General features: G+C 69.0%; 50 protein-coding genes and 1 tRNA gene (2 of these 51 cut by a window edge). 24 read left to right on the top strand and 27 right to left on the bottom strand.

Features of this window, described 5'->3' with window-relative positions:
• The 3 genes from AB3X07_RS01755 to AB3X07_RS01765 all read right to left on the bottom strand — a co-directional run.
• Nucleotides 1-1,099 carry the 5' portion of an RtcB family protein gene (locus tag AB3X07_RS01755; protein WP_369942205.1) on the bottom strand. The gene continues 122 nt to the left of window position 1, outside the view, so 1,099 of the gene's 1,221 nt are visible here — the first part of the coding sequence; it begins with the start codon at nt 1,097-1,099; the stop codon falls past the left edge of the window.
• 55 nt (nt 1,100-1,154) lie between these two features.
• Nucleotides 1,155-2,276 (bottom strand): slipin family protein, encoded by a 1,122-nt coding sequence (locus AB3X07_RS01760; RefSeq protein ID WP_369942206.1) that lies wholly within the window; start codon nt 2,274-2,276, stop codon nt 1,155-1,157.
• Nucleotides 2,277-2,653: 377 nt separating this feature from the next.
• Nucleotides 2,654-2,728 (bottom strand) — tRNA-Thr (locus AB3X07_RS01765).
• Between the two features lie 901 nt (nt 2,729-3,629).
• Between AB3X07_RS01765 and AB3X07_RS01770 the strand changes: the two genes are divergently transcribed.
• A complete protein-coding gene (locus tag AB3X07_RS01770; protein WP_369942207.1) occupies nt 3,630-4,118 on the top strand; it encodes a nuclear transport factor 2 family protein in 489 nt (162 codons plus the stop codon).
• Between the two features lie 213 nt (nt 4,119-4,331).
• Nucleotides 4,332-5,111, top strand: coding sequence for a 3-oxoadipate enol-lactonase (gene pcaD / locus AB3X07_RS01775; RefSeq protein ID WP_369942208.1), 780 nt, complete (start codon nt 4,332-4,334; stop codon nt 5,109-5,111).
• An 81-nt stretch (nt 5,112-5,192) separates the two neighbouring features.
• Here pcaD and AB3X07_RS01780 read toward each other — a convergent pair whose 3' ends face one another.
• On the bottom strand, nt 5,193-6,230 hold the full coding sequence (locus AB3X07_RS01780) for an NADP-dependent oxidoreductase (RefSeq protein ID WP_369942209.1): 1,038 nt from the start codon (nt 6,228-6,230) through the stop codon (nt 5,193-5,195).
• On the bottom strand, nt 6,227-7,186 hold the full coding sequence (locus AB3X07_RS01785) for an aldo/keto reductase (protein WP_369942210.1): 960 nt from the start codon (nt 7,184-7,186) through the stop codon (nt 6,227-6,229). Before AB3X07_RS01785 ends, AB3X07_RS01780 begins: the two co-directional genes overlap by 4 nt.
• Nucleotides 7,187-7,366: 180 nt before the next feature.
• Here AB3X07_RS01785 and AB3X07_RS01790 point away from each other — a divergent pair, with 180 nt between their 5' ends.
• Together AB3X07_RS01790 and AB3X07_RS01795 are read left to right on the top strand one after the other, a co-directional pair.
• Nucleotides 7,367-8,224 (top strand): class I SAM-dependent methyltransferase, encoded by an 858-nt coding sequence (locus AB3X07_RS01790; RefSeq protein WP_369942211.1) that lies wholly within the window; start codon nt 7,367-7,369, stop codon nt 8,222-8,224.
• Nucleotides 8,225-8,316: 92 nt separating this feature from the next.
• Nucleotides 8,317-8,853, top strand: a complete 537-nt coding sequence (locus tag AB3X07_RS01795) for a pseudouridine synthase (RefSeq protein ID WP_369944622.1) — start codon at nt 8,317-8,319, stop codon at nt 8,851-8,853.
• A gap of 206 nt (nt 8,854-9,059) precedes the next feature.
• Here AB3X07_RS01795 and AB3X07_RS01800 read toward each other — a convergent pair whose 3' ends face one another.
• Both AB3X07_RS01800 and hrpB read right to left on the bottom strand, forming a co-directional pair.
• Nucleotides 9,060-9,464: a hypothetical protein gene (locus AB3X07_RS01800; RefSeq protein WP_369942212.1), complete on the bottom strand. Its 405-nt coding sequence runs from the start codon at nt 9,462-9,464 to the stop codon at nt 9,060-9,062.
• Between the two features lie 407 nt (nt 9,465-9,871).
• On the bottom strand, nt 9,872-12,484 hold the full coding sequence (gene hrpB, locus AB3X07_RS01805; RefSeq protein WP_369942213.1) for an ATP-dependent helicase HrpB: 2,613 nt from the start codon (nt 12,482-12,484) through the stop codon (nt 9,872-9,874).
• A gap of 191 nt (nt 12,485-12,675) precedes the next feature.
• Between hrpB and AB3X07_RS01810 the strand changes: the two genes are divergently transcribed.
• The 4 genes from AB3X07_RS01810 to AB3X07_RS01825 all read left to right on the top strand — a co-directional run bounded on the left by AB3X07_RS01810 (nt 12,676) and on the right by AB3X07_RS01825 (nt 17,611).
• Nucleotides 12,676-13,206 (top strand): DUF3592 domain-containing protein, encoded by a 531-nt coding sequence (locus AB3X07_RS01810; protein WP_369942215.1) that lies wholly within the window; start codon nt 12,676-12,678, stop codon nt 13,204-13,206.
• Between the two features lie 22 nt (nt 13,207-13,228).
• Nucleotides 13,229-14,530, top strand: a complete 1,302-nt coding sequence (locus AB3X07_RS01815) for a hypothetical protein (protein ID WP_369942217.1) — start codon at nt 13,229-13,231, stop codon at nt 14,528-14,530.
• Nucleotides 14,527-16,737, top strand: coding sequence for a hypothetical protein (locus AB3X07_RS01820; protein ID WP_369942219.1), 2,211 nt, complete (start codon nt 14,527-14,529; stop codon nt 16,735-16,737). The genes AB3X07_RS01815 and AB3X07_RS01820 overlap by 4 nt, the downstream gene beginning before the upstream one ends.
• A 76-nt stretch (nt 16,738-16,813) precedes the next feature.
• Nucleotides 16,814-17,611 (top strand): TatD family hydrolase, encoded by a 798-nt coding sequence (locus tag AB3X07_RS01825; RefSeq protein ID WP_369942220.1) that lies wholly within the window; start codon nt 16,814-16,816, stop codon nt 17,609-17,611.
• Nucleotides 17,612-17,630: 19 nt separating this feature from the next.
• On the opposite strand, the gene AB3X07_RS01830 is transcribed toward AB3X07_RS01825, so the two are convergent.
• From AB3X07_RS01830 to AB3X07_RS01855, 6 genes are all read right to left on the bottom strand, one after another.
• On the bottom strand, nt 17,631-18,134 hold the full coding sequence (locus tag AB3X07_RS01830) for a hypothetical protein (RefSeq protein ID WP_369942222.1): 504 nt from the start codon (nt 18,132-18,134) through the stop codon (nt 17,631-17,633).
• 294 nt (nt 18,135-18,428) lie between these two features.
• Entirely contained in the window at nt 18,429-19,373 is a 945-nt protein-coding gene (panE, locus tag AB3X07_RS01835; protein WP_369942224.1) for a 2-dehydropantoate 2-reductase, read from the bottom strand.
• 340 nt (nt 19,374-19,713) lie between these two features.
• The gene (locus tag AB3X07_RS01840; RefSeq protein WP_369942226.1) at nt 19,714-20,751 is read right to left on the bottom strand and encodes an OmpA family protein; all 1,038 of its coding nucleotides are present in this window, start codon (nt 20,749-20,751) and stop codon (nt 19,714-19,716) included.
• 312 nt (nt 20,752-21,063) lie between these two features.
• Nucleotides 21,064-21,513, bottom strand: a complete 450-nt coding sequence (locus AB3X07_RS01845; protein ID WP_369942228.1) for a hypothetical protein — start codon at nt 21,511-21,513, stop codon at nt 21,064-21,066.
• Complete coding sequence (locus AB3X07_RS01850; RefSeq protein ID WP_369942230.1) at nt 21,510-22,325, bottom strand: ABC transporter permease; 816 nt, start codon at nt 22,323-22,325, stop codon at nt 21,510-21,512. The genes AB3X07_RS01845 and AB3X07_RS01850 overlap by 4 nt, the downstream gene beginning before the upstream one ends.
• Before the next feature lie 19 nt (nt 22,326-22,344).
• Complete coding sequence (locus AB3X07_RS01855; RefSeq protein ID WP_369942232.1) at nt 22,345-23,316, bottom strand: ABC transporter ATP-binding protein; 972 nt, start codon at nt 23,314-23,316, stop codon at nt 22,345-22,347.
• A 167-nt stretch (nt 23,317-23,483) separates the two neighbouring features.
• Between AB3X07_RS01855 and AB3X07_RS01860 the strand changes: the two genes are divergently transcribed.
• The 7 genes from AB3X07_RS01860 (at nt 23,484) to AB3X07_RS01890 (ending at nt 30,173) form a co-directional block, all read left to right on the top strand.
• Complete coding sequence (locus AB3X07_RS01860; protein ID WP_369942234.1) at nt 23,484-24,194, top strand: FAD-binding oxidoreductase; 711 nt, start codon at nt 23,484-23,486, stop codon at nt 24,192-24,194.
• A gap of 550 nt (nt 24,195-24,744) precedes the next feature.
• The gene (locus tag AB3X07_RS01865) at nt 24,745-25,323 is read left to right on the top strand and encodes a hypothetical protein (protein WP_369942236.1); all 579 of its coding nucleotides are present in this window, start codon (nt 24,745-24,747) and stop codon (nt 25,321-25,323) included.
• The gene (locus AB3X07_RS01870; RefSeq protein ID WP_369942238.1) at nt 25,320-25,520 is read left to right on the top strand and encodes a helix-turn-helix transcriptional regulator; all 201 of its coding nucleotides are present in this window, start codon (nt 25,320-25,322) and stop codon (nt 25,518-25,520) included. The genes AB3X07_RS01865 and AB3X07_RS01870 overlap by 4 nt, the downstream gene beginning before the upstream one ends.
• Nucleotides 25,521-25,614: 94 nt before the next feature.
• Complete coding sequence (locus AB3X07_RS01875; protein ID WP_369942240.1) at nt 25,615-27,132, top strand: alpha/beta hydrolase; 1,518 nt, start codon at nt 25,615-25,617, stop codon at nt 27,130-27,132.
• Nucleotides 27,133-27,163: 31 nt separating this feature from the next.
• Entirely contained in the window at nt 27,164-27,910 is a 747-nt protein-coding gene (locus tag AB3X07_RS01880; RefSeq protein ID WP_369942242.1) for an ATP-binding cassette domain-containing protein, read from the top strand.
• Complete coding sequence (locus tag AB3X07_RS01885) at nt 27,907-29,088, top strand: ABC transporter permease (RefSeq protein WP_369942244.1); 1,182 nt, start codon at nt 27,907-27,909, stop codon at nt 29,086-29,088. The genes AB3X07_RS01880 and AB3X07_RS01885 overlap by 4 nt, the downstream gene beginning before the upstream one ends.
• A gap of 152 nt (nt 29,089-29,240) precedes the next feature.
• Complete coding sequence (locus AB3X07_RS01890; RefSeq protein ID WP_369944623.1) at nt 29,241-30,173, top strand: lysostaphin resistance A-like protein; 933 nt, start codon at nt 29,241-29,243, stop codon at nt 30,171-30,173.
• Between the two features lie 113 nt (nt 30,174-30,286).
• Here the strand turns inward: AB3X07_RS01890 and AB3X07_RS01895 are convergent, their stop codons facing one another.
• Nucleotides 30,287-31,294 (bottom strand): energy transducer TonB, encoded by a 1,008-nt coding sequence (locus AB3X07_RS01895; protein ID WP_369942246.1) that lies wholly within the window; start codon nt 31,292-31,294, stop codon nt 30,287-30,289.
• Between the two features lie 158 nt (nt 31,295-31,452).
• Nucleotides 31,453-32,061 (bottom strand): TIGR00645 family protein, encoded by a 609-nt coding sequence (locus AB3X07_RS01900; protein ID WP_369942248.1) that lies wholly within the window; start codon nt 32,059-32,061, stop codon nt 31,453-31,455.
• A 112-nt stretch (nt 32,062-32,173) separates the two neighbouring features.
• Between AB3X07_RS01900 and AB3X07_RS01905 the strand changes: the two genes are divergently transcribed.
• The 4 genes from AB3X07_RS01905 (at nt 32,174) to AB3X07_RS01920 (ending at nt 38,142) form a co-directional block, all read left to right on the top strand.
• A complete protein-coding gene (locus AB3X07_RS01905) occupies nt 32,174-32,863 on the top strand; it encodes a glutathione binding-like protein (RefSeq protein WP_369942250.1) in 690 nt (229 codons plus the stop codon).
• 76 nt (nt 32,864-32,939) lie between these two features.
• A complete protein-coding gene (locus tag AB3X07_RS01910; protein ID WP_369942252.1) occupies nt 32,940-35,171 on the top strand; it encodes a S9 family peptidase in 2,232 nt (743 codons plus the stop codon).
• 37 nt (nt 35,172-35,208) lie between these two features.
• Nucleotides 35,209-35,784, top strand: a complete 576-nt coding sequence (locus tag AB3X07_RS01915; protein ID WP_369942254.1) for a cytochrome c oxidase assembly factor Coa1 family protein — start codon at nt 35,209-35,211, stop codon at nt 35,782-35,784.
• A 570-nt stretch (nt 35,785-36,354) separates the two neighbouring features.
• The gene (locus AB3X07_RS01920; RefSeq protein WP_369942256.1) at nt 36,355-38,142 is read left to right on the top strand and encodes a DUF885 domain-containing protein; all 1,788 of its coding nucleotides are present in this window, start codon (nt 36,355-36,357) and stop codon (nt 38,140-38,142) included.
• A gap of 102 nt (nt 38,143-38,244) precedes the next feature.
• Here AB3X07_RS01920 and AB3X07_RS01925 read toward each other — a convergent pair whose 3' ends face one another.
• The 8 genes from AB3X07_RS01925 to AB3X07_RS01960 all read right to left on the bottom strand — a co-directional run bounded on the left by AB3X07_RS01925 (nt 38,245) and on the right by AB3X07_RS01960 (nt 45,355).
• Nucleotides 38,245-38,787: a DUF4189 domain-containing protein gene (locus tag AB3X07_RS01925; protein ID WP_369942258.1), complete on the bottom strand. Its 543-nt coding sequence runs from the start codon at nt 38,785-38,787 to the stop codon at nt 38,245-38,247.
• A gap of 152 nt (nt 38,788-38,939) precedes the next feature.
• Nucleotides 38,940-39,470: a DUF4189 domain-containing protein gene (locus AB3X07_RS01930; RefSeq protein ID WP_369942259.1), complete on the bottom strand. Its 531-nt coding sequence runs from the start codon at nt 39,468-39,470 to the stop codon at nt 38,940-38,942.
• A 487-nt stretch (nt 39,471-39,957) separates the two neighbouring features.
• A protein-coding gene (locus AB3X07_RS01935) for an IS3 family transposase (RefSeq protein WP_369942261.1) occupies nt 39,958-41,063 on the bottom strand; the annotation gives its coding sequence in 2 pieces (ribosomal slippage) (nt 39,958-40,805 and nt 40,805-41,063; 1,107 coding nt in all).
• Between the two features lie 161 nt (nt 41,064-41,224).
• On the bottom strand, nt 41,225-41,761 hold the full coding sequence (locus tag AB3X07_RS01940) for a DUF4189 domain-containing protein (protein WP_369942263.1): 537 nt from the start codon (nt 41,759-41,761) through the stop codon (nt 41,225-41,227).
• Between the two features lie 328 nt (nt 41,762-42,089).
• Complete coding sequence (locus AB3X07_RS01945; protein WP_369942265.1) at nt 42,090-42,620, bottom strand: DUF4189 domain-containing protein; 531 nt, start codon at nt 42,618-42,620, stop codon at nt 42,090-42,092.
• A 17-nt stretch (nt 42,621-42,637) separates the two neighbouring features.
• A complete protein-coding gene (locus AB3X07_RS01950) occupies nt 42,638-43,780 on the bottom strand; it encodes a type IV secretion system protein (RefSeq protein ID WP_369942267.1) in 1,143 nt (380 codons plus the stop codon).
• Nucleotides 43,781-43,838: 58 nt separating this feature from the next.
• Nucleotides 43,839-44,603, bottom strand: coding sequence for a hypothetical protein (locus AB3X07_RS01955; protein ID WP_369942269.1), 765 nt, complete (start codon nt 44,601-44,603; stop codon nt 43,839-43,841).
• 320 nt (nt 44,604-44,923) lie between these two features.
• A complete protein-coding gene (locus AB3X07_RS01960; RefSeq protein ID WP_369942271.1) occupies nt 44,924-45,355 on the bottom strand; it encodes a hypothetical protein in 432 nt (143 codons plus the stop codon).
• Nucleotides 45,356-45,536: 181 nt separating this feature from the next.
• On the opposite strand from AB3X07_RS01960, the gene AB3X07_RS01965 reads away from it, so the two are divergent.
• Both AB3X07_RS01965 and hemB read left to right on the top strand, forming a co-directional pair.
• Nucleotides 45,537-45,785, top strand: coding sequence for a hypothetical protein (locus tag AB3X07_RS01965; protein ID WP_369942273.1), 249 nt, complete (start codon nt 45,537-45,539; stop codon nt 45,783-45,785).
• 310 nt (nt 45,786-46,095) lie between these two features.
• Nucleotides 46,096-47,088, top strand: coding sequence for a porphobilinogen synthase (gene hemB, locus AB3X07_RS01970; protein WP_369942275.1), 993 nt, complete (start codon nt 46,096-46,098; stop codon nt 47,086-47,088).
• 64 nt (nt 47,089-47,152) lie between these two features.
• On the opposite strand, the gene AB3X07_RS01975 is transcribed toward hemB, so the two are convergent.
• Together AB3X07_RS01975 and AB3X07_RS01980 are read right to left on the bottom strand one after the other, a co-directional pair.
• Nucleotides 47,153-47,818, bottom strand: coding sequence for a DUF7716 domain-containing protein (locus AB3X07_RS01975; RefSeq protein WP_369942277.1), 666 nt, complete (start codon nt 47,816-47,818; stop codon nt 47,153-47,155).
• Between the two features lie 82 nt (nt 47,819-47,900).
• Nucleotides 47,901-48,923, bottom strand: a complete 1,023-nt coding sequence (locus AB3X07_RS01980; protein ID WP_369942279.1) for an NAD-dependent epimerase/dehydratase family protein — start codon at nt 48,921-48,923, stop codon at nt 47,901-47,903.
• A 94-nt stretch (nt 48,924-49,017) separates the two neighbouring features.
• Here AB3X07_RS01980 and AB3X07_RS01985 point away from each other — a divergent pair, with 94 nt between their 5' ends.
• Nucleotides 49,018-49,896 carry a LysR family transcriptional regulator gene (locus tag AB3X07_RS01985; RefSeq protein WP_369942281.1) on the top strand — a complete coding sequence of 293 codons (879 nt, stop codon included), beginning with the start codon at nt 49,018-49,020 and terminating at the stop codon, nt 49,894-49,896.
• Nucleotides 49,897-50,150: 254 nt separating this feature from the next.
• Here AB3X07_RS01985 and AB3X07_RS01990 read toward each other — a convergent pair whose 3' ends face one another.
• Nucleotides 50,151-50,903: a DNA/RNA non-specific endonuclease gene (locus AB3X07_RS01990; RefSeq protein ID WP_369942282.1), complete on the bottom strand. Its 753-nt coding sequence runs from the start codon at nt 50,901-50,903 to the stop codon at nt 50,151-50,153.
• Nucleotides 50,904-51,137: 234 nt separating this feature from the next.
• On the opposite strand from AB3X07_RS01990, the gene AB3X07_RS01995 reads away from it, so the two are divergent.
• Nucleotides 51,138-53,645, top strand: coding sequence for a PepSY domain-containing protein (locus AB3X07_RS01995; protein WP_369942284.1), 2,508 nt, complete (start codon nt 51,138-51,140; stop codon nt 53,643-53,645).
• Between the two features lie 478 nt (nt 53,646-54,123).
• Here the strand turns inward: AB3X07_RS01995 and AB3X07_RS02000 are convergent, their stop codons facing one another.
• Nucleotides 54,124-55,023 (bottom strand): TolB family protein, encoded by a 900-nt coding sequence (locus AB3X07_RS02000; RefSeq protein ID WP_369942286.1) that lies wholly within the window; start codon nt 55,021-55,023, stop codon nt 54,124-54,126.
• Nucleotides 55,024-55,075: 52 nt separating this feature from the next.
• On the opposite strand from AB3X07_RS02000, the gene aroE reads away from it, so the two are divergent.
• Nucleotides 55,076-55,841, top strand: the 5' portion of a protein-coding gene (gene aroE, locus AB3X07_RS02005; protein WP_369942287.1) for a shikimate dehydrogenase. Its footprint extends 83 nt past the window's final position; the window shows 766 of its 849 coding nt (coding positions 1-766); its start codon is at nt 55,076-55,078; the stop codon falls past the right edge of the window.

Below are 55,841 nucleotides of genomic sequence, written 5' to 3' on the forward strand. Positions count from 1 at the left end.
CCTTGCGGCATTCCACGTGCGCGGTGGCTTCGCGGTGCTGCGCCAGCGTGATCTGCTGGCGCGCCGCGGTCCGGCTCATCACCCGGCCGGCGCCATGGCTGCAGCTGTGGAAGCTGTCACCGTTGCCCAGCCCGCGCACGATGAAGCTCTTCGCGCCCATGCTGCCGGGAATGATGCCGAGCTCTCCGGCGCGCGCGCTGACCGCGCCCTTGCGGGTCACCAGCAGTTCCTCGCCGGCGTGCGTCTCCTTCTGCACGTAGTTGTGGTGGCAGTTCACCGCCAGCTTCTCCAACTGGAACTTCGGCAAGCGGTGACGCATTTCCGCCAGCACCCGCGCCATCATCGCCTCGCGGTTCTCGCGTGCGTAATCCTGCGCCCACGACACCGCCTCGACGTAGTCGTCGAACAGCGGCTCGCCTTCCATGAAGAAGGCCAGATCCTTGTCCGGCAGGTGGAAGCCGAGCACACGGTGCGCCAGTTGCTCGCGCGCCTGTTCGATGAAGTAGCTGCCGATCAGGTTGCCGGTGCCGCGGGAACCGCTGTGCAGCATCACCCACACCGCGTCGCTCTCGTCCAGGCACACTTCGATGAAGTGGTTGCCGCCGCCGAGCGTGCCGATCTGGCAGTCCAGCTTGTCGGTGCGGATCCGGCGGTGCCTGGCCTTGATCGTCTCCAGGCGATCCACCAGCCCCGACTGCGCGATGCGCGTGGCGATGCTGTCGGGCAGCTTACGGTGCTCGCCGCCGCGGCCGTTGCCGACCGGCACGCTGCGCTCGATGCTGGAGCGCAGCTGCGCCAGGTTGTCGGGCAGGTCGGCCGCGCGCAGCGTGGTGCGCACCGCGGCCATGCCGCAGCCGATGTCCACGCCGACCGCCGCCGGGATGATCGCGCCGCGGGTCGGGATCACCGAGCCCACGGTCGCGCCCTTGCCCAGGTGCACGTCCGGCATCACCGCCACCCACGGCCCGACGAACGGGATCGCGGCGATGTTGCGCAACTGCTCGTGGGCCTGCGCTTCCAGCGGCACGCCGCGCACCCAGCCCTTGATCGGCGTGGCGCTGCCTTCGGCGTGCAGCAATTCGTAGTTCTGCATACTCATGTCGTCATTCCTTCGAGGCCATGCGCGGCGGTTCCGTCCGCCGCACATGGCGGTCCTACTTCATTGTCACCAGTTGCTTCAGCACGCCATCCAGGCCGCCGAACACGGTGAGCTTGTCGATCTTCTCGGTGACCTTCTCCAGCGCCTCCAGCTCCTTCAGCCGCATCAGCACCGGGTTGTCCTCGATCAGCTTGGCGGTGTTGAGCAGCGAACGCGTGGCGCTGGCCTCCTCGCGCCGGCGGATCACGTTGGCCTGCGCCGACTTCTCCGCCTGCACCACGGCGTTGAGGATGTCCTTCATCTCGCCGGGCAGGATCACGTCCTTGACCCCGACGCCCAGCACCTCGATGCCGAAGCCGGCGACCTGCTCGCGCACGTAGCCGAAGATGTCCGCATCCAGCGAGGCCTTGTCGCCAAGCAGTTCGTCCAGCGTCTTGGCCGAGACCGCGCGGCGCAGGCCGTACTGCAGCTCGCGATACAACTGGTCGCCGTACTTGGCCACCCGCGTCCGCGCGGCGACCGGGTCGGCGACGCGCATGCTCGCGGCCAGGTTGACGCGCAGGCTGACCTTGTCGCGGGTCAACAGCTCCTGCCCCGAGACCTCCACCGACTGGATGCGCAGCTCGACCACCTCGGCCACCACGTTCCTGCGGAAGTTCCAGAACGCGTAGTGGCCCGGCGTCAAGGTCTGCTGCAGGCGCCCGTCGACGAACACCAGTCCCGCCGACTCGGCCGGGACATCCAGCGCCACCGCGACGCGCGTCAGCAGGCCCAGCTGGCGCAAGCGCTGCGCGACGTCGGCCGGCAGCGCCAGGCTTTCGTCCAGCGCCAACCGCACCACCTCCACCGCGACCAGGCCGCGCCAGTACAGCCGGCGCGTGCCCGGCGGCAACACGTCCTCCAGCTTGCCCTGCTTGAACACCAGGCCGACCTCGTCGCTGCCCAGGTCGGCCAGCACGAACACCTCGTGCACGCCTGCGCCCAGGCGCGCGATCAACACGTCGAGGTCGTGGCCGGCGTATTCCGGCGCGGCGATATCGAAGGTCTTCACTTCGATGCGCCGCGCCGGGTCGAACAGCCGGTGCACGCCGGGCGCGAGCACGCGCTCGAAACGCCGGTTGCGGTACATCAGCCCGCGCTCGCTGTCGCCGATGACGATTCGCTTGGTCCAGAACATGGCACGTTCTCCTTGTGGGGGCTCTGGTGGTCCGGTCCTGTGGATGGGGTCGCCGCGCCGGACCGATGAGCGCGGGAATGCGGCGTTGCGGATGCCATCGGCAGCGCAGCGCCACGAAGAAGTGCAAGTCCGCGCACACGCCGTTGCGGCGGCCAGCGGGTGCTGTCGGTGCGGAGGCCTGTGCCTGGATCGGCCTCGCGGTGCACTGCGAGGCGATCGTCGGCGCAGGCGCGCACGTCCAGGGCGGCGCGGCGGCGGCAGCGGCGCTGCGGTGCACGCCTCGCGCAACGCCGGTGGCGATGCGCGCGACGTGTCCCGCGCGGCGCGACTTGCTGGGCTTGCGCCCGGTATTGCACATGACGTGGAAAGGTCATGGTGTCTTGGAGCGGGAGTCGAACCCGCGACTATCGGATTACTTTTTCCGATGCTCTACCAAACTGAGCTATCCAAAAGCGACGTGCCGGAGTCGAACCGGCGACACGTGGACAAGCCACTGCTCTACCTCTGAGCTAACGTCTGGTGGAAACCGCCCATCCCGGTCGCAGGCATACGCAAGCGGCAGCGCCGCGCGCACCGGACGGGAATGGCATCCCGTACCGCTAGCGGCCATTCAGTGCGGTTTCCCATTGCCGTCTCGTTGAAGACGGCAATTCCTGCGTCGATCCCGTTCCCGCCGCCCGCGTCCGGCACCTGGACGCAGCGCTTGCGCGCCTGGCGAATGAAACCTCCCTGTTTCCGGGCCTTTCCATGCCCGGGTGCCTGGGTTCGGGACCGACAAAACAACGTTTTGCGAACGCGAAAAGCAAAACGCCCCCGGCATGGTGTCCGAGGGCGTTCGCGTTCCTCGGAGATCGATGCGACCGATCTCCGTAGGGGATATCAGTCGATCAGGGGGCGTGATCCAGCCGCAGCGCCTTGCCGCGCAGCGCGCACATCGCCGCTGCGCGCGATGCGCGCTGCAGGCTGGGCAGATTGGCGGTGAAGGGGCGGAAGGTCATGGTCGTCGTTGCGGTGTGGCCGAGCGTGTCGGCTGATGGGCGCGCACATTACCCGCGTTGTTTTCGCTGCGCAAGCACTTTTTCGATTTATTTTTTGGTTCGTGTCGCGACGTCGCGATTGCTGCGCGTGTTGGTCGGCGAGCGAATGTTTCCAATTCGGGTGTTTTGGTTACTGTGGCCGCCTGCGCAAAGCCAAACATTGCCGCGAAAATTCGGCGAATTCTCGTGTGCGGTCGCCGCGCCGGCGCGCCACGCGCTGCTAGGCTCGGTCCGCGTCTTCCTGCATCGAAGACTTACGTTTCGGTAAGCGGAAGACGTTGCGACGCATTCACTTCCCCCGATTGGAGAGAACGACATGAAACTCCGCCTGCATGCGTATCTGCTCGCCCTGCTGATCGCTTTCCCTGCCGCTTCCGCGTTCGCGCAGACTGCGGTCACCGCCAATCCCAATCATCAGCAATTGCTGCAGGGATCGGATTGGCGCACCACGGCCAACAAACGTCTGGTCTACGATTTCTGGCGCATCGTGTTCGAGGCCGGGCACACCGAATACGCGCCGATGTACATGGCCAAGGACTACATCCAGCACAACCCGACCGTGGCCAACGGCCGCGATGCGTTCCTGGAGTTCCTGACCGCCTTCGTCAAGCCGCAGCCGATCCAGCCGCGGGTGCGACTGCCGCTGGTGGCGATCCTCGCCGAGGGCGACTACGTGACGCTGGTGTCGGTGCGCACGCTGCCCGATCCCAAGGACGCGACCAAGACCTACACGACGACCTGGTTCGACATGTACCGCATCCAGAACGGCAAGATCCAGGAGCACTGGGACGCGGGGACCAAGTAGCCCTGCGCGCGCGGGCCTGGCGCAGGCATCGCCGTTACCGCCGCCAAGCGGGAGACGACGGGGCTGCGTCATGGCCCGCGCGCTGCGCTCGGCATACGCAGCGGCGAGCGGAGCCGACGATGCGCAATTGGCACATGCCGGCAGCGCGTCGGAAGGCTAGACTTCGGGAGCGGCACCGTTCCACGCCCTCCCTCCCCAGCCGACACCGCCACCATGCCCTTCCTCGCCCTGCCCACGCACCGCCTGCATTACCGGATCGACGGCAGCGAAGGCCGTCCCTGGCTGACCTTCTGCAACTCGCTGGGGACCGACCTGCACATGTGGGACGCGCAGATCGAGGCGCTGGCGCCGTACTACCGCGTGCTGCGCTACGACCGCCGCGGCCACGGCGCCTCGAGCGCGGCACCGGGGCCGTACCGGGTGGAGGACCTGGGCGGCGACGTGCTGGCCTTGCTGGACGCGCTGGCGATCGAACGCACGCACTTCTGCGGACTGTCGATCGGCGGGCTGACCGGACAGTGGCTGGGCCTGCATGCCGGCGAGCGCCTGCACACGCTGGCGGTGTGCGCGACCGCGGCCAAGATCGGCAGCGAGGACAGTTGGCAGGCGCGCATCGCACAGGTGCAGGCGGAGGGACTGGCGGGCCTGCTGGACGGCACCCGCGAGCGCTGGTTCACCCCGGCCTTCGCTGCCCAGCAGCCAGCGACGGTCGAGGCGATCATGGCGACGTTTCTGAGCACCGATGTGCAGGCCTACATGGCTTGCTGCGCGGCCGTGGCCGCGGCGGATTTTCGCGGAACGCTGGGCGCGATCGACACGCCGCTGCTGGCGCTGGCCGGGCACGACGATCCGGTGTGCCCGCCGCAGGACCTGCAGGCGATCGCCGCGCAGGCGCCACGCGGCAGTTATGCCCAGGTGCACGGCCGGCACCTGTGCAATCTGGAGTCGCCGTACGCCTTCAACGACGCGTTGCTGCGCTTCCTGCTGCAGTAGCGGGGCGGTCGATGGGGGGATGCGGACACATCGCATCCGCCCGTGTTGCCTCTCGACGCGCGCTGCTTCCGGCGCGCGTCCTCAGTCGTCCAGCTTCACCACCAGCTTGCCGAAGTTGCCGCCGCCGAGCATGTCGATGAAGGCCTGCGGTGCGTTCTCCAGCCCATGCACCACGTGCTCGCGGTAGCGCACGCGGCCGTCGGCCAGCCAGGCGCCCATCTCGCGCAGGAACTCCGGGTAGAGCTTGACGAAATCGCCGACGATGAAGCCGCGCACGGTGAGCCGCTGGCGCAGCACCTGGCCCATGAAGGCGGGCAGGCGATCGGGCCCCGGCGGCAGTTCGCCCTTGTTGTTGTAGGTGGCGATGGTGCCGCACACCGGGATCCGCGCGAAGTCGTTGAGCAACGGCAGCACCGCGTCGAACACATGCCCGCCGACGTTCTCGAAGTAGACGTCGATCCCGTCGGGCGCGGCGCCGCGCAACTGCTCGGCGAAATCCGCGGCGCGATGATCCAGCGCGACGTCCACGCCCAGTTCCTCGCGCAGGTAGCGGCACTTGTCGGCACCGCCGGCGATGCCCACCACGCGCGCGCCGCGCAGCTTGGCGATCTGCGCCACCGTGGCGCCGACCGGGCCGCTGGCGGCGGCCACCGCCACGGTCTCGCCGCTCTGCGGCTTGCCGATCTCATGCAGCCCGGCGTAAGCGGTGAAGCCGGGCATGCCATAGACGCCGAGTGCGGTGCTCGGCGGCAGCGGCGACTGCGGATCGAGCTTGCGGCGCAGGCCGGCGCCCTCGGCGACCAGGTGCGTCTGCCAGCCGCCGCTCTGCACCAGCACCAGGTCGCCGGGCTTGAGATCGGCATGGTGCGATTCCAGCACTTCGGCCACGGTGCTGCCGACCATGACCTCGCCCAGTTGCACCGGCGGCGCGTACGAGGGCGCATCGCTCATGCGGCCGCGCATGTACGGATCCAGCGACAGCCAGCGATTGCGCAGCAGCACCTGGCCGGGGCCGGCGACGGGCAACGGCGCCTGTTCGAGACGGAAGTTCTGCGCGGTCGGCGCGCCCTGCGGACGCGAGGTGAGGACCACGCGGGTGGTATGGGGGGTGGAGGTCATGCGGTTTCCTTGCTGGCGGTATCCAGTTGCGCGATTTCGTCGGCGGACAGCTCCAGACGCACGGCGGCGAGCAGATCCTGCAGTTGCTCCACGCTGGTCGCGCTGGCGATGGGGGCAGCGACGCCGGGGCGCGCGATCAGCCACGCCAGGGCCACCTGGGTCGGCGTCGCCGCGTGCTTGCCGGCGAGGTCGTCGAGCGCGGCGAGGATGCGCAGGCCACGCGCGTTGAGGTAATGCGCGACCACGCTGGCGCCGCGTGCCGGGCTCTTGGCGGCATCGGCGGCGCTGCGGTACTTGCCGCTGAGGAAGCCGCGCGCCAGCGCGTAGTAGCACAGCGTGCCCAGGCCGTGTTCGCGCACCAGCGGCTCCAGGCCGTCCTCGTAGCCGCGGCGGTCGTACAGGTTGTACTCCGGCTGCAAGGTCTCGTAGCGAGGCAGGCCGTACTGCGCCGACACCTTCAATGCTTCGGCGAGGCGTGGCGCGCTGTAGTTGGAGGCGCCGATCGCGCGCACCTTGCCTTGCTCGATCAGCCGGCCGAACGCGGCCAGCGTGGCTTCCAGCGGGATCGATTCGTCGTCCTCGTGCGCCTGGTACAGATCGATCACGTCGGTCTGCAGGCGCTGCAGCGATTCCTCCACCGCCGCGGCGATATTGTCCGGCGACAGGCCCGGACGTTCGGCCCACTTGCCGACCTTGGTCGCGATCAGCACCCGCTCGCGCTTGCCGCTGCGCTTGAGCCACTGGCCGATGAGCGTCTCCGACTCGCCGCCGCGGTTGCCGGGCACCCACGACGCGTAGACGTCGGCGGTGTCGATCAGGTTGCCGCCCGCCTCGACGAAGGCATCGAGCAGGGCGAAGGAGGTGGTGGCGTCGGCGCTCCAGCCGAATACATTGCCGCCGAAGGCGAGCGGCGTCGCGTGCAGGCCGGAACGGCCGAGTTCGCGCATCTGCGGCATGACAATGCTCCGGTTCGTGAAGAGGCGACAGGATAGTCGCCCAAGGTTTCGGTATCGGGGCGATGGTGGCGAAAACAGCGTTCTGCCAGCGTGATTCGCGCTAACGCGACCGCAACATTCGGCGTGGCGTGGCGCGGCTGCGTGCTAGGCTCGCGTCACTTCTCCAGCGGACGCACGCCGATGACACTTCGAACGACGCTTGCCTGTGCTTGTACCCTGGCCATCGCCGCGGCGCTGGCGAGTCCGCCCGCGCAGGCGATCAAGCCGGCCGACAGCGCCAGCCTGCCGGCGCCGGACGCGGCGCTGCAGGCCGCGATCGACGGCAGTTGGCGCGACCGGGTCTACGTCGCGCGCGACGCCTACCGGCATCCGGGGCAGACCCTGGCGTTCTTCGGCATCACGCCGACGCAGACGGTGATCGAGATCACCCCGGGCGGTGGCTGGTATGCGGAGATCCTCGCGCCTTACTTGCGCGATCGCGGCCAGTACATCGCCGCAGTGGTGGATCCGGCGGCGGTTCCGGAAGGGCGCGGCCGCGACTACCAGCAGAAGGCGCGCGCGACGCTGGAACAGAAATTCGCCGCCGCGCCGGCGCAATACGGCAAGGCCAAGCTGGTGGCGTATTCGCCGACCGCGCCGGTGTTCGGGCCGGACGCGTCGGCCGATCTGGTGCTGACCTTCCGCAACGTGCACAACTGGCGCATGTCCGGCCAGGCCGAGGGCATGTTCAAGGGGTTCTTCCAGGTGCTCAAGCCTGGCGGCGTGCTCGGCGTGGTCGAGCACCGTGCCAAGGCCGATGTGCCGGCCGACGACAAGAGCGGCTACGTCGGCCAGGCGCAGGTGATCGCGATGGCCGAAGCGGCCGGGTTCAAGTTGGCGGGTAAGAGCGAGGTCAACGCCAATCCGCGCGACAGCAAGGACTATCCGGGCGGGGTGTGGACGCTGCCGCCGAGCAACGACCACGATGCCGCCGACGACGCCAAGTACAAGGCGATCGGCGAGAGCGACCGGATGACGCTGAAGTTCGTCAAACCCTAGCGCGCGAGGCGCGCGCGGCGGCGTGGGACAATGGCGGGCGTCGCGCATCGCGGCGCGTCGCTCCTGCCAGTCCCGATAGCCGTGCGGTGTCCATGCTGATCGCGTTCAACAAGCCGTTCAATGTGCTGTGCCAGTTCACCGACCGCAGCGAGCCGCCGCGGCGCACGCTGGCCGAGTTCGGCCTGCCGGCCGGCGTGTACGCGGCCGGCCGGCTGGACTACGACAGCGAGGGCCTGTTGCTGCTGACCGACGACGGCGCCCTGGCGCATCGCTTGACCGACCCGCGGCACAAGCAAGCCAAGACCTACTGGGTGCAGGTGGAAGGCGTGCCGCAGCCGGAACAGTTGCAGCGCCTGTGCGAGGGCGTGGTGTTGAACGATGGGCCGACCGCGCCGGCGCACGCCAGCGTGCTGGAGGCCGCGCCGGCGCTGTGGCCGCGCGATCCGCCGGTGCGCTTCCGCAAGACGGTGCCCGACGCGTGGCTGCAGATCGTGCTGCGCGAGGGGCGCAATCGGCAGGTGCGGCGCATGACCGCCGCGGTCGGCCTGCCGACCCTGCGCCTGGTGCGCGCGGCGATGGGGGCGCATCGGCTGGAGGGGCTGGCGCCGGGGGAATGGCGGGCGCTGTAGGAGCGGCTTCAGCCGCGACGGATTCCTTGGACGGATTCCTTGGTGGGGCTTGTCGCGGCTGAAGCCGCTCCTACAAAAGCAGATGGCGCGAACGAAGCACATAGACCGCGCCGTCGCGATGCGGACATGAAAACGGCCGGACGTGTAGTCCGGCCGTCAGGCAGGCTGGCGTTGGCGTCGCGTTGGGGGCGACGCTGTGGCAGGCCTTACTCCTCGGTGCCTTCCTGCGCGGCCGTGGCGCGGCGCGACACCCGGTTCGATGCGGCGCGGCGGGCGCCGGCGTTGCCGCGCTTGCCGGCCTCGATGCGCTGCGCATCGCCTTCGATCGGGCCGTTGCGATCGCGCTGGCGCTTGCGGTAGATCGCGTAGCCGAGCAGGCCGACACCGACCGCGGCCGCGGCGATGGCGATGACCGGATTGCGGCGCACCACGGTGCGCGCGACCTTGGTTCCGGACTTCACCGCGCCCAGCGCCGCGCCGGTCTTGAGCGCGCCCATCGCGGCACCGGACTGCAACCACTTGTTGGCCTGCGGCCCGATGTGGCGAAGGCTGTCGCCGGCATGGCTGGCGAGGTCCAGTGCGCGGTCGGTGATGATGGTCAGCTTGCTCATGGGCGTCCCTACTTGGCAGGATTAAGGGCTGCAGTGTTACCCGCCCGCCGTATAGACGACGTTAGCGCGCGCCCGCGGAATCGTCTGGCGGCTGAATGCGGGGCGGCTGCCGAAGGCTACGCGCACCGCACAGGTCGCCACGGCGCGCAGGACGCGGCGGTGTCGCCGGTGGCGCAGGACGAGGTCGAGGTGCTGCGCGCGTCGCGCACCTGCGCAAGCGCGCCGTGGCGGTGGCGGACCCGCCTGCGATGCAGTCGGAGACGAGCCAGCGGATCGCCTGGAAGCACCGATGCGCCGGCGTGCCGCCGTGCGACCGCGACGCCCGCGGCACGCCGGAGGACGCGGCGCCAGCGGCAGCATCGGCGTGATCGGGCCGCCGTGCCGCGGATCGCGCACGGCGCTGCCGCTCAGGTGCCGCGCGGCTTGGCGCGGTGGCTGGCGGTGGCGGTCCACGGGTCGTCCGGCCAGGGGTGGCGCGGATAGCGGCCCTTCATTTCCTTCTTCACTTCCGGGTAGGTGCTGGACCAGAAGTTGCGCAGGTCCTGGGTGACCTGCAAAGGGCGCCCCCCGGGCGAGAGCAGGTGCAGCAGCAGCGGCACGCGGCCGTCGGCGATGCGCGGGGTGTCGGCCAGGCCGAACAGTTCCTGCAGCTTCACCGCCAGCACCGGCGGCAGCGGCTGGCCGTCGTGGTCGAGCGCGTACTCGATGCGCCGCTCCATTCCCGAAGGCACCGTGATCCGGGTCGGCGCGTGCCGGTCCAGCGCCTGCCGCTGCTCCCATGGCAGCCGGGCCTTCAACGCCTCGCCGAGTTCGTCCTCGCCCAGCGCATCGAGCCGGGTCTTGCCGGCGAAGGCCGGGCGCAGCCAGTCGTCGAGGCTGTCCAGCAAGGCCGCGTCGCCCAGATCGGACAGGCCCAGGTCGGGCATCCACGCGCGCAGTCCGGCCACGCGCGCACGCCATTGGCGCAGCGCCTCGGTCCACGGCAGCGCGGCCAGGCCGAGCTCGCGCACCGCCTCGGTCAGCGCCGCCGCCGCATGCGCCGGATCGACGCGGCCGGCGGGTCTGCTGTCGAGCACGATGCGGTCGAAACGCGATTCGCGCAGCGCGCTCAGCGCGCGCCGTTCGGCGTCCCAGCGCACCACGTCCTGCTGCACGAAGCGCTGCGGGAAGTCGGCGCGCAGCCGCGCCTCGTCCACCGGCGCCGCGCGCAGCAGCAGGGCGTCCTTGGCTTCGTGGCGCAGCTCGGTGGCGACCAGCCACGGTTCGCCGCGCAGGTCGCTGTGGTCGAACAGGCGCGCGCTGCGCCCGTTGGCCAGCAGATAGCGCAACGGATCGGCCGGATGGCGCGCGGCGATGCGGTCGGGGAAGGCGTGCGCGAGCAAGTCGCCGAGTGCGTGCGCTTCCACGCTGTCCGGCGGCGCGGCCTCGCTGCGCAGGCGCCGCCGCCATTGCTTGGCCGCCGCATCGATCGCCGCCAGGCCGCCGCGGTTGGCGTCGTGCGGGACGCGGCCACGGCGGAAGGCGGCCAGTGCGCGCCAGCGCGCGGCCAGGGCGTCGCCGCCCTGGCGCAGCGGATCGCGCGCCTCGACCAGCGCGGCCAGGTCGCAGGCCAGCGCCAGCGCGCGCGCATCCGGCGCCGCCAGCAGCATCGCCGCCAGGCGTGGATGCGTGCCCAGTGCGAGCATGCGTCGGCCGGTCGCGGTGATGGCGTGGTTGTCGCTCAGGGCGCCCAGCCGCTGCAGCAGTTCGCGCGCGGCGGCCAGCGCGCCGGCCGGCGGCGGATCGACGAAGCGCAGCGCGTCGTTGCCCCAGGCCGCCAGTTCCAGCGCCAGCCCGGCCAGCTCCACCTGCAGGATCTCGGCGCGGCGCTGCGGCTCCAGGCGCTGCGACTGCGGCCACAGGCGGTAGGCCCAGCCGGAGGCGACGCGGCCGGCGCGGCCGGCGCGCTGGTCGGCCGAGGCCTGGGCGATGGCGGTCACGTCCAGCCGCGAGAAGCCGCTGTTGGGGTCGTAATGCGGCTCGCGCGCCAGGCCGGCGTCGATCACCACGCGCACCCCCGGCAGGGTGACCGAGGACTCGGCCACGTTGGTCGCCAGCACCACGCGCCGCCGCTCCTGCGGATCGGGCTGCAGCACCGTGGTCTGCTGTTCGACTGGCAGTTCGCCATGCAACGGCAGCACGTCGATGCCGCCACTCCCTTCTCCCCCCGGGAGAAGGTGGCGCGCAGCGCCGGATGAGGGTACGGCGGAGGCGGTGCCCAACGTGGCAACGTCTGCATCCGCGCCATGCGCGAAATCCGCCACCACCGCGGACTGCGCCAGCGCCGCCTGCACCCGCGCGATCTCGCGCTGGCCGGGCAGGAACACCAGCACGTCGCCCGGATGCTGCTGCAGCGCGTGCTCGACCGCGCGCCGCGTCTGCGCTTCCAGCGCTTCCTCGCGCCGCGCCGGGAAGTGCGCGATCTCCACCGGGAAGCTGCGGCCGGCGCTGGACAGCCGCGGCGCGTCGAGGAACTGCGCCAGCCGCTCGCCGTCCAGCGTCGCCGACATCACCACGATGCGCAGGTCCTCGCGCACCTGCGCCTGTACGTCCAGCGCTAGCGCCAGGCCCAGGTCGGCGGCCAGGTGGCGTTCGTGGAATTCGTCGAACAGGAGCGCGCCGACGCCATCGAGCATCGGGTCGTCCTGCAGCATGCGGGTCAGGATGCCCTCGGTGACCACCTCGATGCGGGTGCGCGCGGAGACCTTGTTCTCGAAGCGGATGCGGTAGCCCACGGTCTCGCCCGGCGCCTCGCCGCGCTGCCGCGCCATGAACGTGGCGGCGCTGCGCGCGGCGACCCGGCGCGGCTCCAGCATCACGATGCGGCGGCCCTGCAGCCATGGCGCATCCAGCAGCGCCGGCGGCACCTGGGTGGTCTTGCCGGCGCCGGGCGGCGCTTCCAGCACCAGGCGCGGATGGTCGGCGAGGCTGGCGCGGATCTGCGGCAGCAGCGGGTCGATCGGAAAAGCGGCGTGCGTCATGCGCGGCAAGGATACGTGGAATGCGCCGCGGCGGCCCGGCGAACGCGCGCCGCCGCGCTTGACGCGCCGTCAACCGGCGCCACCAGTGGTTGACGCATTGGCGCTTCAGCACGCCGGCGGCGATCGCCAGACTGCGGCGCATCCGGCGGCCTGCGCGCCGCCGGCGACCACCACCCACTCAAGGCGCCACCATGATCAGCATTCCCATTTCCGAAACCTCCCATGCCATCGTGCGCACGCTGTCCAAGTGGCTGTGCGTGGCCGCCTTCATCGTCGTGGCCGGGTCCTTCGGCCTGTCCGGCATCGCCGGCTACCGCCAGGCCAGCGCGATCCTGAAGGACTACAGCGTGGTCGAGGCGCCGGTGCACCTGGACTCCATCGAGGAGCACAGCGGCCGCAAGGGACGGGTGTCGCATACCTACCACTTCCGCTACACGTTCGAGGCCGGCGGCAAACAGTACGCCGGCACCTTCGAGACCTCCGAGGACAACGCGCAGCCGTACGCGGACTACGGCGCCAGCGTGCCCGTGGCCTACGCCAATGCCGACCCCTCCCGGTTCGAGCGCCTGCAGAAGCTGGAAGGCAACAGCCGCCTGGGCCCGATACTGCGGCGCCTGCTCGTGGCGCTGGCCTTGCTCGGCGTGTTGAGTTTCGTCGTGCACCTGCTGATCACCCGCCGCCTGTTCGTCGCCCAGCCGCTGCCCGCGGCGCCGGCGGCCTGAGCCGCGACCGGGACGCCCGCGCATGCAGCCGATTGACAGTTTCGACCTGGCCGGTAGGGTGGCCTGCCGCCCGCTGATCCGACCCCACCGCATGCCCGTTTCGGCGTTTCCCGACCTGCTGACCCGCCACATGCGCCGCATCCGCGCCAGCGCCGCGGGCGTGGCCAGCGAGATCGGCATCAGCCGCGAGGCGGTCAACAACTGGCGGCACGGCTATTCGCTGCCCAACCGCAAGCACCGCGACAAGGTGCTTGCGTGCGCGAACTACCTGCGGTTGACCGAGGCCGAAGCCAATGCGCTGCTGGCGGCGGCCGGGTTCGAGCCGGAGTATCCGGGCGAAGCGCAGGCCGCGGACGCGGCGGAGGCGGTTCCGGCCGCCGCCGCCACGTCGCCGGCGGTGGCCGAAGCCATCGACGGCCTGTTCGCGCGCCTGCAGCGGCAACGCCCCTACCCGGTGCTGCTGTTGCTCACCCAGGCGCACTGGGGGCAGCCGCCGGAACGCGCGGCGATCCTGGCCCAGGCGCAGGCGCGCTATGGCCGCGAGCGGGTGCTGCATCTGCAACCGCCATTCAGTGCCGGGGAGGACGCCGACGCCTACTTCGCGGCGCTGGGCCGGCAATGCGGGATGGAGGCGGTGGCGTCGGACTACGACTTCGAGAACGCGCTGGCCGGCCTGTTGCGGACCCCCGCGCCGTTGTTCTGTCTGGTCAGCCGCTTCGAACAGGGCACGCCGGCACAGCGCAACCTGCTGGCCGGGATCCTGCGCAGCCTCAGCGAAATGCACAGCGGCCAGTTGCACCTGCTGCTGTGCGGCGGCGCCGCGCTGGCCGACCTCAAGTACCAGGGCGGCGACCTGTCGCTGCTCAATATCGCGGCCACGGAGAGCTGGCCGGAACTGCAGGTCGCCGACCTGCAGCGCCTGGCCGGCGAGTACGCGCCGAGCGCGCCACTGGCCGCGCGCGCGCTGCGCCTGTCCGGCGGCCATCCGCCGCTGGCGCGGGCGGCGATCGCGCTGCTGGCGCAGCACGATTTCGCGGATGCGGCGGTGATCGAGCACCTGGCCGGCCATGCGCCGCTGTGGCAGGCGCTGCTGCCGCTGCTGCAAGACCCGGCGCAGCGCGCGATCGTGCAGGACTGGCTGGCGCAGCCGCGGCTGGCGCCGGCGCGCCCGTACCTGCTCGATCCGCTGTTGCGCCAGTTGTACTGGAGCAACCTACTGGTGGCGCGCCGGCATTCCGACGGCAACTGGCTGGAATGGCGCTGCGAGGCGATTCGCCGCGCGGCTGCGCTGATCGTCGAGCAGCTCGACGGCGGTGCCGCGTGAGCCGGGTCGCCGCACGCACGCATTGGCGCTGGCTGCGGCCGCTGTCGATCGCGTTGGCGACCTGGTTCGTGGCCAGCCTGCTGTTCGCGCCCTGGCTCAACCCCTGGGCGATCTGGCGCGCGCAGCGCGATGGCCAGACCCTGATGCTGGCGCAGCGCAGCCGCATCGATATGCAGTTGATCCGGGACGAGGCGCTGTCGCACTGGTTGATCCATCGGCAATGGCCCACGGCGCCGGCCTTGCCGGGCGTGCACGATCCGGCGCAGGCGGTGGTGGCGGTCGATGTGCCGGCCGAGTTCGAGTTGCGCTTTCGCTACACCGATCTGTTCCCCCAGCACTCCGGACTGCGCGGGCGCGCGCTGGTGTACCGGCTGGATCCGGCCACGCAGGCGTGGCATTGCCGCCCCGGCGTCCCGGCGCCGTCCTCGGCGCTGGCGCCGCCCGAGTGTCGCAGCGCGGTGCCGTGGACCCTCGTGGAGTGGCTGGCGCTGCTGCTCGCCCTGGCGATCGCGGCGCTGCTGGCGCTGGCGACGCTCTGGGTGCGGCTGCGTCCGGCGGTGCTGGAGATCGCGCGCATGCCGCGGCGCGTGTTCCGCCATCCGGTGTCCGCGTTGCCACAGTTGCATCGGCAACTGGGCTGGCTGCGCATGCGCGACGCCGTGCTGCGAGCGGCCGGCATTCCGGGCACGCGCTGGCGCCAGGCGCTGGCCTATGCCGGCGTCGGCGCCGACGCCCGCGCGGCGCTGCTCGCCGCACGGGTGGAGGCGGTCGCCAGCGACGCGCCCGCGTGGACGTTGCCCGGGCGGATGCGGCGGTGGACGCTGCCGCAGACCCTGCCGATCCCGCTGGAGCATCTGTGGCTGTACCGGCCCGACCCGACCCTGTCCGCGGCGGCGGTCGTGCAGCAGCTGCGCGCGCTGCCCAGCGGCCAGGACGTGGTGCTGGTGCTCAGCCCGGACGCGGCGTCGGATGCCGCCCTGCTGGCCTTCGCCAACGATCCGGACAATCTGTGCGCCTGCCTGGACCAGCCTGGCCAGAGCGAGTGGCTGCTGCGTCCCAGCGCCGCGCAGGTGCTGGTCGCGCTGCTGGCCCGGCAGCTGCAGCCCAGCCGCCTGTCGCCCTACCAGACCCACGGCGGCATCACCCGCCCGGCCGCGTTCTTCGGCCGCCAGGCGCTGCTGGCGCGCGTGCTCAACCGCACGCCCGGCAACTACCTGCTGGTCGGTGGCCGGCAACTGGGCAAGACCAGCCTGATGAAGGCGCTGGAGCGGCGCTTCGCCGACCATCCGCACGTGCACTGCCGCTACGTGTCCCTGCGCGACCATCGGCTCTCGGCACGGCTGGCGAGCGAAGCGCGGATGCCGGCCGACAGCAGCCTGCCGGCGCTGATCGAGGCGCTGACGCAACGCGCCGGCGGACGCCGCCTGCTGCTGCTGGTGGACGAGACCGACCTGTTCCTGCGCGAGGAAGCGGCCAGCGGCTACCTGCAACTGAGCGCCTTGCGCGCGCTGAGCGAAGAAGGCCGCTGCCATTTCATGCTCGCCGGGTTCTGGGACCTGTACGAAGCCGCCCTGCTCGACTACGCCTCGCCGATCCGCAACTTCGGCGAGGTCATCCAGTTGGCCGGGCTGGAGCGCGACGCCTGCGTGGCGCTGGCGACCGAACCGCTGGCGCGGCTGGGCCTGCACTATCACGATGCGGGCCTGCCCGAGAGGCTGGCCACGGCCTGCGGGCACCGCGCCAACCTGGTCGCCATCGCCTGCCAGCAGATGCTCGAGCATCTGCCGCGCGCGCAGCGCCTGATCGACGACGCGGCGGTGCAGGCGGCGATGCGCTCGGACGCGATGTTCGACGCGCTGGCCGGCTGGGCGCGGCTGAGCCCGGATCCGGTGGCGTGCCGCATCGACCGGATCCTGGTCTACCGCGTGGCCCAGGCGCAGCATGCCGGATCCGCGGCGCAGGCGGACGCGACGGTGGAGCGGATCCTGGCCGACTGCGACACGGCCGGCGTGGCCATGGATGCCGAGGCGCTGCGCCGCGCGCTGGCCCGCCTGCAGCTGGCGCATGTGCTATGCCGCGCCGAGGACGGCGCGCACTACCGCTTCGCGGTGCCGCTGTTCGCCGCGCAGTTCCGGCCTGGCGAAGTGGATGCACTGCTGGCGCGCGAACTGCGCTCGCTACGCGCGGAGATGCCGCAGCCCTCGTGAGCGCCGCGCGCGCCGCGCGGTCGGGCGTGCGCGGCGAGCGGCTACAATCGCGGTTTTCCCATAGCCGCCCGCCCCCATGCAGTTGATCGACATCGGCGCCAACCTCACTCACGATTCCTTCGATCGGGACCGCGACGCGGTGCTGCAGCGCGCGCGCGCCGCCGGCGTGACGCAGATGGTGGTCACCGGCGCCAGCCGCGAACATTCGCCGCTGGCGCTGCACCTGGCGCAGCAGCATCCCGGCTTCCTGTACGCCACCGCCGGCGTGCATCCGCACCATGCCGCCGAATACACCGCCGAATGCGACGCGGAGATGCGCGCGCTGCACGCGCACCCGCAGGTGGTGGCGGTGGGCGAGTGCGGGCTGGATTATTTCCGCGATTTTGCGCCGCGCCCGGCGCAGCACCGCGCGTTCGAGCGCCAGTTGCAATTGGCCGTGGAGACCGGCAAGCCGCTGTTCCTGCACCAGCGCGACGCGCACGCGGATTTCCTGGCGCTGATGCGCCAGTTCGACGGCAAGCTCGGCCCGGTGGTGGTGCATTGCTTCACCGGCAGCCGCGAGGAACTGTTCGACTGCCTGGACCGCGACTGGCACATCGGCATCACCGGCTGGCTGTGCGACGAGCGCCGCGGCGCGCACCTGCGCGAGCTGGTGAAACACATCCCCGCCAATCGGCTGATGATCGAGACCGATGCGCCGTACCTGCTGCCGCGCACGCTCGCGCCGCTGCCCAAGGACCGCCGCAACGAGCCGGCGTTCCTGGCGCACATCGTCGAGGAACTGGCGCGCGACCGCGGCGAGGAAGTCGCGGCGACCGCGGCGGCGAGCACCGCCACCGCGCGCGCCTTCTTCGGCTTGCCCGCCGCCGCTTGAGGCGCGGCGGCGGCTCGGCTCATCCGACCTCGCTGTCCTCGCGCTTGGCCTCGGCCATCGCCTCCGGTTCCAGCTCCTCGGCGCTGCGGTTGAGCTTGACGAACACGCCCCAGGCGATCAGCAGCAAGGCCGCGCACAGCCCGACCGCGGTGGCGTAGGGCAGCTTGGCCGGGTCGTCGTGCATCAGTTCGAAGATCGACACCAGCGTCTCGATCGCCAGCGCGATGACGATGACCACGAAGAAGCGCGACAGGTAGCGGCGCACGCGGGTGGGGCCGCTGACCTTGACGTCGCGCTGGACCTCTTCCTCGAAGATGGTCTGGCCCAGTTCCAGCGTCACCAGCGCCACGGTCAGCAGGCCGATCGCCTCCAGCACCACGTTGAAGCGGTCGCGGATGACGAGGTCGCCGCCGGGGGTGAGGCCGTGCCACAGCTCCAGCACCGCCATCGCCACCAGGCCGGCGGCGCACAGCAGGAACAGCAGGATGATCAGGAAGTGGCCGCCACGGAAGATCTTTTCCATGTGCTGCAGGCGCCGTCGGCGGTGATGAGGTGGCCGAGCATAGGCGCGACGGGCGTCAGCGGCGCGCGAAGACGCCGCGGCGCGAGTACGCCGCGCGCGGACCGGTGCCGGACGGGAGCGCGCTGGTGGAGCGGTCGGCGCGTTGGCGTGTTCGGCGACGGGGAGATTTCGCAGTGCGCGTCGCGCTCCAGCGTCCTGCACGCGACGCGTCGCCGGGTCGCTGGCACGTGGCAGGCGGGATCGAGGTTTCCGGAACGCTGCCGCGTGCCGGCGGCGCGCCGTCCGCCGCGGCGCTCAGCGCTCCGCGCGTTCGGCCTGGTAGGCCTGCAGGTGGCAGTACGCCGCCATTAGCCAGGGGGCGGCATGGCCGGCGGCGCGGGCGCGCGCCAGCATGTCGCCGACGATGTGCTGCGCTTCCACCTGCTGCCCGGCTTCCAGGTCGCGCAGCATCGAGGCCTTGGTCGGGGAGCCGGGTTGGGTCAGCAACTGCAGCGCGTTGGCCTGGGCGGGCTCGGGGATCGGCTCGCCTGCGGCGGCGGCGACCGCCAGGCACTCGGCGTACAGCCCGCGCATCAGCGCCTGGCCGTCGTCGGTGGCGACGATGCGGCCGACCGGCGCGCGCATCAGGCAGGTGGCGGCGGCCAGCGCGGTCAGGAAGGTGTACTTGATCCACTGTTCCTGCGCGATCCGCGGTGTGGCGAGATGGTCCAGATCGGCCGACGCGCAGGCGGCGGCGAACGCGCGCACGCGTGCGCTGTCCGCGCCGCCGCCGGCGCGCTCGCCGAAGGTCAGCGACGCCGGCTTGCCCAGATGCCGGACCGTGCCGTCCGCGTCCAGCGTGGCGCTGATGAAGCACAGGCCGCCGAGCACGTTGCCGGCGCCGAAGCGCGCGTCCAGCAGCGGATAGTGGCGCAGGCCGTTGAGGATCGGCAGCACGGTGGTGGCCGGCCCCATCGCCGGCGCCACCGCATCCAGCGCGCTGTCCAGGTCGTAGGCCTTGCAACTGAGCAGCACCAGGTCGAACGGGTGCGCGGCGGCCGCGGCCGGCAACGCCGCGGCGGTCAGCGTCGTCACGGCGATGTCGGCGTCGCCGCGCGGGCTGCGCAGGCGCAGTCCATCGCGCTGCAGGCGCTCGGCACGCGCCGGGCGAACCAGGAAGGTGACGTCCACGCCGGCCTGGGCCAGGCGTCCGCCGAAGTAGCCGCCGGTCGCGCCGGCGCCGAGGATCAGGATGCGCATGCGTCGATGGTAGCAGCGGCGACGGGCTGGGTCCGCAGTGCGGCGGACCCGGCACGCACGACGCTGCGGCCGAGGGGCGCGTGAGAGGCGCGGCGCTGCGAAGGCGAAGATGGCGTTGGCCAGAGTGCTGCGCAGGCTGCGCACAGGCACTGTCGATGCGCGGCAGGAACCTGGACGGCGGCGATTGCCGCATGGCCTGCCGCGGCCGCCGGCTGCCGCGCAGTTCGTGGTCGCGACCCGGACCCGATGGCGCGGATGGCGGCAGCCGCGTGCTCCGCCTGCGCCGGCGGAGCACGCGCCGTGCGGCGTCACCGTGCAGGCGACACCACGCGCTGCGGCCTCAGGACTGCTTGACCAGCTCGACCCGGCGGTTCTGCGCCTTGCCGGCGTCGGTGGCGTTGTCGGCCACCGGGTCGGCGTCGCCGAAACCGGCCGACGACAGCCGTGCCGCGGCGATGCCCTGCGCGACGAGGGCGACCACCACGGCCTTGGCGCGGCCTTCGGACAGCGTCTTGTTGTGCGCCGGGTCGCCGCTGGCGTCGGTGTAGCCGTTGACCGCCAGCTTCAGCGCCGGGTCCTGCTTGAGCAACTCCACCACCTGCGCGATCTGCGGTTGCGAATCGGCCAGGATCTCGGTCTTGTCGGTGGCGAAGTTGACGTGCAGGGCGACCTTGCCGGTCTTGTCGATCTGCGCCTTCAGCTCGCTGGCCGGCAACAGGCCGGCGGTGATCTCCAGCGGCTTGGTCTCGGCGATCAGCAGGCCGGCGCCGTATTCGTAGGCGCAGAAGTGGATCCAGATGTCGCGGTCGGCGCGATGCACCACGAACACCTGCACGGCGTTGTTCCAGATGTCGCCCAGGCCGCTGTTGTACTTGCTGGCCAGATCGTGCGGCCACTCCGAAACCTTCTGCGTGGCCTGTTGCGGCAGCTTGCCGTCGAAGATCTTCTTGCCGCCCATCGTCGCGACCACGGCCTCGAGGTTGCGCTGCAGTTCCAGTGCCGAGAACGTCTTGCCCTGTTCGTTGGTGACATGCGCCGACCACACCCGGCCTTCCACCGGTTGCAGGCGGTCGCCGGTCCAGAACGGCACCTCGTCGAAGTCGACGAGGTCCGGCTTGGTGCCGGTGATGTAGCCCTTGGGCAGGGCGATGTACGGGAAGTCCCCCAGCGGTGCGCTGGACACCGGCAGGCTGGCCACGTCGAAGGCGGCCGCGCCGCTCGCCGCCTGTTGCGGTGGGGCGGAGGGCGCGGCCGCGGTGTCCGCCGCCGGCGGCGCGGCCGTCTGCGCGTCGCCCTGCGCCGGCTGCTCGTGTTTCTTGCAGGCCGCCAGGGAGAGGGCGGCCGCCAGGACCAAGGTCGTCGTCAATGCCTTTTTCATGGAAGAACTCCTTGTAATGGGACGAAGACCACAGTGTATCCATCAATTGGACAGGCCGTACGCGTCGGCGCAGGGCGTTCAGGTCGCGGTCGCGATGGCGCGGTGCCTGCACCGTGTACCGCGTGGCCTGCCGTTCGACGGAGGGGCAGGCGCGGCACGCGCGGTCGGCGCGCGACGCTGGCGAAGGTACGTGCCAGCGATGTGCGGGCCCCCGCCTGGTGAACTGCCAGTGGCGATGCGTAGGACGCCGAGTAGCGTCCGCCCGAGCAGGCGCACGTCTCGTGCGTGCGGCGGCACGCGAAGCGGCCAGGGCTACGGCTGTGCTTTTTCCTGCGGCCGCGACCCGAGCAACGTATCGACCTCGGTGCGCACCTCGGCGCATTGCTCCAGGTGGTGCGCCTGACGCCGCGCCGGGTCCTGGGTGTCGGCGCCCGCATCGAGGGTGGCCATCAACTGCATGAAGTCGCCGAAGCCGGCCTGCATCGCGGCTTCGTGCTGCGCCGGATCGAACGCCACGTCGGCCGCGCGCGCGCGTTCGCGCGCGGCGCCTTGCAAGGCCTGCACGACATGCACGATCTCGTCCTGCGGCAGTTCGCAATAGATCGCCTGCGCCAGTTGCATGCCGTCGGCCTGGCCCTGCCGATACAGCGCGGTGTCCGCGGCCGTCGCTACCGGTTCCTGCCCGGCCTCGGCCGGCGGCGCCGCCACCGCACTGGCGCCGTGCAGCAGCAACAGCAGGCCGGCGCTGCGGCGCAGACTCAACTGCGCAGCCCCACGCCGCGCTTGAGCAGCCACAGCGCCAGCGCGGCGAGCACCGCGACGAAGCCGAGCATCAGCGCGTAGGCCACCCACAGCGGCACGTCGCTGCTGCCGAGCAGGCCGTAGCGGAAGGCGTTGACCATGTAGAAGATCGGGTTGGCGTGGGTCGCGGCCTCGGCCCAGCCGGGCAGCAGCTTGACCGAGTAGAACACGCCGCCCAGGTAGGTCAGCGGGGTCAGGATGAAGGTCGGCACGATCGCCACGTCGTCGAACTTCTTCGCGTACACGGCGTTGATGAAGCCGGCCAACGAGAAGATCGTGGCGCCCAGCAGCACGGTGGTCAGGGTGACCAGCGGATGCGGGATGCGCACCGGGGTGAAGAACATGGCGATGATCAGCACGATCACGCCGACCATCAGTCCGCGCAGCACCGCGCCCGCGACATAGCCCCACAGGATCACCCAGTTCGGCATCGGGCTGACCAGCAGTTCCTCGACGTGGCGGCCGAACTTGGCGCCGAAGAAGCTGGAGCTGATGTTGCCGTAGCTGTTCTGGATCACGCTCATCATCACCAGGCCGGGGACGATGAACTGCATGTAGCTGTAGCCGCCCATGTCGCCCACGCGCGAGCCGATCAGCCCGCCGAAGATCAGGAAGTACAGGGTCATGGTGATGGCCGGCGGGACCAGGGTCTGGCCCCAGATGCGCAGGATGCGCTTGACCTCGCGGCGCACGATGGTGCCCAGCGCGACCCAGTTGCGCTGGGCCGGAGTGGGGTCGGAAACGGGAAGGGTGGAATCGGTCTGGGTGGTCATGGTCGTCGCCGTGGGGGCATCAGGGAGTGGCGGACGGCGTGGCCGTGCCGGCGTTGGCCGCGGCGGCATCGCGGTGCTCGCCGGTGAGGCGCACGAACAGTTCCTCCAGGCGGTTGCTCTTGGTGCGCATCGAGCGCACGCGGATGCCGGCGTCGCCGAGTGCGGCGAACACGCGGTTGAGGTCCATCGCCCGCGGCATGTCCAGGTCCAGGGTGTGCGCGTCCTGCGCCAGCAGCGTGGTGCCCTCGATCGCCGGCAACTGCGCCGGCAGTTCGCCGTCGATGTCGAGCAGGAAGCCTTCCACGTCCAGCTTGGCCAGCAACGCGCGCATCGGACCCTGCTCGACGATGCGGCCGCGGTCGATGATCGCCAGGTTGCGGCACAGGCTCTCCGCTTCCTCCAGGTAGTGCGTGGTGAGGATGATGGTGGTGCCGGCGGTGTTGATCTCGCGCAGCACGCGCCACATGTCGCGGCGGATCTCGATGTCCACGCCGGCGGTGGGTTCGTCCAGGATCAGCAGGCGCGGCCGGGTCATCATCGCGCGGGCGATCATCAGCCGCCGCTTCATGCCGCCGGACAGGGTGCGGCTCATCACCTGGGCCTTCTCCCACAGGTGCGCGCGCTTGAGTTCGACCTCGGCCAGGCGCTCGGCCTCGGCGCGCGGCAGCCCGTAAAAGCCGGCGTAGTTGACCAGGATGTCGAACGGCTTCTCGAACAGGTTGAAGTTGATTTCCTGCGGCACCAGGCCGATCAGGCGCATCGCCGCGCTGCGCTGGCTGCCCAGGTCGGTGCCGAACACCTCGACCTGGCCGGCGCTGAGATTGACCAGCGAACTGATGATGCCGATCAGGGTGGACTTGCCCGCGCCGTTGGGGCCGAGCAGGGCGAAGAAGTCGCCGGGCAGCACGTCCAGCGACACGCCGTGCAGGGCCTGCACGCCGTTGTCGTAGGTCTTGCGCAGGTCGCGCACGCGCAGGGCGGGGGCCGGCATTTGCGGGGAGGTAGCGGATGCGGGAGTCAAGGCGGGCCTTCGCGCCGCGTCGACGGCGCTGGAGAAGTGCAGCCGCTATTATAGAAGACCTCGTGGGGTCGCCCCCGGCCACAGACTGTTGCATCTCCGTGCCTGCCCAATTCCCGCTGAAGTTGGTCGACCGCCACATGCTCGCCCCCGCCGTGGGCCATTACCGTTTCGTCCGCGACGACGGACAGCCCCTGCCGTTCGTGCCGGGCCAGTTCGTGCAGGTGCATTTCCACTATGCCGACGGCAGCGCGACCAAGCGCAGTTACTCGCTGGCGACCCGCCACGACCCGGCGCAGCCGGCCGATGCGACGGTCGAGATCGCGGTCAGTTTCGTCGCCGGGGGCGCGGCCACGGCCTTGTTCGAGAGCCTGGAGATCGGCGGCCAGGTCTGCGCCAGCGGTCCCTACGGGCGCTTCTGCCTGACCCCGGGCGACAGCAATCGCCGCTACCTGCTGATCGCCACCGGCACCGGCGTCACCCCGTACCGCTCGATGCTGCCGCTGCTGGAAGCGGCGATGGCCGAGCGCGGCGTGGAGGTGGTCCTGCTGCTGGGCGCGCGCACGCCGGCCGAACTGCTCTACGGCGACGAGTTCCGCGCCTTCGCCGACGCGCATCCGCGCTTCCGCTTCGTGCCGTGCTTCTCGCGCGAACTGCCGGATGCGCCACATGCCGACGTGCGGCATGGTTACGTGCAGCAGTTCCTGGGCGAGTTCGCGCCGCAGGCCGAGGGCGATATCGCCTACCTGTGCGGCAACCCGAACATGGTCGACGCCTGCTTCGAGGCGCTGAAGGAGGCCGGCCTGCCGGTGCAGCACATCCGCCGCGAGAAGTACGTCAGCAGCAAGTAGCGATCGCGGCTGTCGGCGTTCTGATGGGAGCCGCTTCGGCCGCGATCTGCGCCATCGGGAAGGCCATTCGTGGTGGATGCCAAAACGGGAACAAGCGGCGCTCCTGCATCTTCTTAGGCGGGTGAGGCTGCGGGTGAAGCTTCGTGCATCAAAACTCCACGAGTCGCTTTCGCGCCGGACCCTCACCCCGACCCCTCTCTCGATGGGAGAGGGGCTAGGCTGTTCCTTCTCCCCTCGGGACCACGGCCCCCTTTTCGGGGGAAGGTGCCCCGCAGGGGCGGATGAGGGTACGGGCGCAGCCTCGTGCACCCAAACTCCGCGAGTCGCTTTCGCGCCGCACCCTCACCCCAACCCCTCTCCCGGCGGGAGAGGGGCTGGTCGCTGGCTGATCCGCTTGTGTTTTCGCTTCGTCTGTAAAGGATGCTTGACAGGCGCTCTCGCTGCGCGCATCCTCCTGTAAAGCGTGCTTGACAGGTGGATGTATGGGGAGCGTCGTCGCGATATCGGATCGGTGCGGTTGCCGCCTGGCGGGCGTGGCCGGAGCCCGTCCGTGAGCGGGTGCAAGCGCGCGGCGATCGTCGCCCTGTGCGTGAGCCTGGCGATGCTGCTGGCGACGCCGTGGTTGCCGCTGCAGCACGACAACTACCTGCGCGGGATCTGGGTCGGCGTCGCGGTCGGCGGGCTGTTCCTGGCGCCGCTGCTGTGGTGGTCGCCGGGCGGCCTGCGCGACAGCGCGCCGCCGGCGCTGGCGCGCCGCTACTACCGCGAGTTCGGGTTGCCGATGCTGTTCTACGTTGGCGTGATGCTGTGCTGGAAGCGCCTGCTCGGCAGCGTGGACGCGCACTGGCTGCGGGTGGTGGTCGCACTGTTGCCGGCGCTGCTGGTGGCGCTGGTGATCCGCGCGGTGGCGCGCTTCGTGCGCGACTCGGACGAGATGCAGCGACGCATCGAACTGGAATCGATCGCCATCGCCGCGGCGCTGGTCAGCGGCGGCTACATGGCCGCCGGCTTCCTGCAGGCGGCGGAGATGATCGCGCTGCCGGCATCGGCGGCGATGCTGTGGGTGTTTCCGCTGCTGTGTATGACCTACGGCATCGCCAAGAGCGTCAATGCGCGCCGCTACCTATGAACAGCCGCATTCGCGAGCTGCGCGAGGCGCATGGCTGGTCGCAGGGCGAACTGGGCGAGCGGCTGGGCGTGTCGCGGCAGACCATCAACGCGCTGGAGACCGGCAAGTACGACCCGAGCCTGCCGCTGGCGTTCCGCATCGCGCGCCTGTTCGCGCACAGCATCGAGCACGTGTTCCTGTTCGACGATGCGCAGTAGCGGCATGCACGCGCGTGCCGCCTCGCCATCGGTTTTCCACGACGCCATGCGCGAGCATGGCATCCAGCCTCACATGACCCCAAGGATGCGAATCATGCGACACCCCTCCAGGCCGCTCGCCGTCGTTGCGGCAAGCGTGCTGCTCGCCGCCTGCCAGGCCGCGCAGGCCCCGGCCGCGCAGAACGCGGAGCGCAGCTACGGCACGTTGCGTTTCCACCCGTGCACGTTGACCAGCCCGGTCGCGGCCGGCAACGTCGAAGCGCAGTGCACGCGCCTGTCGGTGCCGGAGAATCCGGCCGCGCCCGGCGGACGCAAGATCGCGCTCAACATCGCCTGGCTGCCGGTCAGCGGGCAGGGCGCCAGCGAGCCGGATCCGGTGATGTTCATCGCCGGCGGTCCGGGCCAGGCGGCCACCGAGGTCGCCAGCATCGTCGACCTGGCCTTGCGCGATACCCGCAAGCGCCGCGACGTGTTCCTGGTCGACCAGCGCGGCACCGGCCAGTCCAATCCCTTGACCTGCGTGGGCGCGGACGGCAAGCCCCTGCCGCTGGTCGACGCGTCGCGCTCGCCCACCGCGGCGGAACTGGCCGACTACGCCAAGCGCTGCGCGCAGTCGCTGCAGGGCCGTGCCGACCCGCGCTTCTACACCACCACCCAGGCCATCGCCGACCTGGACGCGGTGCGCGCCGCGCTGGGCGTGGACAAGCTAAACCTGATCGGCGGTTCCTACGGGACCCGCGTCGCCCAGCAGTACGCGGCGCGCTATCCGGCGCATGTCCGCAGCGTGGTGCTCGACGGCGTGGCGCCGAACGACCTGGTGGTCGGCGGCGAGTTCGCCACCACCTTCGAGCATGCGATCACGCTGCAGTCCGAACAGTGCAAGGCGTCCCCGGCCTGCGCCAAGCGCTTCCCGACCGATACCCGCGCGCAACTGCGCACGGTGGTCGAACGCCTGCGCCAGGCGCCGGTGGAGGTGGAGTACCGCGATCCCGCCAGCGGCGAGACCAAGCGCGACCAGGTGGCCGCCGATACCGTCACCAGCCTGGCGTTCTCGTTCTCGTACGCGCCGCAGACCGCCTCGCTGTTGCCGCTGGTGCTGGACGAGGCCGCGCACGCGCGCTACGCGCCGCTGATGTCGCTGGCGCAACTGATGGGCCAGCAGATGGATGGGCAGATGAGCCGCGGCATGCAGTGGTCGGTGATCTGCGCCGAGGACGCCGACCGCTATCGCGCGCCCGCCGCCGGCGGCGACACCTTGCTCGGTCCGGAGGTGGCGCAGATGTTCTTCGCCGCCTGTCCGGCCTGGCCGACCGGCACGCGCCCGGCCGACTTCACCGCGCCGTTCACCTCGCAGTTGCCGGTGTTGCTGACCTCCGGCGAACTGGATCCGGTGACCCCGCCGCGTTACGCCGCGCGGGTGCTGCAGGGCCTGCCCAACGGCCGCCACCTGGTGGTGCGCGGGCAGGGCCACGGCACCATGACCCTGGGCTGCATGCCCAAGTTGCTCGGCCAGTTCTTCGAGAGCGCCGACGCCAAGCACCTCGATGCCACCTGCCTGGACGCGATGAGCGGCGTGCCGGCCTTCACTTCATTCAACGGATGGGAACCATGAGCCGCGCAGCGTTTCGCAAGGAGGACCGCGCATGATCGTCGCCGACAATCTGCACAAGGCATTCAAGACCAAGACCGGCACCGTGCAGGCGGTGCGCGGGGTCAGCTTCGACGCCGCCGATGGCCAGATCACCGGCCTGCTCGGTCCCAACGGCGCCGGCAAGACCACCACCTTGCGCATGCTGTACACGCTGATGACGCCCGACCAGGGCCAGGTGCGGGTGGACGGCGTCGACGTCGGCGCCGATCCGCTGGCGGTGCGCCGCGCGCTGGGCGTGCTGCCCGACGCGCGCGGCGTGTACAAGCGCCTGACCGCGCGCGAGAACATCGCCTACTTCGGCGAACTGCACGGGCTCTCGGCGGCGCGCATCGCCGAGCGCACCCGGCTGCTGTCGGCGGCGCTGGACATGGACGACATCCTCGACCGCCAGACCGAGGGCTTCAGCCAGGGGCAGCGCACCAAGACCGCGATCGCGCGCGCGCTGGTCCACGATCCGCGCAACGTGATCCTCGACGAGCCCACCAACGGCCTGGACGTGATGACCACCCGCGCCATGCGCGGCTTCCTGCGCGGACTGCGCGAGGAAGGGCGTTGCGTGATCTTCTCCAGCCACATCATGCAGGAGGTGGCGGCGCTGTGCGATCGCATCGTCATCGTCGCCAAGGGCACGGTGGTGGCGGCCGGCACGGCCGACGAACTGCGCGCGCTGACCGGCGAGGACAACCTGGAAGACGCCTTCGTCAAGGCGATCGGCAGCGATGAGGGATTGCACGCATGAGCCTGCTCCATACCGTGTTGACCGTGATTCGCAAGGAATTGCGCGACCTCTCGCGCGACCGCCGCACCCTGGCGCTGGCGCTGCTGCTCGGCCCGTTGCTGTACCCGGCGCTGATCCTGGGCATGGGCGCGCTCGCCGAGAGCCGGGTGAGGACCCAGATCGACAAGCCGCTGGACATCGCCGTGGTCGGCCGCGAGCGCGCCCCGAACCTGGTCGCGTTCCTCGCCGCGCAAGGCCTCAACGCGGTCGATCCGCCGGCGGACCTGACCGCGGCGATCCGCAACCAGGACATCGACCTGGCGTTGCGCATCGGCGACGACTACGCGGCCGCCTGGCATGAGGGCCGGCCCGCGCTGGTGGAGATCGTCAAGGACAGCACCCGCCGCGATGCCGACATTCCGGCCACGCGCGTGCAGGCGGCGCTGGAGATGTACAGCCAGCAGGTCGGCGCGCTGCGCCTGCTGGCGCGCGGTATCGACGCGCAGGTGGCGCGGCCGCTGGACATCGCCACGCAGGATCTGGCCACCGCCGAAGCCAAGCGCGGCGCGTTGCTGGCGATCCTGTTGCCGGTCTTGCTGACCATCACCTCGTTCATCGGCGGCGCCTACCTGATCCTCGATGCCACCGCCGGCGAACGCGAGCGGCAATCGCTGGAACCGCTGCTGGCCACGCCGGCCTCGCGCGGGGCCATCGTCAGCGGCAAGATCGCCGCGGCCTGCGTGGTCGGCCTGGTGTCGCTGCTGCTGACCCTGCTCGCGTTCAAGCTCAGCGCGCAGTTCGCCAGCGGCGTCGGCCGCCAGCTCAACGTCGGCTTCGTGGCGATGCTGCAGATGCTGTTCGTGCTGCTGCCGATGCTGTTCATCGGCACCTCGCTGCTGACCGTACTGGCGGCCGCGGCCAAGAGCATGAAGGAAGCGCAGAGCCACATGACCTGGCTGATGCTGCTGCCGATGCTGCCCGGCTACGCGTTGATGGTGTACCCGCTGAAGACCGCGCCGTGGCAGTTCGCGGTGCCGTTCCTGGCGCAGAACCAGATGTTGCTGAAGGTCATCCGCCACGAAACGATCGACCTGCAGACGTGGGCGATCTACCTGGGCGCGGGGTTCGGCCTGGCCGCGCTGTTGTGGCTGGCCGCGGTTCGCCGCTACCGGCAGGAGCGCCTGGCGATCTCGGGCTGAGGGCGGGCCGGCACCGATCGGGGAACGGCGCGCGACGTCGCCCCGCGATCGGCGCCGGCTTTTTCGTCATCCACCATCGCAACGGATCGGTGCGGCGGCAGGGTCGCCGTTCCGGTTCTTCCTTCCCTGCGCGACCCTGTCTGCGGAGCAGCATGCAGTCCGAATCGCCGCGTCCTCGCGTAACCGCCGCCGGTTTCCTCGCACGCGACGGCCTGCGCCGGATCGACCTTGGCGGGCGGCGTGTGCTGCATCCAGGACAGTGGCGCTGGCTCAGGGCGATCGGATGGAGCCTGGTGCTGTTGCTGTCGGTCGCCGCCGCCTCCTTGGCGGTGTCGGCGCGGATCGGCGCCTGGTGGCCGGGAACGTCCGGCTTGGCCGTGCTCGCGCCCTATCTTGCGTCGATGGCGACCGCGCTGGCGGTCTACACGCTGGCCGTACGCCTGGGCGAAGACCGCTGGCCGTCCGAGCTCGCGCCGCGGCAGATGGTGCCGCAGTTGGCGCTCGGTCTGCTGTTGGGTGCGGCGATGTTCGCCGCGGTCATGGGCATCATGGCCGCGGGCGGCTTCTACGAGATCCGGTTCGTGGCGCCGGCGCCGGCATGGATCGCGGTCGGCAAGGCGCTGCAGGCCGGTGTCGTCGAGGAGTTGATGCTGCGCGCCATCCTGTTGCGTCTGGTGTGGTGGGCCTTCGGTGCGTGGCCGGCATTCGTCGCGTCGGCGCTGCTGTTCGGTGTCGCCCACCTCGGCAATCCGAATGCGACCGTGTTCGCCGCGGTCTGCATCGCGTTGGAGGCGGGCGTCATGCTCGGCGCCTTCTATGTCCTCACCGGGCGCCTGTGGATGTCGATCGGCGTGCACGTCGCATGGAACTTCGCCCAGGGCTATCTGTTCGGCGCGGCGGTATCCGGCACCGACATGGGGCCTGCGCTCGCGCACAGCGGCGCACGCGCCGGCGTCCCGGAATGGTTGACCGGCGGCGCGTTCGGTCCGGAAGCCTCATTGCCGGCGCTGCTGGTCTGCGCCGTGGTCGGCGGCGCCGTGACGCGGCGCGCCTGGCGGGCGGGCCGCTTCTCCGGCGATCGCTGACGGCCCGGGCAGGGCGGGTGCCATCGCGGGCGCCGGGCGACGCCACCGCGCCTGCGGCACGGTGACGAGGAGGCGATCGCGCCGGACGGTCCTGCCGTCGCGGCGCGTGCCGATCAGCCGCCGGGATTGAACGCCAGCGTGCGCCGCGTCGTGACCGGCGCACTGACCGGCTCGAAGCGCCAGCGCTTGATCGCGTTCAAGGCCTCGCGGTCGAACACGCGCGCCGGGGTGGCGCGCAGCACGCGGGCACTGGTGACCGAGCCGTCGGTGCCCACGGTGATCTCCACCAGTACTTCGCCGGCGGTGCCCGAGCGCAAGGCTTCCGGCGGATAGCGCGGCGCCGGCGTGCTGATCGCGCGCAGCGATTGGCTGCTGGCCGCGGCGGCGGGCGCCGCAGCCGGTTGCGCGGCCGGCGCCGCGGCCGGTGCCGGCGTCGGCGCACTGCGCGCCGCGGCGGCCTGGCGCTCGGCCTCCTGGCGTGCCGTCTCGCGTCGCGCGGCTTCCTGTTGCGCGGCGATCTGCTGCGCGGCCTGCGCCTCGCTGGCCTGCTGCTGCGCCTGCTTCTGCTGCTCGGCCGCCAGCTTGGCCTTCTGCTCGGCCTCCTTCTTGGCCTTGTCGGTCTCGTCCTGGCTGCGCTGCGCGACCGCCTCCATGCCCTTGCTCACGCCCTGCTTGAGCCGCGGCAAGGCCGGCGCCTGCGGATCCATCTTCTCGATCAGGCCGATCAGCCGCTGCGCTTCCGGGAAGTCCTCGCGGGTGATGCTCTGCTCGGCGGCGATCAGCGTGTACGGCATCAGGTCGGTCAGCGCGCTCTTCACCGCCGCGTCGTCCGGCTGCTTGTCGCGCAGCGCCAGGTAGTACTCGACCGCGTTGTTGCCGGCCGGCGCGTACATGCGGTTCTCGCGCAACGCCTGGCTGGCCGAGTCGTGCAACTGCTCGGTGCCCATCGCCTGCACCTTGGCCGAAACCGGCGGCGGCGCTGGCGTGGTCGCGGCGGGCGTCGTCGCGGGCGTGGCGGCCGGTGCCGCGGCGTCGTCCTGCTTGGAACAGGCCGCCAGCACGGCGAGCAGCAGAACCGGCGCCATGCGGCGCGCCTTGGCGAATGTGGTGACCTGCAACATGCTTCCCCCTAATCCCCGGTGATGGCAATGAACGACGCAGCGTGGCTGCCTGGCGCGGCCGGCACGGCTCCCCCGTCCCGCGCGCCCCACCTGCCAATCTAGCATCGGTTCCGCCCGCGTGTGTGGCGGCCGGTGACCGCGGGCGGTCCCGTGCCGGCTCAGTGCGCGGATTTGGATGGCGCGGCCATCAGCCGGTCGGTCCAGGCGATGCCGATCGCCGACAGGATGAAGATGCCGTGGATGATGGTCTGCCACAGCACGCCGGTGGGCGTCAGCGTCGCGCAGCTCTTCAGGTCCACCGTGCCCACCGCGCTGGCCAGCTGCTCCGGCGAACACATCGGCATGCCGCCGAGCGCGCCGACCGCGATGAAGGTCTTGAGCAGGTGGATCGAGGAGATGCCGATGATCGACAGCGCCAGCTTCACCTTCAACACGCTGGCGTTGACGTGGCTCAGCCATTCCGGCTGGTCCGGATGGCCTTCCAGGCCCAGCCGCGAGACGAAGGTCTCGTAGCCGCCAACGATCACCATCACCAGCAGGTTGGAGATCATCACCACGTCGATCAGGCCGAGCACGATCAGCATGATCTGCTGCTCGCCCAGGCTCGGCGCCTCGTGGATCAGGTGCCACAGTTCCTTGCCGAACAGGAACACATACACGCCCTGGGCGACGATCAGGCCCAGGTACAGCGGCAGCTGCAGCCAGCGCGAGGCGAAGATCAGGCTGGACAGCGGATTGAGGCGGGGCACGGGACGCGGAGGGCTCATGGCGTGATGTCGGATGCTGCGCTGCAGGAGGGATGCAGCGTACCGGCCCGTCGGGATGCTGCCAAGCGCGGCCCGCGGCTACACTGGGCGTCCCCGTTCCAGGATCGCCGCCATGCTCGATCTGTACTACTGGCCCACGCCCAACGGCCACAAGGTCACCCTGTTCCTCGAGGAGGCGGGGCTCGACTACACGCTCAAGCCGGTCAATATCGGCGCCGGCGCGCAATTCGAACCCGCGTTCCTGGCGATCTCCCCGAACAACAAGATGCCGGCCATCGTCGACCACGCCCCGGCCGACGGCGGCGCGCCGCAGAGCGTGTTCGAGTCCGGCGCGATCCTGCTGTACCTGGCCGAAAAGACCGGCCGCTTCCTGCCGGCCGATCCGCGCGGCCGCGTGCGCGCGCTGGAGTGGCTGTTCTGGCAGATGGCCGGGCTCGGCCCGATGACCGGGCAGATGGGCCACTTCAACGTCTACGCGCCGGAGAAGATCGGCTACGCCATCGACCGCTACGGCAACGAGGTGCGGCGCCTGCACGGCGTGCTGGACAAGCGCCTGGCGCAGAGCGAATACCTGGCCGGCGCCGAATACGGCATCGCCGACATGGCCAGCTATCCGTGGATCGAGGTCTACCCCGGACTCAAGCCCGACTACGCGGCGTTCCCGCATCTCAAGCGCTGGCACGACGCGATCGCCGCGCGCCCGGCCACGCAGCGCGCCTACGCGCTGAAGGAGCAGGTCAACCCGAATGCGGGCAAGCCGCTCAGCGACGAGGAGCGCAAGCACCTGTTCGGCCAGCGCTGAGCCGGCCCGCGTCACGTTTCTTCATCTCCGGGCGCATGCGCATCGCGCAGCGCCCGGCGCTCCGCCAGGAATCTCCATGCGCTCTCTGCTCGCCGCTCTCGCCCTCATGCTCGCCACGCCCCTCGTTCCCGCCCACGCCGAAAAACTCACCCTGGAGGCCATCACCGGCAGCAAGCCATTGTCCGGCCCGACCTTGATGAAGCCGAAGGTCGCCCCCGACGGCTCGCGGGTGACCTTCCTGCGCGGCAAGGACAGCGACCGCAACCAGCTCGACCTGTGGGAATACGACATCGCCAGCGGCCAGACCCGGCTGCTGGTCGATTCGAAGGTGGTGCTGCCCGGCACCGAGACGCTGAGCGACGAGGAGAAGGCGCGGCGCGAACGCCAGCGCATCTCCGCCTACGCGGGCATCGTCGATTACCAGTGGGCGCCGGATGCGCAGGCGCTGCTGTTTCCGCTCGGCGGCGAGCTGTACCTGTACGACCTGCGCAAGAGCGGCCGCGCCGCGGTGCGCAAGCTGACCGACGGCGAAGGCTTCGCCACCGACCCGAAGATCTCGCCCAAGGGCGGCTACGTGAGCTTCGTGCGCGCGCGCAACCTGTGGGTCATCGACCTGGCCAGCGGCCAGCAGCACCAGCTCACCCGCGACGGCAGCGAGACCATCGGCAACGGCGTGGCCGAATTCGTCGCCGACGAGGAGATGGACCGCCACACCGGCTACTGGTGGGCGCCGGACGATTCGGCGATCGCCTTCGCGCGCATCGACGAATCCGGCGTGCCGGTGCAAAAGCGCCCGGAGGTCTACGCCGACCACACCGAGGTCATCGACCAGCGCTATCCGCAGGCCGGCCAGCCCAACGTGCGCATCCAGTTGGGCACGATCGCCCCGCGCGCCGGCGCGCAGCCGCAGTGGATCGACCTGGGCAGGAATCCGGACATCTACCTGGCGCGGGTGGACTGGCGCGATGCGCAGCGGTTGACCTTCCAGCGCCAGTCGCGCGACCAGAAGCGGCTGGAACTGATCGAGGCCAACCTGGCCAGCGGCAAGCAGCGCGTGCTCGTCACCGAGACCAGCAAGACCTGGGTGCCGCTCAACCACGACCTGCGGTTCCTCAAGGACGGCCGTTTCGTCTGGGGTTCCGAGCGCAGCGGCTACGAGCACCTGTACCTGGCCTCGGAGGACGGGCGCAAGCTGGTGGCGCTGACCCAGGGCGACTGGATCGTGGACGAACTGCTGGCGGTGGACGAGGATGCCGGCAAGGTCTACTTCTCTGCGACCAAGGAGTCGCCGACCCAGACCCAGCTCTACGCGGTGCCGCTGTCCGGCGGCGCGATCGAGAAACTGTCCAGGACCAACGGCACGCACGCGGCCAGCTTCGCCAAGAACGCCAGCGTCTATGTGGACAGTTGGTCCAACACCACCACGCCGCCGCAGATCGAGCTGTTCCGCGCCAATGGCGAAAAGATCGCCACGCTGTTGGACAACGACCTGGCCGATCCGCAGCATCCCTATGCGAAGTACCGCGAGGCGCAGCGCCCGATCGAGTTCGGCCAGATGACCGCGGCCGACGGCAAGACGCAGTTGCACTACCGGGTGACCAAGCCGGACGGCTTCGATCCGGGCAAGCGCTATCCGGCGATCGTCTACGTCTACGGCGGACCGGCCGCGCAGACCGTGCTGGATGCCTGGCCCAGCCGCGGCGATGCGTTGTTCGACCAGTATCTGGCGCAGCACGGCTACGTGGTGTTCTCGGTCGACAACCGCGGCACGCCGCGCCGCGGCCGCGACTTCGGCGGCGCGCTGTACCAGCGCCAGGGCACGGTGGAAGTGGACGACCAGTTGCGCGGCGTCGCCTGGCTGAAGGCGCAGCCGTGGGTGGATGGCGCGCGCATCGGCGTCTACGGCTGGTCCAACGGCGGCTACATGACCCTGATGCTGCTGGCCAAGCACAGCGAGGCCTACGCCTGCGGCGTGGCCGGCGCGCCGGTCACCGACTGGGGCCTGTACGACAGCCACTACACCGAGCGCTACATGAACCTGCCCGCGGCCAACCCGGACGGCTACCGCGACGGCCGCGTGGCCGCGCATCTGGGCGGCCTGAATTCGCCGCTGCTGCTGATCCATGGCATGGCCGACGACAACGTGCTGTTCACCAACTCCACGTCGTTGATGAGCGAGCTGCAGAAGCGCGGCAAGCTGTTCGAGTTGATGACCTATCCCGGCGCCAAGCACGGCCTGTCCGGCAGCAACGCGCTGCACCGCTACCGCACCACCGAAGCGTTCCTGGCGCGTTGCCTGAAGCCCTGAGCGCGCCCCCGCCGATACCGAAAGGGAGTTCCCCCGCATGTCCACGCCTCCGCCGTTTCCCGAGACGCCAGCCACCCCACCGCCTGCGCCGCCCGCACCGCCGCCACCGGCCAAGCGCGGCTGGTGGTCGCGGCATTGGAAATGGGCGGTGCCGCTGCTGGCGCTGCTGCTCGGCGCGCTGCTGCTGGTCTCCATCGCCGTGTTCGTGGTCGGTATCGCCAGCGTCACCAAGTCGTCCGAGCCGTACCGGATCGGATTGGTGGGTGCGAAGGTCGACCCGCGCGTGGTGGCCGCGCTCGGCGAGCCGATCGAGGACGGCATCATGCCCAGCGGCAGCATCTCCACCAGCAACGGCAGCGGCAGCGCCAAGCTCAACGTGTCGCTGCACGGTTCGCGCGGCAACGGCACCTTGTACATCGAGGCCGAGCGCCATGCCGGCGAGTGGCATTACACGACGTTGAAGGTGGTGCCCGACGCCGGCGAGGCGATTTCGCTGCTGCATGACGACGCGGACGCGATCGGTGAGACCGACGCCGAGTCCGATCCGGAAATGGACGCCACCGACGACGTACAGACCGACGCCGCTCCCGCTGAGGCCGATAGCACGCAGTAGCGTCGAACGCGAGCCGTCCACCACACCGTCGGCGCACGCCGCGCGCGGAGCGCCATGCCGTCGTGATGGAGGTTCCGGGCGGCGCAGGACGGACGCGGGACCTGCCGATGTCGGCGTCTGCGCATTCGCCGCAGTCAGTGTGTGATCGCATGCCGGACCGAGCGCCGGAAACCTCAAATAAACACCGAGAAGTGTCCTGTAGGAGCGGCTTCAGCCGCGACGGGCTCTACCGGGAACGCATCGTCCGGGAACGCATCGTCGCGGCTGAAGCCGCTCCCACAAGGCGAACTGCATCCAGCCTGATCGTGGCGAAAGCGGGGTACTAAAGGTGTCCTGCGGGCGAGCGAGTAAGCGCGACCTACCCGCGTGCATCGCGGTGTCGGTCGCCCCATTGCGGTCGTCGTCGCCGGCAGCGATTGCGGTCGCGCCGTATGCGCTGCGACATGGCGTGGCAGCGCGACCGCGAATGCGCATCCTGTCCCGGATGCGGTGCCGCCATGACCTACGGCAGGTTGCCGGTCGCGCGCGCGCCGCGTACGGTCGCCGGACCGCCCAGTTGGAGATCGACCGATGAAGCCACTCGTCCTTGCCATCGCGCTGGCCCTGGCCGCGCCCTTGCCGGTGCTGGCGCAGACCGCCCCGGCCAAGGCCCAGGCCGCCAGCCCGGCATGGGTGGCGCGCAGCGACGCCTTCGCGCAGATCCTGCTGCAGGCGCAGGCGCCGTTCCAACCGGAGGAAGTGAGCTTCTTCGGCGTGCCCGGCTACGACGACAAGGTCGCCGATCTCGGCCCGGACAACGCGCGCCGCTACCGCGACGCCATCGCCAAGGCCAGGACCGCGCTGCAGGAGAAACTGCAGCTGGAGCGCGACCCCAACGTGCGCCAGGACCTGGCGATCATGATCCACGCCGCCGACCAGGCCATCGAAGGCAGCACCTTGAACGAACGGCTGCTGCTGCCCTGGAGCGACGCGCCGCAGATGGTGTTCGGCGGGCTCAACAACCTGCTGTCCGAGCAGGTGGCGCCGGCGCGCCGGGCCAAGGCCCTGGACCGGCTGCAACGCTATGTCGGCCTGGCGCCCGGCAGCACCTCCTCGCTGCTGCTGGCGCGCCAGCGCTACGAGGAGAAGCTGGCCGATGGCGCATTGCTGCCGCCCACGCGGCGCGAGGTCGAGCAGGCGCTGAGCAACGTCGACACCTATGCCATGGGCATTCGCGAACTGTTCGCGACCTACAAGATCGACGGCGCCGAACCGGCGCTGGCGGCGATGGACCAGCAGTTCAAGGACTACGCCGCGTGGACCCGCAAGGTGGTGTTGCCGAAGGCGCGCGAGGATGCCCGCCTGCCGCCGGAACTGTATGCCTTCCAGCTCAAGCAGGTCGGCATCGACATCGCCCCGCAACTGCTGATGCAGCGCGCGCAACTGGAATTCATGGAGACGCGCGCGGCGATGCAGCAACTGGCGCCGCTGGTGGCCAAGGCCAAGGGACTGAAGCTCGACGATCCCGGCGACTACCGCGCCGTGATCCGCGCGCTCAAGCGCGACGCCATCCCCAACGACAAGCTGGAAGCGCATTACCGCGGCGTCATCGCGCAGATCGACCCGATCATCCGCCAGCAACGCATCGTCGACGTGCCGCAGCGGCCGATGCAGATGCGGCTGGGGTCGGAGGCCGAGAGCGCGGCGCAGCCGGCGCCGCATTTCCGCCCGGCGCCACTGGTCGGCAACACCGGCGAGCAGGGCACCTTCGTGCTGCCGCTGGGCAACCCGGACACCGCCGGCAAGGGCGAACACTACGACGACTTCAACTTCGGCTCGGCGGCGTGGACTCTGAGCGCGCACGAAGGCCGGCCCGGCCACGAACTGCAGTTCACCGCGATGGTCGAACGCGGCGTCTCCCTGGCGCGCAGCATGTTCGCGTTCAACTCGGTCAACGTCGAAGGCTGGGCGTTGTACGCCGAGGCCGAAATGGTGCCCTACGAACCGCTGGACGGGCAGCTGATCGCGCTGCAGTTCCGCCTGCTGCGCGCCGCCCGCGCCATGCTCGACCCGATGCTCAACCTGGGCCTGACCGACCGCGAGCGCGCGCGCCTGGTGCTGGAGAACGACGTCGGCCTGTCGCCGGCGATGGCGCGGCAGGAACTGGACCGCTACATGATGCGCGCGCCCGGCCAGGCCGGCAGCTACTTCTACGGCTACAGCCGGATCATGGAACTGCGCATGCGCACCGAACTGGCGCTGGGCGCGAAGTTCGACCGGCTCAAGTTCAACAACTTCCTGCTCGACCAGGGACTGTTGCCGCCGGATCAACTGCAGACGGCGGTGGACGAAGTATTCGTGCCGGCACAGCGAAAGTGATATGACGCCTGCCGTGCGGGAGCAGCCCTGCGCCCGGTCGCCGCCGGGAATCGGGTCTGACTGACGCACGGCATGGTCGGTGATAGCACCTGCTTATTAAAATCAATAATTCTGGAAAATCGGTTCAGTGCAAGCAGTATATACAACTTCACATTTCGCCTGAGGTGTTTGTTGGTTGCGCTCTTTGCATTCCTTCAATGCAAGGTCGCTCGCTTCAACGGAAGTGCCGGCGCCGGCAAATTTAATAATTCCGCCGGAAAATGGAAGCCCGTTTATATGGGGCTCGGCGATCGCTGTGCATTGATTGTTGTATGTGAATACAACTTTGCAATCAGCGGCTCCTTGAGAAGAGCAGCGCATCAGCGAATCCCGCTCCGCTTCGGATTTTGAGAGCTTTCCCGTCGGGACGCCATAGATCGTGGTTGAATCCACGGATCCCATCGCAATGGCTCCCCATGTCTTTATCCACCTTCCAGCAGGGCCAGCTGGTGGCTGCGCCGCGGATCCTTGCGGGATGGGCGCACATGCTATTGCCCCCTGCCCGCCGATCGGATATTGGCCAGGAGGGCACGCGCCTTCCGCCCGAGCAATGCTCGCATTTGTGCATAATGGAACAATCAGGAGAAGCATCCAATAATATTTCATGCTCGCCTCAGCGGATTACACAAATCGACTGGAATTTTGATTCGCTTGGCCATCTAGCCGCTGCTTTCTGAAATTGGCTGGGACTGTAGAAGGCCAGAGGCTCGTGAGGCTGATGTTTGAACTGCTTCGGTGCTTGAGCGGGTTTGTTAAAATCAATATTTTCTGAATACCTGCTCAGAACACGCGGTGTAAATAACTTTGCGCTGTGCGCCAGAGTTTTCCTCTTCGCAACCTCGTAACGCTTCAGCAACTGCCTGCTGTTTCGAGGGTTTCCTCGAAAATTGAATCACACCGCTTATCGCCCCATTAATTTGAGGTTCTGCAATTGAACTGCATTGATTTCCAAAAGTTGTGGCAATTCTGCAGTTTTGCGCGCCAGATCTTTCACATCTTAGCATTGCCTCATTTTTGGCCACATCTTCTGATGGCAATCCAACCGGCACACCATAGCGAGGAATTGCATCAATCACTCCTACGGCAACTGCACCCCAGGTCTTCAACCATTCACCTGCAGGTCGGGCGGGTTGAGGTTGGGCTTGCTGATAATAACCTTGAGGGATGGGGCCGCAGGATGCAGGGCTGCCGCCTGCCTGCGCCGGAATTTGCCCAGGGGGACAGCCTTCTTCCGCAAAAACTTGGAAAGCTGCTACCAAGCAGAGGAAAAATATTACCGTCTTAAACAATTTCCTGTCCTCGAAAGTCTAGACAATCCGGCTGTTGTCAATCATGTTTGCCGCCCCACGAGAACCGGGCGTTGCAGTAATGGGCGTGTTAGGCACACCGGAAGCTCGTGTGGTACTCAAGTCTGGAAGTACCTACTCGACCATCCGATCTGCCGCCATCGCTCGGTCCTTGGGAGGGTATGTACGACCAATTTGGTCGCCCCTCCGGACCAGGCGAAAACGCACCACAGCCACTGAAGCAGAGAAGTGCATGAAGTCCATGTCGCCCTGCCACAAGACTGTGGCGACTGTCGGCATGGCGATGATGATGAATACGGTGAGAAGCACGCCAATGCCGCCCTGCGGCAGCGCCCTCGAACTGAGGCCTTCAGATATGCTAGCAAAAACCCGTTGGGTGCGGCTTGCTCCAATATGCTAAGTCGGCAAGTTAGTATTTGTGAAAGATCTGCTCTGTGCCGACGTCCCCCGCTTTCAGTAGCGGGGTTCTTTAGAGTCCGGGTTCCATCGTAGCGGCTTTGGCCGCTAGCTGGCGGGCATAGGCGGCCGGGGTCAGGCCGCCCAAGATCTTCTTCGGTCGCTCCTCGTTATATTCCCGTCGCCAGGTCTCGATCTCGGTACGGGCGTGCAGCAGCGTCGGGAACCAGTGTTCGTTGAGGCATTCGTCGCGCAGGCGGCCGTTGAAGCTCTCGATGTAGGCGTTCTGGTTCGGCTTGCCTGGCTGGATCAAGCGCAGCTGCACGCCGCGCTCGTGGGCCCACGTCACCATCGTCTTGCCGCAGAACTCCTTGCCGTTGTCGGTGCGGATCACCTGCGGTAGACCCCGTGTCAGCGCCAGCCGATCCAGCACCCGGGCCACGCCGTGGCCGGAGATGGCCCGCTCCACCTCGATCGCCACCGCCTCGTGCGTGGCATCGTCGACGATGGTCAGGACCTTGAGCACCCGGCCCTCGGCGGTGCGGTCGAACACGAAGTCCATCGACCAGACCTGGTTGGCGGCTTCAGGCCGAAGCAACGGCTGCCGCTCGCCCAGCAGCACCTTCTTCCGCTTGCGCCGGCGCACCTGCAACCTGGCCTGCTGATACAGCCGTTCTACCCGCTTGTAGTTCACCGGCCACTGCTCCTGCCGCAGTTTCAGATAGATCATCCCGACGCCGTAGCGCTTGTGCCGCTGCGCCAGCGCCAGGATCCGCTCGCGCAGCTCGACGTTGCGATCCGCACGCGGGACGTAGCGCAGCGCGCTGGCGCTCATCCGCACCACGGCCAGCGCCCGGCGCTCAGTGAGCCCGCGTTCTACCAGGTGCCGCACCAGCGTCCTGCGCGCCGGTGCGGTCACCACTTTTTTCGCAGGGCGTCCTTGATGACGTCGTTCTCGAACATCTGCTCGGCCAGCAGCTTCTTCAGCCGCGTGTTCTCCGCCTCCAGCTCCTTGAGCCGCTTGGCCTCCGGCACGCTCATGCCGCCGAACTTGCTGCGCCACAGGTAGTAGGAGGCCTCGCTGAACCCGTGCCGCCGGCACAGGTCCTTCACCGCCACGCCGGCTTCGGCCTCACGCAGGAAGCCGATGATCTGCTCTTCGGAAAAGCGCTTCTTCACGTCCAATCTCCGTCTCGTTGGGGATTGGACTCCAAATCGCCATGCTACTCAAAACCGGGGGGACGTCGAAGTTGCCCATGTTGTCTTGCCACAGCGCCGCAGCGATCGTCGGCATGGATATCAGACCACCAGTGTCTCCATCGGTGCCCAAAATAGTGATGTCAAAACTTGCGGAAAATGGGCTCCGTGCAAGCGGTATATACAACCTTGCATTTTGCGCCGGCGACTCCCTTATTGGAATCGCCGCATCTCTTGGAGGATTCGCTACTTGCTTGGGAGATTGTTGCTGCGCTAATAAATCTTATAACGCCGGAGGATAATGTAAGTCCACCCATCTGGGGTTCAGCGATCGCAACGCATTGATTGTAATACGTAAAAGAGACCTTGCAGCTATCCCCGGCGCGTGAGGAGCAACGCTTCAATGAATCTTCTTCGGCTTCGGATTTGGAGAGCTTTCCCGTGTTGACGCCATAGATTGTAGTGGAATCAACCGACCCTACTGAGATAGCACCCCAGGTTTTTATCCACTCTCCACTTGGAACGGCCTGCTGCTGAACTTGATTCTCTTGAGGGATAGGCGCGCACGCCATAGCACCCTGTCCGCCAATCGGGTACTGCCCAGGAGGGCAGCCCTGCTCTGCTCGGACGCTGCTCGTAATGCACAAAAATAGGAAAACTAGTGCGCAGCGAAAATTCATAATTACTCCGCCTCAACTCAGGCGAACCGACTGGGATTCTTATTCGATTGCCCCATAGCGCCGCTTCCTTCAGGGGTCTGCGGTGTTTGCGGCACCTCTGAAATTCGTTGGCCGATGGAGATGCAATATATGCCAGGTGTCGCTCTGCTGCACTACCTGTAAATTGAGGTCTTCAGTATATGAAAGCAGAAAGCCGTCGATGCCATTGCTAGCCCGCGTGGCGATGGAGCTCCGTTTAAGAGCTTCAGATCTACGCCGATACCACGAAAACCATATATGTGGAGCCGCCAATCTTAGGACAGTCGGTTTTTAAGTGGAGTTATTTAAATTAATATTTTCTGAATACTTGCTCAGAGCAGGTGGTGTAAATAACTTTGCACTTTGCGTCAGGATTTTCCTCTTCGCAACCTCGTAACGCTTCAGCAACTGCCTGCTGTTTAGATGGTTGCCTCGAAAAATGGATCACTCCGCTTATCGCTCCGTTAATTTGAGGCTCTGCAATTGATGAGCATTGATTCCTAAAAGTTGTGGCAATTCTGCAGTTTTGCGCGCCAGATCTTTCACATCTTAGCATCGCCTCTTTTTTGGCGGCATCTTCTGAGGGTAATCCAACCGGTACACCATAGCGAGGAACTGAATCAATCACTCCTACGGCAACTGCGCCCCAGGTCTTCAACCATTCACCAGCTGGTTGGGCGGGCTGAGGTTGGGCTTGCTGGTAATACCCTTGAGGTATGGGACCGCAGGATGCAGGGCCGCCACCTGCCTGCGCCGGAATTTGCCCAGGAGGACAGCCTTCTTCTGCAAAAACTTGGAAACTTGCTACCAAGCAAAGGAAAAATATTGCTGTCTTAAACAATTTCCTGTCCTCAAAGTTTAGACAATCCGACTGTTGTCACTCATGTTTGCTGCCCCGCGGTAACCAGGCGTTGCAGTAATGGGCGCGTTAGGCACCCCGGAAGCTCGTGTGGCATTCAAATCTGAAGTGCCTACTCGACCATCCGATCTGCCGCCATCGCTCGGGCCTCGGGAGGGCACATACGACCCCACAGGTTGGCCCTGCGGACCGGGAGAAGAGCCGCCGCCACTGAAGGCAGAGAAGTGCATGAAGCTGCCCATATTGCCCTGCCACAGTGCCGCGGCGACCGTCGGCATGGTGATGATGAGCACGGTGAGCAACATGCCAATGCCGCCCTGCTGCAGCGCCTGCGAACTGAGGCCTTCTGTGTCGGTGCCCAGCATGCCGTTGATGCTTTTGCTGACCCACAGGGCGATGGCGACCTTGGTCGAGAGCTTGAGGACCATGGCCGAGACCACGGACAGCATCGACATGGAGAACAAGGTGCCGATGACGTAGAACAGCCATTTCTTGAACAGATCCTTGGTCTGATCGAACATCAAAGCCAGGATGAAGATCGGGCCGACGCCGACCAGGAAGGCCATGGTGAACTTGAACAGCAGCAGCATCGCGCCCGCGGCCATGGCCGGGCTTGCCGCGCCGAAGCCGGCCATGAACAGGGCCTTGTTCTTCTTGTCCAGCGATTCCGGATCGTTGGGGCCAACACGCACCACATCCACCGCGGCCAGGGCCAACTGGGTATAGGCCAGGTTGTCGTCGATGGCATCGGCGGCGCTGCCGGTATCGCCAGTGAACAACTGGTGAATTTCCTGGTCCAGGTTGTCGGTCATGGTCTTGTGCAGCATGGCCCCGTTGGCGCCGACGACACTGGCGATGCTGAGGATCACCACGATCTTGGTGGCCTTGACCATGGTGGCCATGGCCGACTCCCGCGATTGGCCCGTGGCGATGCGATAGCCGGCCAGCAGAATCCAGAGCGTGACTGCGGTCATGGCGATGACGCTGACCCAGTTCATCGCGTTCTTCATCAACTCCATGCCGAACTCGTCGATCTCGTGGTTCAAGTACGAGTTGATCAGCTTGAAGAAAACGTAATCACCGATCCCAGTGTCAGCCATCGGCTGCAACCAGCTCATCGCCCCCTGAAAAATGCTGTCCATGTGCGTCCCGATTAATTCCTGCTGATAGCGAAGCTACTATGATCGCGCCGACGTTTACTCAATCGACAGACAAGGCCGTCTTCAATGCTGCCGCCTGCACCACCTGACCGAACAGCGAGTTGCTGCCGTTGAGCGCGCGCTTGGCCAGCCTGGACTGGTCGTTCCGCAGAGTCATCTCGCGGGCGTCATAGGCCTTCATCCGCGCCTGCCAGTAGTCGACGTCCATGGAGTTCTGGGTGATGAAGCGCGAGACCTCGTTATCGTTCGCCGCGAGGGCGCCCTGGCTGGTCCCGACGCTATTGCGCTGCGCCTGGATCTTGGTCTGGAAATCCTTGTTGCGCTGGATCAGGCGCTTGAGCATGCGCACCGACTCGTTATAGCGCGCATTGTCGTTGAGCACCAACTGCTGGCAGACCTTCATTTGTTCTTCGACAAGATTGCCCTGCAAGTTGGGCAGCAGATTCTTGAAGCCATCCAGGAGGCCGCCCAGGCCACTCCCGCTGGAGCCGGGGCAGGCGTCTTCCATTCCGTAGGACGCATCGCGCTCGTTGAAATCGTCCGTCATCGTGGAGCCGCCCAGATTCAGGTTCTGCAGATTGATCAGCTGCTGCTGATAGTGCGCGATCTGGTCCCTGTACTGCTGCAGCGTCTGCTTCCAGCGCTGCGCTTCCTTGGCATATTCCTGCAGTGCCTTGCCGAGCGAGGTGGGGTCGTTGACGATCACCTGGGCATTGGCTTGGCCGCAGCACAGGCCGACGGCCAGCAGCAACCCTGCGGCGAGGCGGGAAAGTGACGTGCGTGGACGGTGGGTAGGCTCAGTCATGGCATATCTCGCTGGTTGTCGCTGTGCAGGTACTCGAAACGAACGCTTCCAGCCGCGGCGCGGTCGGCGCTCGGCTGGATCGTACAACGTGCAAGGACGGTGGCGTCGGCTTCACGAACGCCCGCTCTGGCCCGGAGGACAGAGATAGGAAACCCCATTGTGCGCCTGCTACGGCCATCGTCCTTGTCTTGCTAGAGTGCAGGTCCTACCAAATTTCGCACATTTCGAGTGAAATTCCCATAAATTTGTGGCTACACAAATATGAACAAATTCAGTCGATTGCTGCGCTAAGTCATTGAGTCGTAGATGCCGCGCGGTTTCTAGGGATTGTTCCCTTGCTGTCCCGGCGGCACCCAGATCGCCATGCCCGCAGCCCGCTTCTGCGTGGTCGGAATGCCGATCCCCAGGCCGCCACCGACGTGGCCGCCATAGCTGCCGGCACCCACCGAGACGCCGCCGCCCGAGCGCTGCGAGGCCACGCCCATCAGGACCACGCCATTGGCGCCGAGCTTGGCGGCCTCGCGCTTGAGCCGGGCCATGGCGGCGTCGGTCTGGCCCTGGGTGCCGAAGCCGGCCGCGCTGGAGGACTCGAGCTGAGCGATGTCGATCGCGCCGGCGGGCGGGGTCGAGTAGATCTGGACCAGGGCCGGGTCGATCGGCGGCCGCGCCGCGCCGACCATCACCTTGGAGGAACTGGCGCAGCCGGCCAGCGCGAGCAGCAGCGCCAGCGGCAACAGCGGTCGGACGTTCATAGCGGCACCCCCGTGGCTCGGATCACGACGCGATGATAGGCGGCGTCGGTGAATCGCGACGAACCCGCCCGTTCGCTGCGCAAGCCTGGCACGCCGGCCGTGAGCCCTGTGCCAAGAGTTGGCTTGCGCCGGCAGGGGCGCGGGGTATGGTGCGCTCTGACATCCAGCGAGGGGCGGCGGCATGGGCTTGATCAGTCTGTTGTGGGGCATCGTGGCCATGCTGTGGATGCTGCTGGCCTTCATCCCGCTGCTGGGCTGGGGCAACTGGTTCGTGATCCCGTTCGCCGCGGTCGGCGCGATCATCGCCGCGATCGGCTTGCTGTTCACGTCGGCGCCCAAGCGCGGCCGGGCCAAGACCGGGCTGATCCTCAACGGACTGGTGATCGTGGTCGGGGTAATCCGGCTGAGCCTGGGCGGCGGGGTGTTCTGACGCCGAGCCCGGAGCGGTTGGCCGGCGGAACGATCGCCGGCCTTTGGCGGACCCGCTGGCGTGCGTGCGACGTCGTAATCGCACGCCAGAGCGCTCAACTCGCACTCGCCAGCGTGTCCTTGGCCGCCGGGCGACATGCTGTGTTGCGGCATGCCGGCGTCCAGGCGCGCCGGGCAGGCGTAAAATTCCGTCGTTGACGGCTGCCCCGCAGGCAGCCGCTCCCGTTCGCGCCGGCGCGTGCGGCGCGAACCGGATCGCCCGGGCGCCGCCGTGGCGGGCGACGCCCGATCCGACCAGCAGGAGTCCGCACGTGCCGCATCCCCACTACCGCCCCCGGCGCATGCGCCGCGACGATTTCTCGCGCCGGCTGATGCGCGAACACACCCTGACCGCGGACGACCTGATCTGGCCGGTGTTCGTGCACGAGGTGAGCGGGCGCGCACCGATCGCCTCGATGCCCGGGGTGGAGCGGCTGTCGCTCGACGAATTGCTGAAGGAAGCCGAGACCGCGCTGGAGCTGGGCATTCCAGTGATCGACCTGTTCCCGGTGATCGACCCGTCCGGCAAGAGCCTGGATGCGGCCGAGGCCTGGAACGAGAACGGCCTGGCGCAGCGCGCGGTGCGTGCGCTGAAGGCGCGCTTCCCCGAACTGGGGGTGATGACCGACGTGGCGCTGGACCCGTACACCACGCATGGCCAGGACGGCATCATCGACGCGCACGGCTACGTGCTTAACGACATCACCGTCGAGGCGCTGGTCAAGCAGTCGCTGTCGCATGCGCAGGCCGGCGTGGACATCGTCTCGCCCTCGGACATGATGGACGGGCGCATCGGCGCGATCCGCCGCGCGCTGGATGGCGAAGAGCATGTGCACGTGCGGATCATGGCCTATTCGGCCAAGTACGCCTCGGCCTTCTACGGGCCGTTCCGCGACGCGGTGGGCAGCGCCGGTAATCTCGGCAAGGCCGACAAGAGCACCTACCAGATGGACCCGGCCAACGGCGAGGAGGCCTTGCGCGAGATCGCGCTGGACTTGGAGGAGGGCGCGGACATGGTGATGGTCAAGCCGGGCATGCCCTACCTGGATGTGGTGCGGCGGGTGAAGGACGAGTTCCGCGTGCCGACCTTCGCCTACCAGGTCAGCGGCGAGTACGCGATGCTCAAGGCCGCCTTCGCCAACGGCTGGCTGGACGAGCGCAAGTGCGTGCTGGAATCGCTGATGGCGTTCAAGCGCGCCGGCGCCGATGGCGTGCTGACCTATTTCGCGCCGCAGGTGGCGCGCTGGTTGCGCGAGGCGCGCTGAGGCGTACCGCGAACGCGGCGCGCCGCCAAACCAGTTGCGTGGTTGGCGCCGCCAGCGCCGGCGGTCAGCCAAGCGTGGGCGCGGCCATCCAGGGGAATGCACGGTAGCCGCGGACCTGCAGCGGCGTGCCGATCGCACGGAAGTCGGCGGCGAGCGCGCTGGCGTGGTTGCGATCCAGCGATTCGCCCAGCAGCAGCGGCAGCGCGCGGCACCGGGGCGGGGCCTGGCCCAGCGGAATCTGCAAGTGCTCGGCGACTCGGCGCGCGACGTCCTTCAGCTGCGCCGGCGGACACGCCGCCAGGACCAGGTCGAACGAGGCGAAGATGCCTGGCCCCACGCCCAGCGCCAGGGCGATGTCCTGTTCCTCCGCAGGCGCTGCCCCCAGGGCCTCGTCGATGCCTTCCACCTGCGCGAAGGCGTCGTATTCGAGATAGTGCGCCAGCGCGCGCGCGTAATCGTCCAGCGCGGACAGCGGCCGCTGGCGTTTCTGGACGTCGAGCACGTCGGCGAAGGTGGCCGCTTCGAGGAACGTGGACAGGCCGAGCGCGCGCGCCGCCGTTCGTAGATCATCCTCGTCATCGGCTTCGCCGTGCGGCGCCAACCAGAACCGCGCGTCCAGCACGTCTGTCTCCGTCGCGTGCACCCAGCCGTAGCGTTGCCACACGTCATCGTCGTCGTTGCATGCGGCGAGCGCGTCCAGCGTCTGGCGGAGATCCAACAGTTCGATCATGGGCGAGGTGCGTGCAGTGCCAGGCCGCGCAGTCTAGCGGGACCTGCCGCGAACCCGGCGCGTCGCTCTCTCACGGCGCCGGTCACGCCGCGTTGGGCGGAGCAGCTACCGGCGCCAGGGCGGGATCGGATGCGGCTGGCGGCAGGCAACCCAATCCGCGCAGCGTCGCCTCCACCGCCTCGTCCAGCGGCGTGTGCGGTTCCTCGCCTAGCGTGCGCAGCAACAGCGCGTTGCGCATGCGCAGCGGATGCCGCCACAGCGGGCGCATCTCGCGCAGTTCGCGCGCCAGTGGCATGAAGGGCAGGGCCAGGGTCAGCTGCCACCACGGGAAGCGGCGGGCCCGTGGCGCCGCCATGCCATGGCGTTGCAGCACGCGGGTGATCGCCGCGGCCATCTGTGTGCCGTCGGCGTCCCAATGCCCGCCCATGTGCAGGCGGGCGAAGGCGGGCAGGACCGCACGCTGCTGCAGCAGCCGCAGCATGGTTCGCGCCACGTCCGGCACATAAGCCCATTGATGGCCGATGCCCGGGTCGCCCGGCAGCGTCACCGTCTGCACGGGGCGCCCCGGCGCCACCAGGCCCTGCGCGAACCAACTGTTGCCCACGCGCGGTCCGAAGAAGTCGCCGGCACGCACCACGATGACCCGGGCGCCGTGGGCGGTCGCCGCCTGCAGCCGCCGCTCCAGTTCCACCCGGATCGCGCCCTTGCGGGTGAGCGGCGCCTGCGGCGCGTCCTCGTCCGGAGCCGGGCAGGCGTCCGGGCGGTAGTTGTAGACCGTGCCCGGCAGCACCACGGTCGCGCGTTCGGCGCAGGCGGCGGCGATGGTGTTGTCGATCATCGGCAGCACCAGCTCGGCCCAGCGCCGGTAGCCGGGCGGATTGACCGCATGCACGATCGCGTCGCAGCCGCGCGCCGCGCCCAGCACGTCGTCGCGGCGCATCGCGTCGCCGCGGTGCCAGTGGATGCCGTCGCGGAACGCGCTGGCGCTGGCCAGGCCGCGCTGCAGCGCCCGCACCTGCCAGCCGGCGTCGCGCAACTGGCGCGCCATCTCGCCGCCGATGCCGCCGCTGGCGCCCAGGACCAGGGCGGTGTGAGTGGTTGTCATGGAGGCGCTCCGTGGGTGGGGAATGCCGCCAGTGTGGGCGCCCTCGGCTTGCGAAGGAATTGGCGAGCACCGCCGATCGGCTATACATTTATGTATGGACAACGACATCGGCTGGGAACTGTACCGAAGCTTCCTCGCGGTGCTGGAGGAGGGTTCGCTGTCGGCGGCGGCACGCGCGCTGGGACTGACCCAGCCCACCGTCGGCCGGCACGTGGCGGCGCTGGAGAAGGCGCTGGCGGTGCCGCTGTTCGTGCGCTCGCAAAGCGGCCTGGCGCCGACCGATGCGGCGCTGGCGTTGCGCGGCCATGCGCAGGCGATGCGCAGCATCGCCGCTTCGCTGCAGCGTGCCGCCGGCCGCCATGGCGAGGCGGTGCAGGGCACGGTACGGATTTCGGCCAGCGAGGTAATCGGCGCCGAAGTGCTGCCGCCGGTCTTGGCCGGGCTGCGTCGCGCGCATCCGCAGCTGCGGATGGAACTGGTGCTGAGCAACCGCGTGCAGGATCTGCTGCACCGGGAGGCCGACGTAGCGGTGCGCATGACCCGCCCGGACCAGGACCTGCTCGTCACCCGCCGCATCGGCGAGGTCGCGCTGGGCCTGTATGCGCATCCGGACTACCTGGCCCGGCACGGGACGCCGCAGGACCTGGACGCGCTCATGCAGCACGCCTTGGTCGGCTTCGACGCGGACACGCCGTTCCTGCGCGCGGCGCGTGCCGGGCTGCCGCGCTGGCGCCGCGACGCGTTCGCGCTGCGGGCCGACAGCGACCTGGCGCAACTGGCGCTGATCCGCGCCGGCTGCGGCATCGGCTTCTGCCAGGTCCCGCTGGCGCGGGGACTGACGCCGGTGCTGCCGCAGCAGGTGCGGCTGGGCCTGGACACCTGGATCACCATGCACCAGGACCTGCGCGGCAGCCCACCCTGCAGCGCCGTCTTCGCGGCGCTGGTGGAAGCGATGACCGCGCACATTGGCTGAGCCATGCGTCCGCATTTCAGGTCGATGGCACGCGATACCCGCCGCGCAGCGCCCCCTCAGCCGAGCATGGCGCCATCGCGATCCCCGATTCCCAGCCTTGCATGCGCACGCACGTGGGCCGAGTCAGTCACCCGATCGGCGCTGCATCTCAGGCAGACGGCGCATGCGCGGCCCCCACCGCGCAGCGCCGCCAAACCTTCAGCCGACCATGCCGCCGTTACGATTTCCCATTCCCGAATCCCCACTCCCAGCTCTCAAGGCATCGTCAACGCAATCGGCGTGGACTTCATCGCCGCGGAGATCGACGGGAACGGGTCCACGCTCGCCATCGTGATCACGTCGTCGATCGAGACCACGTCGCAGGTGATGCTGTCGTCGTTGACGCACAGGTAGGCCGCCGCGCCCACGCCCGGCTCGTACACCGCCTTCCACACGTATTCCGGCACTTCCACCTTGTCGGTGCCGATGGTGGCCGGCGTGTTGTCGAAGGCCGGGCCGGTGACCACATAGAGCTCGCCGCGCTGCTTGGCCAACTGCCGCACCTGCTCTTCGATGCGCGCCCATTCGCCGGTGTTGAGCTTGTGGTCCTGCGGGACCACGTTGGCCATCGAGAAGGTCTCCTTCTCCGAACTCTCGGTCGAGGCGTCGCCGGCCGGGGTCATGTGGCCGCGGTCGAAACCGGTGTTGGTGTAATCGGAACTCTTGGAGCGGTCGGCGGCGGGAATGGCGGTTTCCTCGTGGAACGAGCCGACCCGGCCGATCGCCTCGGCGCCGGCGACCTGCTGGTCGGTCAGGTGCTCGGCCGAGTACAGCGGGCCCTTGGTCACGCCCGAGGCCAGGATGGCGTATTCGGTGTGGCAGACCTCGGTGGTGCGCGCGCTCAGCGAGGCATCCACGCTCGGCGGCTTGCCGCCCGCGTACAGCGTGGCGCAACTGGTGGCGGCCATCGCCGTGTGGGCCGCGAACAGGCCGAACAGAACCAGACAACCGCGCAGGGAGAAGGACATCGCGTACCTCGCTAACCAGGGGGAGTGAAGAAACTGGCAAGGGGCGATGTCGGAACGATGACCGTTCGATGTGGCGTGCATGGCAACTGCGCCGCCGGTCGCGTTTTGAACGGCCGGCGGCAATACGATTGCCTGGTGACCTAAGGCTTCATCCCCGCCGCGGTCGGACGCATTCGTATTCGATAAGCGTTCTCATCTACAATGCCGGGCCGCCTTCCGACCCCGTCCCCTGCCGTGATCAAGACGCTGTTGTTCCAGCTGCACTGGCTGCTCGGCATCAGCGCCGGGCTGGTGCTGTCGGTGATGGCGCTGAGCGGGGCCACGCTGGCGTTCGAGGACGAGATCGTGCGCTGGGCCAACCCGCCGCTGCGCGCGGCCGCTGAGCGTCATGCGGCCGGCGCCGCCCCGCTGCCGCTGGCCGAACTGGCGCGGCGCCTGGACCTGGGCGGCACGCACCGCACCACGCGCCTGCTGATCGATCCCACCGGCACCCGCCCGTCCAACGTGCGCCTGACCGGCGGCGGCGATGGCCGCCTGTACTTCGATCCCTACACCGGGCAGACCGTGCCGGAACCGCGGCTGGCCGGCTTCTTCGGTTTCGTCGAGGACCTGCATCGCTATCTGCTGGCCGGCGAGCGCGGCAAGGCCATCACCGGCGCCTGCGCGATCGTGCTGTTGTTCTTCTGCCTGTCCGGGCTGTACCTGCGCTGGCCGCGGCAATGGTGGAGCTGGCGCGCGTGGTGGGCGGTGGAATGGAAGCGGCAGGGCCGTAGCTTCCTGTGGAGCCTGCATTCGGTGATCGGCACCTGGTGCCTGGCGATCTATCTGCTGCTGGCCTTGACCGGGCTGTACTGGTCCTACGACTGGTACCGGCAAGGCTTGGTGGCGGTGCTCGGCGGCGAGCGCGCGGACGCCGGTGGCCGCGGGCGTGGCGGAAAGCCGCCGAAGGTGGACTTCGCGCGGCTGCAGGCGGCGCTCGATGCGGTGCCTGGCGCGCGCCGCGCCTATCTGGATCTGCGCCTGCCGGCCCGCCCCGGACAACCGGCGACGGCGCGCTACCTGGTGGCCGATCCGGCGCATAGCCGCGCCTTCGACATGGTGGAGATCGACCCGGACAGCGGCCGCGTGGCGCGCCGTGTGGACTATCGGCAGCAGCCGCTGGGCCGGCAACTGCTGAGCAGCGTGTTCGCCCTGCACAGCGGCATTTTCTTCGGCCTGCCCGGGCGCGTGGTGGTGCTGCTGGCGGTGCTGTGCATGCCGCTGTTCTTCGTCACCGGCTGGTTGCTGTATCTGGACAGGCGGCGCAAGAAACGCGCGTTGCGCATGGCGCGCGGCGATCTGCGGCCGCTGGCGACGGCGGACGCCGCGCCCTGGCTGGTGGGATTCGCCAGCCAGAGCGGTTTCGCCGAGCGCCTGGCCTGGCAGGCGGCTGGGCAACTGCAGGCGGCCGGCCTGCCGGTGCAGGTGCAGTCGCTGGGGCAGTTGGAGATGGCGCAGTTGGGCGCCACGCGGCACGCGCTGTTCGTGGTCAGCACCTTCGGCGACGGCGAGGCGCCGGACCCGGTGCGCGCCTTCGAGAGGAAGGTGCTGCGCCAGGCGCAGGCCTTGCCCGAGTTGCGCTACGCGGTGCTGGCGCTGGGCGACCGCCAGTACGCGCGCTTCTGTGGGTTTTCGCGGCGGCTGGAGCAGTGGCTGGCCGCGCAGGGCGCGCAGGCGTTGTTCCCAGCGGTGGAGGTGGACAACGCCGACCCGCAGGCCTTGGCGCAGTGGCAGCGGCAGCTGTCCGCGGTTACCGGCGTGGCCGCGGCGGCTCCGGTGCTGCAGGCGCCGGAGCCGCTGGAGTGGCGCCTGGCCGGGCGCGCGTTGCTCAATCCCGGCAGCGCCGGCGCGCCGATCTGGCGCATCGATCTGGCGCCGCCGGCGCCGGCGGAGTGGCAGGCGGGCGACATCCTGGAAGTGCAGCCCTGTCGCGCCGCGGACGCCGTGCGGGCCTGGCTCGACGCCCATGGCGTTCCCGCCGACACGCCGGTGCGTGCCGGCGGCGTGGCGCTGCCGCTGCAGGCGGCACTGGTCGATCGCGAACTGGCGCCGCCGCCGGCGCCCCTGCGCGACCCGCAGGCCTGGCTGGACGCGCTGCCGCAACTGCCGCTGCGCGAGTACTCGATCGCCTCGGTGCCGGCCGATGGCCTGTTGCAACTGGTGGTCCGCCTGACCCAGCGCAGCGACGGCCGCGCCGGCCTGGGATCGGGCTGGCTGTGCCAGCACGCGCCGCTCGGCACCACGGTGCAGGCGCGGGTGCGCGCCAATCCGGGCTTCCGCCGGCATGGCGACGCGCCGTTGCTGCTGATCGGCAACGGCACCGGCATCGCCGGGTTACGCAGTCTGCTGCGCGAAGCCGAGCAGGCCGGCGTGCATGGCCACTGGCTGCTGTTCGGCGAGCGCAATGCCGCGCACGACGCACTGTTCGGCGCGGAACTGGATGCCTGGCGGGACAGCGGCCATCTGCGCCGGCTGGACCTGGCGTTCTCGCGCGACCAGCCCGACAAGGTCTACGTCCAGGATCGTCTGCGTGCGGCCGCCGACGCGGTGCGCGCCTGGCTCGCGCGCGGCGCCACGCTGCACGTCTGCGGCAGCCTGGAGGGCATGGCGCGTGGCGTGGACGCGGCCTTGCGCGAGATCGTGGGCGAGGAGGCGCTGGAGACGCTCAGCGCGGAAGGCAGGTATCGGCGCGACGTGTATTGAGGTTGGCGGGACGTTGGTAGTGCTGGGCGGAGCAGGTGACCGGGACGTGGTGATGGCAGCGACTGCGATCGCCGCGCGTGTCCTGATCGTGGTGCGAAGCGGCGCGACGTCGCGTATCTAGCAGCTATTGCGGTCGGGCGGGATTGCCTTGTGGGAGGGACTTCAGTCCCGACGCTTTTCGCGACCTGTGTGTCCACCGCTTCGTCTGTCGCGGCTGAAGCCGCTCCTACAGGAAGCGGCTTCGGCCGCGCGCGTTAAGGCTTTTTGTAGGAGCGGCTTCAGCCGCGACCATCACCTTAAGCGTGCAGGCATTCCAGCAGCGCCACGGCACCGCGGCCCGCGCGATGTGAGCATCGACGCGACGTGCGGCCGGCGAATGCGTGACAAGCAAGATTAGGTGAGCAATCGATCCGCACTGTCGGCGATCGGCGTGATCACGCACCTAGCGATGCCGCCCCACCGACGCCCGCAGCGCCACTCAACGTCCGGCGACGCACTCGTCGCTGCCGCTCGCCGCTGGCGCCTTCATCCGGTATACGTCGCGCTTGCCGGCCTTCGGCGCCTTGGCGCTGCCGACGACCAGCAGCTCGCTCGGCTTGGAGGCATCCAGCACCGCGCCGCGGGTGTCGCCCTCGGCCCCGTTGAACGACAGCGCCAGCGGCTGCGGCTGCGCGTAGCGCCCGCCGCCGCACTGCGCCAGCAACAGTTGCGTGCCCTGCGCCGCGCGCCCGCGCGCGAACACCAGCGCGCGGCCGTTGCCCAGCCAGGCCGCATCGGATTCATCGTCGCCGCTGTTCACCCCGTCCAGCGCCCGCGGCGGGCCGAAGGCCTGGCCCTGCCACTGCGCGACGAACAGGTCCAGGCCGCCGGCACCGCCGTGGCCGTCGCTGGCGAACAGCAGCCGGGTGCCGTCCAGCGACAGCGTCGGGCTGCGGTCGTCGCCGCGCGAGTTCACCGCCGCACCGAGGTTCTGCGGCGTGCCGTAGCGGCCGTCGGCCAGGACCGGCGCGCGGTACAAATCACTGCCGCCGTGGCCGCCGGCGCGCGTGGAGGCGAAGTACAGCCAGCGCCCGTCGGCGCTGAAGAACGGGTCGGTGTCGGCGTCCGGCGAGTTCAGCGGTGCCGGCAGCGGTTGCGGATCGGCCCAGCGGCCGTCGCGCAGCGTGGCCTGCCACAGGTCGCCGCCGCCCGGTCCGCCGGCGCGGTCCGGGCTGGCCCAGACGATGCGTTGGCCGTCGGGCGACTCGCTGGCGCGGGTCTCGTCGGCCTTGGTCGAAACCACGCCCATGCCCTCGATGCCGAACTCGGAAAGCGCGAACGCCGACGGCGCGCAGAGTAAACTCGCGGCCAGCGCGAGCGTCAGGGCGGGGGTCCGCATGTCGGATTCCTTCGGATGTCGCGACCAGTCTAAAACAACCAACGAGCGTTCCATGCCCACATCCCGTTATGCCGTGTTCGGCCATCCCGTCACCCATTCGCTGTCGCCGCGCATCCATGCCGACTTCGCCAAGCAGACCGGCATCGCCCTGCGCTACGACGCGATCGACGCCATGCCGGACGGCTTCGCGGCCGCGCTGGCCGCCTTCGCCGCCGACGGCGGCGTGGGCGCCAACGTGACCCTGCCGTTGAAGGAGGCCGCCTACGCGCTCAGCGTGGTTCACAGCGCGCGCGCGCAGCGCGCCGGCGCGGTCAACACGCTCAGCTTCCGCGATGGCCAATGGCATGGCGACAACACCGACGGCGCCGGCCTGGTGCGCGATCTGACCGGGCGCAACAGCCTGGATCTACGCGGCCGCCGCGCGCTGCTGCTGGGCGCCGGCGGCGCCGCGCGCGGCGTCGCACCGGCGCTGCTGGAGGCCGGCGTGCAGCAACTGCTGATCGTCAACCGCTCGCCCGAGCGCGCCGATGCGTTGGTCGATGCGCTGGGCGAGCCGGCGCGGGCCATCTCGCGTTACTGGGAAGACCTGCGCGACCAGGGCGATTTCGAACTGATCGTCAACGCCACCGCCGCCGGTCGCGACGACGCGGCGGGCTTCTCGCTGCCGCTGTCGCTGGTCAACAGCATGACCCTGGCGGTGGACCTGAACTACGGCGAGGTCGCCATCCCGTTCCTGGCCTGGGCGCGCGCGGCGCAGTGCCGCGATACCGTCGACGGCCTGGGCATGCTGGTGGAGCAGGCGGCCGAGAGCTTCGAGC

Source organism: Xanthomonas sp. DAR 35659 (genome assembly GCF_041242975.1).
Taxonomy (GTDB): Bacteria; Pseudomonadota; Gammaproteobacteria; order Xanthomonadales; family Xanthomonadaceae; genus Xanthomonas_A; species Xanthomonas_A medicagonis.

Excerpts from the sequence above, each read along its gene's own strand:
- AB3X07_RS01885 (WP_369942244.1), top strand. The coding sequence starts at position 27,907 with ATGAGCCTGCTCCATACCGTGTTGACCGTGATTCGCAAGGAATTGCGC.
- AB3X07_RS01955 (WP_369942269.1), bottom strand. The coding sequence starts at position 44,603 with ATGACTGAGCCTACCCACCGTCCACGCACGTCACTTTCCCGCCTCGCC.
- AB3X07_RS01760 (WP_369942206.1), bottom strand. The coding sequence starts at position 2,276 with ATGTTCTGGACCAAGCGAATCGTCATCGGCGACAGCGAGCGCGGGCTG.
- AB3X07_RS02000 (WP_369942286.1), bottom strand. The coding sequence starts at position 55,023 with ATGCGGACCCCCGCCCTGACGCTCGCGCTGGCCGCGAGTTTACTCTGC.
- AB3X07_RS01870 (WP_369942238.1), top strand. The coding sequence starts at position 25,320 with ATGAACAGCCGCATTCGCGAGCTGCGCGAGGCGCATGGCTGGTCGCAG.
- AB3X07_RS01900 (WP_369942248.1), bottom strand. The coding sequence starts at position 32,061 with ATGAGCCCTCCGCGTCCCGTGCCCCGCCTCAATCCGCTGTCCAGCCTG.
- AB3X07_RS01790 (WP_369942211.1), top strand. The coding sequence starts at position 7,367 with ATGACACTTCGAACGACGCTTGCCTGTGCTTGTACCCTGGCCATCGCC.
- AB3X07_RS01950 (WP_369942267.1), bottom strand. The coding sequence starts at position 43,780 with ATGGACAGCATTTTTCAGGGGGCGATGAGCTGGTTGCAGCCGATGGCT.
- AB3X07_RS01985 (WP_369942281.1), top strand. The coding sequence starts at position 49,018 with ATGGACAACGACATCGGCTGGGAACTGTACCGAAGCTTCCTCGCGGTG.
- AB3X07_RS01830 (WP_369942222.1), bottom strand. The coding sequence starts at position 18,134 with ATGGAAAAGATCTTCCGTGGCGGCCACTTCCTGATCATCCTGCTGTTC.
- AB3X07_RS01910 (WP_369942252.1), top strand. The coding sequence starts at position 32,940 with ATGCGCTCTCTGCTCGCCGCTCTCGCCCTCATGCTCGCCACGCCCCTC.
- AB3X07_RS01980 (WP_369942279.1), bottom strand. The coding sequence starts at position 48,923 with ATGACAACCACTCACACCGCCCTGGTCCTGGGCGCCAGCGGCGGCATC.
- hrpB (WP_369942213.1), bottom strand. The coding sequence starts at position 12,484 with ATGACGCACGCCGCTTTTCCGATCGACCCGCTGCTGCCGCAGATCCGC.
- AB3X07_RS01960 (WP_369942271.1), bottom strand. The coding sequence starts at position 45,355 with ATGAACGTCCGACCGCTGTTGCCGCTGGCGCTGCTGCTCGCGCTGGCC.
- AB3X07_RS01840 (WP_369942226.1), bottom strand. The coding sequence starts at position 20,751 with ATGAAAAAGGCATTGACGACGACCTTGGTCCTGGCGGCCGCCCTCTCC.
- AB3X07_RS01920 (WP_369942256.1), top strand. The coding sequence starts at position 36,355 with ATGAAGCCACTCGTCCTTGCCATCGCGCTGGCCCTGGCCGCGCCCTTG.
- AB3X07_RS01965 (WP_369942273.1), top strand. The coding sequence starts at position 45,537 with ATGGGCTTGATCAGTCTGTTGTGGGGCATCGTGGCCATGCTGTGGATG.
- AB3X07_RS01925 (WP_369942258.1), bottom strand. The coding sequence starts at position 38,787 with ATGAAATATTATTGGATGCTTCTCCTGATTGTTCCATTATGCACAAAT.
- AB3X07_RS01770 (WP_369942207.1), top strand. The coding sequence starts at position 3,630 with ATGAAACTCCGCCTGCATGCGTATCTGCTCGCCCTGCTGATCGCTTTC.
- AB3X07_RS01905 (WP_369942250.1), top strand. The coding sequence starts at position 32,174 with ATGCTCGATCTGTACTACTGGCCCACGCCCAACGGCCACAAGGTCACC.
- AB3X07_RS01780 (WP_369942209.1), bottom strand. The coding sequence starts at position 6,230 with ATGACCTCCACCCCCCATACCACCCGCGTGGTCCTCACCTCGCGTCCG.
- AB3X07_RS01810 (WP_369942215.1), top strand. The coding sequence starts at position 12,676 with ATGATCAGCATTCCCATTTCCGAAACCTCCCATGCCATCGTGCGCACG.
- AB3X07_RS01850 (WP_369942230.1), bottom strand. The coding sequence starts at position 22,325 with ATGACCACCCAGACCGATTCCACCCTTCCCGTTTCCGACCCCACTCCG.
- AB3X07_RS01940 (WP_369942263.1), bottom strand. The coding sequence starts at position 41,761 with ATGAATTTTCGCTGCGCACTAGTTTTCCTATTTTTGTGCATTACGAGC.
- panE (WP_369942224.1), bottom strand. The coding sequence starts at position 19,373 with ATGCGCATCCTGATCCTCGGCGCCGGCGCGACCGGCGGCTACTTCGGC.
- AB3X07_RS01855 (WP_369942232.1), bottom strand. The coding sequence starts at position 23,316 with ATGCCGGCCCCCGCCCTGCGCGTGCGCGACCTGCGCAAGACCTACGAC.
- AB3X07_RS01890 (WP_369944623.1), top strand. The coding sequence starts at position 29,241 with ATGCAGTCCGAATCGCCGCGTCCTCGCGTAACCGCCGCCGGTTTCCTC.
- AB3X07_RS01795 (WP_369944622.1), top strand. The coding sequence starts at position 8,317 with ATGCTGATCGCGTTCAACAAGCCGTTCAATGTGCTGTGCCAGTTCACC.
- AB3X07_RS01815 (WP_369942217.1), top strand. The coding sequence starts at position 13,229 with ATGCAGCCGATTGACAGTTTCGACCTGGCCGGTAGGGTGGCCTGCCGC.
- AB3X07_RS01800 (WP_369942212.1), bottom strand. The coding sequence starts at position 9,464 with ATGAGCAAGCTGACCATCATCACCGACCGCGCACTGGACCTCGCCAGC.
- AB3X07_RS01825 (WP_369942220.1), top strand. The coding sequence starts at position 16,814 with ATGCAGTTGATCGACATCGGCGCCAACCTCACTCACGATTCCTTCGAT.
- AB3X07_RS01785 (WP_369942210.1), bottom strand. The coding sequence starts at position 7,186 with ATGCCGCAGATGCGCGAACTCGGCCGTTCCGGCCTGCACGCGACGCCG.
- AB3X07_RS01860 (WP_369942234.1), top strand. The coding sequence starts at position 23,484 with ATGCTCGCCCCCGCCGTGGGCCATTACCGTTTCGTCCGCGACGACGGA.
- AB3X07_RS01875 (WP_369942240.1), top strand. The coding sequence starts at position 25,615 with ATGCGACACCCCTCCAGGCCGCTCGCCGTCGTTGCGGCAAGCGTGCTG.
- AB3X07_RS01880 (WP_369942242.1), top strand. The coding sequence starts at position 27,164 with ATGATCGTCGCCGACAATCTGCACAAGGCATTCAAGACCAAGACCGGC.
- AB3X07_RS01975 (WP_369942277.1), bottom strand. The coding sequence starts at position 47,818 with ATGATCGAACTGTTGGATCTCCGCCAGACGCTGGACGCGCTCGCCGCA.
- AB3X07_RS01895 (WP_369942246.1), bottom strand. The coding sequence starts at position 31,294 with ATGTTGCAGGTCACCACATTCGCCAAGGCGCGCCGCATGGCGCCGGTT.
- pcaD (WP_369942208.1), top strand. The coding sequence starts at position 4,332 with ATGCCCTTCCTCGCCCTGCCCACGCACCGCCTGCATTACCGGATCGAC.
- AB3X07_RS01915 (WP_369942254.1), top strand. The coding sequence starts at position 35,209 with ATGTCCACGCCTCCGCCGTTTCCCGAGACGCCAGCCACCCCACCGCCT.
- AB3X07_RS01990 (WP_369942282.1), bottom strand. The coding sequence starts at position 50,903 with ATGTCCTTCTCCCTGCGCGGTTGTCTGGTTCTGTTCGGCCTGTTCGCG.